Annotated in this window: 58 protein-coding genes (2 of these 58 only partly in view); 20 read left to right on the top strand and 38 right to left on the bottom strand. The window is 64.9% G+C overall.

From position 1 onward, the window contains the following. The 7 genes from lapB to K6T56_04160 form a co-directional block, all read left to right on the top strand. Positions 1-234, top strand: partial view of a lipopolysaccharide assembly protein LapB gene (gene lapB, locus K6T56_04190; protein ID MCL6555547.1) — the final stretch only. It extends 948 nt beyond the left edge of the window; only the last 234 of its 1,182 coding nucleotides appear in the window; its start codon lies off the left edge, out of view; its stop codon occupies positions 232-234. A gap of 3 nt (positions 235-237) precedes the next feature. Beyond that, the gene (pyrF, locus tag K6T56_04185) at positions 238-945 is read left to right on the top strand and encodes an orotidine-5'-phosphate decarboxylase (protein MCL6555546.1); all 708 of its coding nucleotides are present in this window, start codon (positions 238-240) and stop codon (positions 943-945) included. After that, on the top strand, positions 942-2,264 hold the full coding sequence (locus K6T56_04180) for a UDP-glucose/GDP-mannose dehydrogenase family protein (GenBank protein MCL6555545.1): 1,323 nt from the start codon (positions 942-944) through the stop codon (positions 2,262-2,264). The genes pyrF and K6T56_04180 overlap by 4 nt, the downstream gene beginning before the upstream one ends. Before the next feature lie 24 nt (positions 2,265-2,288). Beyond that, entirely contained in the window at positions 2,289-3,206 is a 918-nt protein-coding gene (rfaE1, locus tag K6T56_04175) for a D-glycero-beta-D-manno-heptose-7-phosphate kinase (protein MCL6555544.1), read from the top strand. 88 nt (positions 3,207-3,294) lie between these two features. After that, a complete protein-coding gene (gene rfaD, locus K6T56_04170) occupies positions 3,295-4,308 on the top strand; it encodes an ADP-glyceromanno-heptose 6-epimerase (protein ID MCL6555543.1) in 1,014 nt (337 codons plus the stop codon). A gap of 25 nt (positions 4,309-4,333) precedes the next feature. Continuing rightward, entirely contained in the window at positions 4,334-4,564 is a 231-nt protein-coding gene (locus K6T56_04165) for a hypothetical protein (GenBank protein ID MCL6555542.1), read from the top strand. Positions 4,565-4,584: 20 nt separating this feature from the next. Then, positions 4,585-5,025 (top strand): hypothetical protein, encoded by a 441-nt coding sequence (locus tag K6T56_04160; GenBank protein ID MCL6555541.1) that lies wholly within the window; start codon positions 4,585-4,587, stop codon positions 5,023-5,025. Positions 5,026-5,106: 81 nt separating this feature from the next. Here the strand turns inward: K6T56_04160 and K6T56_04155 are convergent, their stop codons facing one another. The 7 genes from K6T56_04155 to K6T56_04125 all read right to left on the bottom strand — a co-directional run bounded on the left by K6T56_04155 (position 5,107) and on the right by K6T56_04125 (position 11,014). After that, on the bottom strand, positions 5,107-5,535 hold the full coding sequence (locus K6T56_04155) for a heme-binding protein (GenBank protein ID MCL6555540.1): 429 nt from the start codon (positions 5,533-5,535) through the stop codon (positions 5,107-5,109). Positions 5,536-5,540: 5 nt separating this feature from the next. Then, a complete protein-coding gene (locus tag K6T56_04150; GenBank protein ID MCL6555539.1) occupies positions 5,541-6,650 on the bottom strand; it encodes a hypothetical protein in 1,110 nt (369 codons plus the stop codon). A gap of 2 nt (positions 6,651-6,652) precedes the next feature. Then, a complete protein-coding gene (locus K6T56_04145; protein MCL6555538.1) occupies positions 6,653-7,378 on the bottom strand; it encodes a UDP-2,3-diacylglucosamine diphosphatase in 726 nt (241 codons plus the stop codon). A gap of 103 nt (positions 7,379-7,481) precedes the next feature. Further along, positions 7,482-7,979 (bottom strand): peptidyl-prolyl cis-trans isomerase, encoded by a 498-nt coding sequence (locus tag K6T56_04140; protein ID MCL6555537.1) that lies wholly within the window; start codon positions 7,977-7,979, stop codon positions 7,482-7,484. Further along, entirely contained in the window at positions 7,927-8,583 is a 657-nt protein-coding gene (locus K6T56_04135; protein ID MCL6555536.1) for a peptidyl-prolyl cis-trans isomerase, read from the bottom strand. Before K6T56_04135 ends, K6T56_04140 begins: the two co-directional genes overlap by 53 nt. 98 nt (positions 8,584-8,681) lie before the next feature. Next, the gene (locus K6T56_04130) at positions 8,682-9,938 is read right to left on the bottom strand and encodes a L,D-transpeptidase family protein (protein MCL6555535.1); all 1,257 of its coding nucleotides are present in this window, start codon (positions 9,936-9,938) and stop codon (positions 8,682-8,684) included. A 2-nt stretch (positions 9,939-9,940) separates the two neighbouring features. Continuing rightward, complete coding sequence (locus K6T56_04125) at positions 9,941-11,014, bottom strand: tetratricopeptide repeat protein (protein ID MCL6555534.1); 1,074 nt, start codon at positions 11,012-11,014, stop codon at positions 9,941-9,943. Positions 11,015-11,101: 87 nt separating this feature from the next. Between K6T56_04125 and gltX the strand changes: the two genes are divergently transcribed. The 9 genes from gltX (at position 11,102) to K6T56_04080 (ending at position 22,541) form a co-directional block, all read left to right on the top strand. Continuing rightward, the gene (gene gltX / locus K6T56_04120; protein MCL6555533.1) at positions 11,102-12,508 is read left to right on the top strand and encodes a glutamate--tRNA ligase; all 1,407 of its coding nucleotides are present in this window, start codon (positions 11,102-11,104) and stop codon (positions 12,506-12,508) included. A 2-nt stretch (positions 12,509-12,510) separates the two neighbouring features. After that, a complete protein-coding gene (gene cysS / locus K6T56_04115; GenBank protein MCL6555532.1) occupies positions 12,511-13,881 on the top strand; it encodes a cysteine--tRNA ligase in 1,371 nt (456 codons plus the stop codon). After that, complete coding sequence (locus K6T56_04110; GenBank protein ID MCL6555531.1) at positions 13,847-16,303, top strand: EAL domain-containing protein; 2,457 nt, start codon at positions 13,847-13,849, stop codon at positions 16,301-16,303. The genes cysS and K6T56_04110 overlap by 35 nt, the downstream gene beginning before the upstream one ends. Further along, a complete protein-coding gene (locus K6T56_04105) occupies positions 16,300-16,857 on the top strand; it encodes a metallophosphatase family protein (GenBank protein ID MCL6555530.1) in 558 nt (185 codons plus the stop codon). Before K6T56_04110 ends, K6T56_04105 begins: the two co-directional genes overlap by 4 nt. A gap of 251 nt (positions 16,858-17,108) precedes the next feature. Then, on the top strand, positions 17,109-18,395 hold the full coding sequence (locus tag K6T56_04100) for an FAD-dependent oxidoreductase (GenBank protein MCL6555529.1): 1,287 nt from the start codon (positions 17,109-17,111) through the stop codon (positions 18,393-18,395). 4 nt (positions 18,396-18,399) lie between these two features. Further along, complete coding sequence (locus K6T56_04095; GenBank protein MCL6555528.1) at positions 18,400-20,601, top strand: FAD-dependent oxidoreductase; 2,202 nt, start codon at positions 18,400-18,402, stop codon at positions 20,599-20,601. Between the two features lie 10 nt (positions 20,602-20,611). Beyond that, positions 20,612-21,235 carry a 4Fe-4S dicluster domain-containing protein gene (locus tag K6T56_04090; GenBank protein MCL6555527.1) on the top strand — a complete coding sequence of 208 codons (624 nt, stop codon included), beginning with the start codon at positions 20,612-20,614 and terminating at the stop codon, positions 21,233-21,235. Positions 21,236-21,247: 12 nt separating this feature from the next. Further along, entirely contained in the window at positions 21,248-22,147 is a 900-nt protein-coding gene (locus tag K6T56_04085) for a CoB--CoM heterodisulfide reductase iron-sulfur subunit B family protein (protein MCL6555526.1), read from the top strand. A gap of 79 nt (positions 22,148-22,226) precedes the next feature. Then, positions 22,227-22,541, top strand: coding sequence for a hypothetical protein (locus K6T56_04080; GenBank protein MCL6555525.1), 315 nt, complete (start codon positions 22,227-22,229; stop codon positions 22,539-22,541). Between the two features lie 10 nt (positions 22,542-22,551). Here K6T56_04080 and K6T56_04075 read toward each other — a convergent pair whose 3' ends face one another. The 9 genes from K6T56_04075 to hyfB form a co-directional block, all read right to left on the bottom strand. Then, the gene (locus K6T56_04075; GenBank protein ID MCL6555524.1) at positions 22,552-23,853 is read right to left on the bottom strand and encodes an HDOD domain-containing protein; all 1,302 of its coding nucleotides are present in this window, start codon (positions 23,851-23,853) and stop codon (positions 22,552-22,554) included. 76 nt (positions 23,854-23,929) lie between these two features. After that, positions 23,930-24,487, bottom strand: coding sequence for a cob(I)yrinic acid a,c-diamide adenosyltransferase (locus K6T56_04070; protein ID MCL6555523.1), 558 nt, complete (start codon positions 24,485-24,487; stop codon positions 23,930-23,932). Positions 24,488-24,547: 60 nt separating this feature from the next. Beyond that, the gene (locus K6T56_04065) at positions 24,548-24,862 is read right to left on the bottom strand and encodes a DUF3579 domain-containing protein (GenBank protein MCL6555522.1); all 315 of its coding nucleotides are present in this window, start codon (positions 24,860-24,862) and stop codon (positions 24,548-24,550) included. 39 nt (positions 24,863-24,901) lie between these two features. Then, positions 24,902-25,450 (bottom strand): NADH-quinone oxidoreductase subunit NuoB, encoded by a 549-nt coding sequence (gene nuoB / locus K6T56_04060; GenBank protein MCL6555521.1) that lies wholly within the window; start codon positions 25,448-25,450, stop codon positions 24,902-24,904. Further along, the gene (locus K6T56_04055) at positions 25,450-26,988 is read right to left on the bottom strand and encodes an NADH-quinone oxidoreductase subunit C (protein ID MCL6555520.1); all 1,539 of its coding nucleotides are present in this window, start codon (positions 26,986-26,988) and stop codon (positions 25,450-25,452) included. The genes nuoB and K6T56_04055 overlap by 1 nt, the downstream gene beginning before the upstream one ends. Before the next feature lie 3 nt (positions 26,989-26,991). Continuing rightward, complete coding sequence (locus K6T56_04050) at positions 26,992-28,443, bottom strand: hydrogenase 4 subunit F (GenBank protein MCL6555519.1); 1,452 nt, start codon at positions 28,441-28,443, stop codon at positions 26,992-26,994. Between the two features lies 1 nt (position 28,444). Beyond that, complete coding sequence (locus K6T56_04045; GenBank protein MCL6555518.1) at positions 28,445-29,107, bottom strand: formate hydrogenlyase; 663 nt, start codon at positions 29,105-29,107, stop codon at positions 28,445-28,447. Then, positions 29,104-30,051, bottom strand: a complete 948-nt coding sequence (locus K6T56_04040; GenBank protein MCL6555517.1) for an NADH-quinone oxidoreductase subunit H — start codon at positions 30,049-30,051, stop codon at positions 29,104-29,106. Before K6T56_04040 ends, K6T56_04045 begins: the two co-directional genes overlap by 4 nt. 1 nt (position 30,052) lies before the next feature. Next, the gene (gene hyfB / locus K6T56_04035) at positions 30,053-32,038 is read right to left on the bottom strand and encodes a hydrogenase 4 subunit B (GenBank protein MCL6555516.1); all 1,986 of its coding nucleotides are present in this window, start codon (positions 32,036-32,038) and stop codon (positions 30,053-30,055) included. 108 nt (positions 32,039-32,146) lie between these two features. Here hyfB and K6T56_04030 point away from each other — a divergent pair, with 108 nt between their 5' ends. Beyond that, the gene (locus K6T56_04030) at positions 32,147-32,338 is read left to right on the top strand and encodes a CopG family transcriptional regulator (protein ID MCL6555515.1); all 192 of its coding nucleotides are present in this window, start codon (positions 32,147-32,149) and stop codon (positions 32,336-32,338) included. A 24-nt stretch (positions 32,339-32,362) separates the two neighbouring features. Here K6T56_04030 and K6T56_04025 read toward each other — a convergent pair whose 3' ends face one another. The 8 genes from K6T56_04025 to K6T56_03990 form a co-directional block, all read right to left on the bottom strand. Beyond that, positions 32,363-32,923, bottom strand: coding sequence for a carbonate dehydratase (locus K6T56_04025; protein MCL6555514.1), 561 nt, complete (start codon positions 32,921-32,923; stop codon positions 32,363-32,365). Between the two features lie 171 nt (positions 32,924-33,094). Further along, positions 33,095-33,556, bottom strand: coding sequence for a universal stress protein (locus K6T56_04020; GenBank protein ID MCL6555513.1), 462 nt, complete (start codon positions 33,554-33,556; stop codon positions 33,095-33,097). A 32-nt stretch (positions 33,557-33,588) separates the two neighbouring features. Continuing rightward, positions 33,589-35,382 (bottom strand): SulP family inorganic anion transporter, encoded by a 1,794-nt coding sequence (locus tag K6T56_04015; protein MCL6555512.1) that lies wholly within the window; start codon positions 35,380-35,382, stop codon positions 33,589-33,591. 130 nt (positions 35,383-35,512) lie between these two features. Continuing rightward, positions 35,513-36,811 carry a HAMP domain-containing histidine kinase gene (locus K6T56_04010; GenBank protein ID MCL6555511.1) on the bottom strand — a complete coding sequence of 433 codons (1,299 nt, stop codon included), beginning with the start codon at positions 36,809-36,811 and terminating at the stop codon, positions 35,513-35,515. Continuing rightward, positions 36,783-37,484: a response regulator transcription factor gene (locus tag K6T56_04005; GenBank protein ID MCL6555510.1), complete on the bottom strand. Its 702-nt coding sequence runs from the start codon at positions 37,482-37,484 to the stop codon at positions 36,783-36,785. Before K6T56_04005 ends, K6T56_04010 begins: the two co-directional genes overlap by 29 nt. 37 nt (positions 37,485-37,521) lie before the next feature. Next, positions 37,522-38,598, bottom strand: a complete 1,077-nt coding sequence (locus K6T56_04000) for a sulfite exporter TauE/SafE family protein (protein MCL6555509.1) — start codon at positions 38,596-38,598, stop codon at positions 37,522-37,524. A 13-nt stretch (positions 38,599-38,611) separates the two neighbouring features. Then, on the bottom strand, positions 38,612-38,947 hold the full coding sequence (locus tag K6T56_03995) for a hypothetical protein (GenBank protein ID MCL6555508.1): 336 nt from the start codon (positions 38,945-38,947) through the stop codon (positions 38,612-38,614). A 63-nt stretch (positions 38,948-39,010) separates the two neighbouring features. After that, on the bottom strand, positions 39,011-40,810 hold the full coding sequence (locus K6T56_03990) for a SulP family inorganic anion transporter (protein MCL6555507.1): 1,800 nt from the start codon (positions 40,808-40,810) through the stop codon (positions 39,011-39,013). Positions 40,811-41,107: 297 nt separating this feature from the next. On the opposite strand from K6T56_03990, the gene K6T56_03985 reads away from it, so the two are divergent. Beyond that, entirely contained in the window at positions 41,108-41,425 is a 318-nt protein-coding gene (locus K6T56_03985; protein ID MCL6555506.1) for a c-type cytochrome, read from the top strand. Positions 41,426-41,444: 19 nt separating this feature from the next. Continuing rightward, positions 41,445-41,771 (top strand): cytochrome c, encoded by a 327-nt coding sequence (locus K6T56_03980; protein MCL6555505.1) that lies wholly within the window; start codon positions 41,445-41,447, stop codon positions 41,769-41,771. A gap of 115 nt (positions 41,772-41,886) precedes the next feature. Here K6T56_03980 and K6T56_03975 read toward each other — a convergent pair whose 3' ends face one another. The 12 genes from K6T56_03975 to K6T56_03920 form a co-directional block, all read right to left on the bottom strand. After that, complete coding sequence (locus K6T56_03975) at positions 41,887-42,339, bottom strand: DUF1841 family protein (protein ID MCL6555504.1); 453 nt, start codon at positions 42,337-42,339, stop codon at positions 41,887-41,889. Continuing rightward, positions 42,332-43,423 carry an FIST C-terminal domain-containing protein gene (locus tag K6T56_03970; protein ID MCL6555503.1) on the bottom strand — a complete coding sequence of 364 codons (1,092 nt, stop codon included), beginning with the start codon at positions 43,421-43,423 and terminating at the stop codon, positions 42,332-42,334. Before K6T56_03970 ends, K6T56_03975 begins: the two co-directional genes overlap by 8 nt. 2 nt (positions 43,424-43,425) lie before the next feature. Continuing rightward, on the bottom strand, positions 43,426-44,064 hold the full coding sequence (gene nth / locus K6T56_03965) for an endonuclease III (GenBank protein ID MCL6555502.1): 639 nt from the start codon (positions 44,062-44,064) through the stop codon (positions 43,426-43,428). Then, on the bottom strand, positions 44,061-44,729 hold the full coding sequence (locus tag K6T56_03960) for an electron transport complex subunit E (protein ID MCL6555501.1): 669 nt from the start codon (positions 44,727-44,729) through the stop codon (positions 44,061-44,063). Before K6T56_03960 ends, nth begins: the two co-directional genes overlap by 4 nt. Beyond that, a complete protein-coding gene (gene rsxG / locus K6T56_03955) occupies positions 44,726-45,376 on the bottom strand; it encodes an electron transport complex subunit RsxG (protein ID MCL6555500.1) in 651 nt (216 codons plus the stop codon). Before rsxG ends, K6T56_03960 begins: the two co-directional genes overlap by 4 nt. Continuing rightward, positions 45,373-46,398, bottom strand: a complete 1,026-nt coding sequence (gene rsxD / locus K6T56_03950) for an electron transport complex subunit RsxD (GenBank protein MCL6555499.1) — start codon at positions 46,396-46,398, stop codon at positions 45,373-45,375. Before rsxD ends, rsxG begins: the two co-directional genes overlap by 4 nt. Beyond that, positions 46,395-48,032, bottom strand: coding sequence for an electron transport complex subunit RsxC (gene rsxC / locus K6T56_03945; GenBank protein ID MCL6555498.1), 1,638 nt, complete (start codon positions 48,030-48,032; stop codon positions 46,395-46,397). Before rsxC ends, rsxD begins: the two co-directional genes overlap by 4 nt. A gap of 3 nt (positions 48,033-48,035) precedes the next feature. Continuing rightward, a complete protein-coding gene (gene rsxB / locus K6T56_03940; protein ID MCL6555497.1) occupies positions 48,036-48,584 on the bottom strand; it encodes an electron transport complex subunit RsxB in 549 nt (182 codons plus the stop codon). 70 nt (positions 48,585-48,654) lie between these two features. Next, positions 48,655-49,398 carry an electron transport complex subunit RsxA gene (gene rsxA, locus K6T56_03935; protein MCL6555496.1) on the bottom strand — a complete coding sequence of 248 codons (744 nt, stop codon included), beginning with the start codon at positions 49,396-49,398 and terminating at the stop codon, positions 48,655-48,657. Beyond that, positions 49,322-50,437, bottom strand: a complete 1,116-nt coding sequence (ald, locus tag K6T56_03930; GenBank protein MCL6555495.1) for an alanine dehydrogenase — start codon at positions 50,435-50,437, stop codon at positions 49,322-49,324. Before ald ends, rsxA begins: the two co-directional genes overlap by 77 nt. 15 nt (positions 50,438-50,452) lie before the next feature. Next, positions 50,453-52,330 (bottom strand): potassium transporter Kup, encoded by a 1,878-nt coding sequence (locus tag K6T56_03925; protein ID MCL6555494.1) that lies wholly within the window; start codon positions 52,328-52,330, stop codon positions 50,453-50,455. Then, complete coding sequence (locus K6T56_03920) at positions 52,327-53,352, bottom strand: quinone-dependent dihydroorotate dehydrogenase (GenBank protein ID MCL6555493.1); 1,026 nt, start codon at positions 53,350-53,352, stop codon at positions 52,327-52,329. Before K6T56_03920 ends, K6T56_03925 begins: the two co-directional genes overlap by 4 nt. 116 nt (positions 53,353-53,468) lie before the next feature. Between K6T56_03920 and K6T56_03915 the strand changes: the two genes are divergently transcribed. Continuing rightward, positions 53,469-53,696 carry a hypothetical protein gene (locus K6T56_03915; protein MCL6555492.1) on the top strand — a complete coding sequence of 76 codons (228 nt, stop codon included), beginning with the start codon at positions 53,469-53,471 and terminating at the stop codon, positions 53,694-53,696. Between the two features lie 42 nt (positions 53,697-53,738). Here the strand turns inward: K6T56_03915 and K6T56_03910 are convergent, their stop codons facing one another. Both K6T56_03910 and K6T56_03905 read right to left on the bottom strand, forming a co-directional pair. Continuing rightward, positions 53,739-55,115, bottom strand: coding sequence for a phosphomannomutase/phosphoglucomutase (locus K6T56_03910; GenBank protein MCL6555491.1), 1,377 nt, complete (start codon positions 55,113-55,115; stop codon positions 53,739-53,741). Positions 55,116-55,131: 16 nt separating this feature from the next. After that, positions 55,132-55,469, bottom strand: the final stretch of a protein-coding gene (locus K6T56_03905; protein MCL6555490.1) for a hydrolase. The gene runs 685 nt beyond the window's last position; only the last 338 of its 1,023 coding nucleotides appear in the window; its start codon lies beyond the right edge, outside the window — the gene reads right to left on this strand; the stop codon is at positions 55,132-55,134.

The raw sequence follows: 55,469 nt of genomic DNA, 5'->3' as shown, positions 1-55,469 counted from the left end.
GCCCTGGAAAAAATCCTCGACGCCCAACTCTACGAGGCACCCCCGGAGGCGAGACAGGATCTGCAGGCCATCCGCAATCTTGTTCACCAGCATGCCCGTCGCCTCGCCTTCTTCCAATGCGACAATTGCGGTTTCAAGGCGCGGCAGTTTTTCTGGCGCTGTCCCGCCTGCGGCGGCTGGGAGACCTTCCCGCCGCGCCGGCTGGAGGAGCGTCAGGCCTCGGCCCAGAGCTAGCCCATGTTGAGCGAACCCCGCATCATCGTCGCCCTCGACTATGCCGCCAGCGCGCCGGCGCTGGCGCTCGCCCGGCGGCTGGACCCCGCCCGCTGCCGCCTCAAGGTGGGCAAGGAGCTGTTCACTGCCGCCGGCCCTGCCCTGGTGGAAAAACTCAGGGCGGCGGGCTTCGAGGTCTTTCTCGATCTCAAGTTCCACGACATTCCCCACACCGTCGCCGCCGCCTGCCGCGCCGCGGCAGGGCTGGGGGTGTGGATGATCAACGTCCATGCCCTGGGTGGGCGGGCCATGTTGACCGCCGCCGCGGAAGCCCTGGCGGGCCTGCCGCAGGCCCCCCATCTCGTTGCCGTGACGGTGCTCACAAGTCTGAAGGCGGCCGACCTGGTGGAAGTGGGCATCAGCGAGCCCCCCGAGGCAGTGGTGGTGCGGCTTGCGCGTCTGGCACAGGAGTGCGGGCTTGCGGGCGTGGTCTGCTCGCCGAGGGAGGCGGCCCTGTTGCGGGCGGCGCATGGTCCGGATTTTCTCCTGGTCACCCCGGGTATCCGCCCGGTGGGTGCTCAAGCCGGGGATCAGGCGCGCATTGCCACCCCCGCCGAGGCCCTCCGTGCGGGTGCAAGCCACCTGGTGATCGGCCGACCCATCACCCAGGCGCCGGACCCCATGGCGGCGCTGGAAAACATCGAAAAGGAAATCAAGGGAGCGTTCCTATGAAAATCACCATCATCGGCACCGGCTACGTGGGGCTGGTCACCGGCACCTGTCTTGCCGAAGTGGGCAACGAGGTCATGTGCCTGGACGTGGACGCGCGCAAGATCGCCCTGCTCAACGAGGGAGGCATTCCCATCTACGAACCGGGGTTGGAGGATCTGGTCCGGCGTAACGTGGCCGCCGGACGACTCCACTTCACCACCGACGTGGCGAAGAGTGTGGCTTTTGGCCAGGTGCAGTTCATCGCTGTGGGCACGCCGCCCGACGAGGACGGTTCCGCCGATCTGCAATACGTGGTGGCGGCGGCGCGCAACATCGGCCGCCACATGGACGAATACAAGGTCATCGTGGACAAGTCCACGGTGCCGGTGGGCACCGCCGACAAGGTACGCGCCGCGGTGCAGGAAGAGCTCGCCCGCCGCTGCCTCGACATTCCCTTTGCCGTGGTCTCCAATCCCGAATTCCTCAAGGAGGGGGCGGCGGTGGAGGACTTCATGCGCCCGGACCGCATCGTCGTCGGCACCGACGATCCCCGGGCGCTGGCAATCATGCGGGCGATCTATGCCCCCTTCCAGCGCAACCACGAACGCCTGATCGCCATGGATATCCGCTCCGCCGAGCTCACCAAGTACGCGGCCAATGCCATGCTTGCCACCCGCATTTCCTTCATGAACGAGCTGGCCCTGCTTGCGGAAAAACTGGGCGCTGACATCGAACACGTGCGTCAGGGCATCGGCTCCGATCCCCGCATCGGTTATCACTTCCTCTATGCCGGCGTGGGCTATGGCGGCTCCTGTTTCCCCAAGGACGTCCAGGCCTTGCAGCGCACCGCGCAGGAACACGGCGTCACCCTGCGGGTGATCGAGGCGGTGCAGGCGGCCAACGAGCGGCAGAAACGGGTGCTGCTGGAGAAAATCAAGGCCCGCTTCGGCGAAGACTTGCGCGGCCGCTGCTTCGCCCTGTGGGGGCTGGCCTTCAAGCCTGACACCGACGACATGCGCGAGGCACCCAGCCGCGTCATCATGGAGGGCCTGTGGCAGGCGGGTGCCACGGTGCGGGCCCATGACCCGGTGGCCATGCACGAGGCCCGGCGCATCTATGGCGACGAACCCCGCCTTACGTACGCGGCCACCCCCATGGATGCCCTGGACGGCGCCGATGCGCTGGTGATCGTCACCGAATGGAAAGTCTTCCGCAGCCCGGATTTTGCCGACATGCGGCGCCGACTCCGGCAGCCTGTCATCTTCGACGGCCGCAATCTCTACGAACCCAACGTGGTGCGGCAGGCAGGGTTCGAGTATTTTCCCATCGGCCGGCAATGAGACCGGGGACGAAAGAAAGACACCATGCGTGACCTGCGCGAGGCGAGAGTCCTGGTGGTGGGCGATGTGATGCTGGACCGTTACTGGTTCGGCGAGGTGAGCCGCATCTCCCCCGAGGCGCCCGTGCCCGTGGTGCGGGTGACGGGCAGCGAGGATCGCCCGGGCGGGGCGGCCAACGTGGCGCGCAACATCACGGCGCTTTCCGGCCAGGCCTGGCTTTTGTCGGTGGTGGGGGCGGACGAGGCGGGAAGCCGGCTGCGCGAGCTTTTACAGGCGGAGGGGGTGCAGGCCTTTCTGCACACCGATGCTACCATTTCCACCATCATCAAGCTGCGGGTCATTGGCCGCCAGCAGCAGCTTCTGCGCATCGATTTCGAGACGCCGCCCAGCCACGAAATCCTCGCCGCCAAGCTTGCCGACTACGAGCGCATGCTGCCCGAGTGCGATGTGGTGGTGCTCTCCGACTATGGCAAGGGCGGGCTCATGCACATCGAACGCATGATCGAGCTGGCGCGTTTCGCGGGCAAACCGGTACTGGTCGATCCCAAGGGCGATGACTACAGCCGTTATCGCGGGGCCACCCTGCTCACCCCCAACCGCGCCGAGTTCCGTGAAGTCGCCGGCAGTTGGCGCAGCGAGGAGGAACTGACGCAAAAGGCCCATGCCCTCATCCACAGCCTCGAGCTCGATGCGCTGCTCGTTACCCGCAGCGAAGAGGGCATGACGCTTTTCCGCCAGGGTGAGCGGCTGCACGAGCCGACCCAGGCGCGGGAGGTGTTCGATGTCTCCGGCGCCGGGGATACGGTGATCGGCACGCTCGCCCTCATGCTGGCCTGCGGTGCGCCCCTGGAGGAAGCCATGCGCATTGCCAACCGGGCGGCCGGCATCGTCGTTGGCAAGCTGGGTACCGCCGTGGTGCACCGGGAAGAACTCTTCGGCTAACGCCTTGCGCATTGCCCTGCACGGGGCGCAAGGTTTGGTGGAGAAGGGATTTGACTTCGGCGCCAGGCGCATCGAAAAAGGAGAACACATGTACTACATCGTCACCGGAGCGGCCGGTTTCATCGGCGCCAACCTGGTCAAGGCGCTCAACGAGCGCGGTGAGACCAACATCATCTGCGTGGACAACCTGAGCCGGGCGGACAAGTTCCGCAACCTCGTGGACTGCGAGATTGCCGATTACATCGACAAGCAGGATTTCCTCGACATGCTTCTGGATGGCGCCTGGGAGGGCGAGATCGCCGCCGTGCTGCACGAGGGTGCATGCTCCGACACCATGGAAACGGATGGCCGTTACATGATGGACAACAATTACCGCTACACGGTCACCCTCTTCGAGCACTGCCAGGCGGAGGACATTCCCTTGCTTTACGCTTCTTCCGCCAGCGTCTACGGCAGCGGCCTGATTTTCCGCGAAGAGCGCCAGTTCGAGGCCCCGCTCAATGTGTACGGCTACTCCAAATTTCTCTTCGACCAGTATTTGCGCCGCCACTGGCACCATCTCACCAGCCAGGTGGTGGGCTTCCGCTATTTCAACGTCTATGGGCCGCGGGAACAACACAAGGGCCGCATGGCCTCGGTGGCCTTTCACTTCTTCAACCAGTACATGAGCGAAGGTCGGGTGAGGCTGTTCGAAGGCAGCGGCGGCTACGGAAATGGCGAGCAGCGACGGGATTTCATCTCCGTCGAGGACGTGGTCAAGGTCAATCTCTACTTCCTCGACCATCCCGAGTATTCGGGAATTTTCAATGTCGGCACCGGCCGCTCGCAGACCTTCAACGACGTGGCTGTTGCCACCATCAATGCCTGCCGCCGCGCGCGGGGGGAGGCACCGCTGACCCTGGCGGAGCTGCAAAGCCGGGGTATCATTGAGTACATTCCTTTCCCCGAGGCGCTCAAAGGTAAATATCAGAGCTTCACCGAGGCGGACATCTCCCGTCTGCGCAATGTGGGCTATACGGAACCGTTCCTCACCGTGGAGGAAGGTGTCGCCCGCTATGTGGAGTACCGCCTGGCGCAGGGGGAAGGACAAAGCGGACAGTGACCCATTGCAACCCAACGGAGGCAGCATGCCTTACTTTGTGTACCGGATCGAAAACCTGCCCATCCGCCGTCTGGAAAAACTCTGCGTCTTCGACGTGTTCAAGGAAGCGAGTGCTTTTGCCAAACAGCAGCGGGCAACCCAGAATCTGTCGGAAGGAACGGTGATCAAGGTGATCTTCGCGGAGAACGAACTGGTGGCGGAGGACCTGCTGTCTCAGGTGCGCGAGGCGCCCCCCCGCATCGGTGACGATTACTGAGGGCGGCGCCTTCCCTCGCCATGTATGACGAAAACGCCTACCGGGAGACCTACCGCGAGGTCAATCCCCTGCAATGTGTCTTCGAGCGGGGGATGCTCAGGCGGTGTGTGGATTGCGAAATGGCTGTGCGACGCAACATTGCCGAACGGGAGGCGGTGGGCTGTCGCGACCAGGCGGCCCACGCCCTTTGCGCGGGATTCAAGGAGCGGCTCAAGCGGGCCGCCATGTTCGTCCTCAAGGTGGCGCACCCGGACGATCCCCTCCCCCATGCGAAGGAACTGAAGCTGCAGTGCGGGGGGCTGGCGGGCCTTGGCGAGGCGGTGGGGGAAGGGCCGCAGGAGACGGGAAACGTGGCGGCCCTGTTGCGTGGGGCTCTTTCCCGCCACGGCAGCCTCGATGATCTGCCCTATCAGGCGATGCTGCCCATGATCCGCTCCTTCGAGCCACGCCCACGTCGCTGAGGGGAAATCGCGGGGGCGTTGCCCCGTCCCACGCAGGTTTCAGGGAGCCGCGGCTCCCATGCGCTGGAAGCAATGGCACCCTCAGCGGGCAAGCCGCGCCGCCCCCGCCCGTGCGATCAATCCATCCTGCTCCGAGGTGACCCCGCTCACACCGATGGCGCCCACGATCTCGCCATCCACCACCAGGGGCAGTCCCCCCTCCACGGGCGTGACGCCAGGCAGACCCAGCACGGCGCGGCGGCCGCCGGCCAGGGCTTCCTCCCACGCCTTGCTCGGCCGTTTGAAGGCAAGGGCCGTACGCGCCTTGGCCTGGGCGACTTGGATGCTTCCGATCTGCGTGCCGTCCATGCGCACGAGGTGGAGAAGGTGGCCGCCGTCATCGACGATGGCGATGACCACGTTCCAGCCGCGGCGGCGGGCGAAGCCTTCGGCGGCGGCGGAAATTCGGCGCGCCGCCGCGAGGCTCAAAGTGCGTTTGCTGAGCAGGGGTAGAGACGATTTGGCTGCCATGGGGGTCACCTGCAGCGGGCAAGGGCGCGCCGCTTCTCATAAGCCTCGCGGGCAATGGTCACATCCTCGACAAAGCGGGGCAGTTCCTCCAGGGTGAGGGCCTGGGGCCCGTCCACGAGGGCTTTGGCGGGGGCCGGGTGGAAGTCCACCAGGATCATGTTGGCGCCGGCAATCACGCCCTGGGCGGTGACATGGAAGATGTCGAGAATGCCGTCCGGGTCGGCGGCGCGGGAGCCCACGGAATGGGACGGATCAATGCACACCGGCATGCGGGTTAAGCGTTTGACCACCGGCACATGGGCGAAATCGACGAAGTTGCGGTGGGGATCGCCCATGTTGGTCTTCATCCCCCGCAGCCCGAAAACGACCTTGCGGTTGCCTTCGGAGGCGAGGTATTCGGCGGCGTTGAGGGATTCGTCGAGGGTGATGCCAAAACCCCGCTTGAGCAGCACCGGAAATTCCTGCTGCCGCCCCACCGCCTTCAGCAGCTCGAAATTCTGCGTGTTGCGGGTGCCGATCTGCAGCATGATGCCCGTGGGATGGCCGGTGAGGTGCAGCGCCTCACGGATTTCCTCGACATGGGACTCATGGGTGACCTCCATGGCGATCACCTTGATGCCGTATTTGCCCGCCAGCTCGAAGACATAGGGCAGGCAGGCCTTGCCGTGACCCTGGAAGGAATAGGGGCTGGTGCGGGGCTTGTAGGCGCCCATGCGGGTGCAGACCAGACCCTGGGCGTGCAGGGCGCGGAGCATGAGTTCCACGTGTTCCCGCGTATCCACCGCGCAGAGGCCGGCGAAGATGTTCAGATTGTCCTGGGCGAAACGCACACCGTTGTATTCGAAATGGGTGGGACGGGTGTCGTCCCGGTGACGTCCCAGCACCCGGTATTCCTCCGAAACGCGCACCACCCTTTCCACGCAGGGCAGGCTTTTCATGTAGTCGAGGGAGAGGGTGGCGGTATCGCCGATGAGATAGATTTCGGTAAGGCGCTGCTGCGCGCCCTGCTCGTGATGCACGCGGTACTCGATGTTGGGCAGCCGGTCGAGGAAATCGATGAGCTGCCGGTACTCGGGTGCATTGAGATCGACGTTGGGGGTGAGGATGAGGATCATGGTCAATCGCCTTCCAATGGGTGCAGTTGACAACCCTCGGGGTTACAGCGCAAATAGCCGCCGGCTTCGTACCAGTCGGGCAGCACCCAGCGCTCGCAGAGGCGGCCATCCACCTCATGGGTGTGATGCCCCGGGCGATGGGTGTGGCCGTGGATGAGCCGCTTCACGCCGTGCTCCCGCAGCGCGTTTGTCACCGCGGCCGCGTTGACGTCCATGATGGCTGGGGGCTTGCCTGCTTTTTCCTTTTCACTGCGGGCGCGCAGCGCCTCGATCTGGGCCTTGCGCCGGCTGAGGGGCTGAGCGAGGAATTCCGCCTGCCAGCGGGGATCGCGCACCATGGCGCGAAACTCCTGATAGTCGTGATCGTCGGTGCACAGGGTGTCGCCATGCATGAGGAGCGTGGGCTTGCCCTCCACCTCGCGCACGCTGGGATCGGGCAGAAGGTGGATGCCGGTGCTGTGGGCAAAGCGGGCGCCGATGAGGAAGTCCCGGTTGCCATGCATGAGAAAGATGGGCAGCCTTTGCGCGGCTTCACCCAACAGGCGGGCGATGTGGGCGTTGAAGGGGTCGTCGAGATCGTCGTCGCCGGCCCAGGATTCGAACAAATCGCCGAGGATGTAGAGGGCCCGCGCGCCCTCAACGGTTTCGCGCAAAAAATGCGCGAACCGCTCCCCGATGCGCGGCCGTCGGGGCGACAGATGTAAGTCGGCGATGAAGAGTGTCGACACGATCGTCACTGGCAACGCCGCCCGGCTGTGTCTACCTCGGGATTGGGGGCGGGACCAGGGGCGCGGCCGGGGACGGGGGCTTGTATGGCGGAAAAGCGGGCTTTCACACCACCTCGGCGCTTTCGATCACCACGTCTTCCACGGGCACGTCCTGATGCCCGGCCCGCTGGCCAGTGCGTACCTTGCGGATTTTGTCCACCACCTCCTGGCCCTCGACGACGCGGCCGAAGACGCAATAACCCCAGCCCTGCGGGGTGGGCGCGGTGAAGTTGAGGAAGTCATTGTTGGCGACGTTGATGAAGAACTGCGCCGTGGCCGAATGGGGATCGGAGGTGCGCGCCATGGCGATGGTATAGGGCTCGTTGCGCAGTCCGTTGTCGGCCTCGTTGCGGATGGGGGCGCGGGTGGGCTTGAGCACCATCCCCGGTTCGTAACCGCCGCCCTGGATCATGAAACCGTCGATGACCCGGTGAAAGAGCGTGCCGTTGTAATGCCCGCTTTGCACGTACTCCAGGAAATTGGCGGTGGTGAGCGGCGCTTTTTCCGCGTCAAGTTCCAGCAAGATGCTGCCCAGGTTTGTGTTTAGTCTTACCTTTGCCATTGGCTTTTCCTTTCGGCTTGGGGGTGGGGGCGGGTTCCGGCGGCAGCAGGGCCACCTTCTCGATGATGACCGGCTCCAGGGGCACGTCCTCCTTGAGGGGGCCAGCGGCGCCGGTGGGCAGTTCGGCGATTTTCTTCAGCACGTCCATGCCGCTCAAGACCTTGCCGAACACACAATAACCATAGTAGTCGGGATCGTCCCGGTGGTGGTTGAGGAATTTGTTGCTGTCCAGGTTGATGAAGAACTGGGAGGTGGCGGAATGGATGTCCCGGCCCCGGGCCATGGCGATGGTGCCGGGTTCATTGGTGAGCCCGTTCTTGGCTTCGCTGGGAATGGGAGGCAGGGTGGGCTTGGGGGTGAAATCCGGGGTGTAGGCACCCCCCTGCACGATGAAATCCTTGACCACCCGATGAAAGACCGTTCCCTCGTAAAAGCCGCTCTTCACGTAATTGAGGAAATTTTCCACCGTCACCGGCGCCTTGTCGGGGAAGAGCTCGAGAACGATACGGCCATGGTTGGTGACCATCTCCACCCGGGGATTGGCGGCACGCGCCGGCCAGGCGGCCAGCAGAGCGAGCGCGGCGATGAACAGGATTTTTTTCATGGCCTCCTCCTTGTCTTCTGCCAACGGCGATTTTTTAGCGGAACGCCGCCCCTTTGGCAATGACAAAAAGGCAAGCCTTGCCGGGGTGGCAGAGGGGATCAGGCTGCGCCTTCATAGACGATCTTCCATGCTCCGCCCTCCTGCCGCCAGTACTGGCGCTTGCGCATGGTGCCTTGCAGGTTGTTGCTGCGGTAATCCTGGTCGAAGGTGACGACGACGAGGTCGTCCTGTCCGGGATAGCGGAAAAGGCTCAGGTTGGAGAGGCGAACCTCGATGTGGGTCTTGCCGGCATTGACCTGCCGTTTGAGCGCCGCCCAGGCGGTGTAGTCCTGCTCGCCATTGTGGAAGGCGGTGGAATAGTGGGCGAGATACCGCTCGGTGTTGAGGCTCTCCCAGTCGCGGCGCCAGCGTTCGATTTCCCGGCTGAGGGCGTCCCGTTCGGCGCGCAGGCGGGCGGGCTCCACCCAGGTAAGCCCATCGCCGATGATGACGGGAGTGCGGCCGACGGAAATGTAGGGCCGCAGCGCTTCCAGGTCCTCGTTGCTGAGCACCACACAGCCATTGCTGGCGCGGGGCGGGCGGCTGTAGGTGTCGCTGGGCACCCCGTGCAGCCAGATGCCCGATCCATTGCGCCCGAGACGCCGATCCCATTCGTTGGGATAGTTGATGGGGAAGGCGCCGCTGCCGTAGAAATCCGTGAGCTTGGCGGGGGCGAGGGCATCCACCACGAAATAGACGCCAAGGGGGGTGCGCTGATCACCCTCCCGCGTCTTGTCCGCCCCCCGTTTGCCCACCGTCACATAATAGTCGGCCACGTAGCGGGGATCGCCGCCTTCATTGCGAAAGACATAGAGCCGGGAACGGCGGGTGTCCACCACCACGGCGTGGGTCTGGCTGGGGTCGAGTTGGAGCAGCGGCGCGGGCACGCGGTCCCGGGGCACCGGCTCCAGATAGTGTTTGAGGCGCACCCGGGCTTCTTCGCGGAAATCCACCACCCGTTCATCGGGCACATCGCCCAGGGTGGAGATGGGCCGCGCCCGTGCCATGAGCAGATCACCCCGGATGAGGTGGGCGAGACGGAAATTGGGCCGCAGACTGAGCAGGGTTTCCACCCGTTGCAGGGCGGCATCGAGGCGATTGTTCTGGATCTCGAGCAGGGCCTCGACGAGCAATCCCTCCGGCGTGCGCGGGGCGGCTGCGGGGCTTGCTGGAACGGCCCGCGGACGGTGGCCCATGGCGGTGGCGGGGGGCTCCAGCAGCGGCAGCAGCAAAAGCCAGGTGAAGAAAACGGCGAGCTTGCCGCGATGCGCGGACAGTCCGCGGCGGAAAGCGGACAGGCCTGCTTGCCCCTTCATGCTCAGCCGCCGACCCGTTCCTGTTCGATCAGCCATTTCGTGCCATGACGCTTAAAGATAAGCGTCTTGGTGACTTCGGAATCCAGACGGTCCGCGCGGTAGTGCTGGCGGAAGGTGACGGCCACGCGGTCATCTCCAAGGCGACGCGCCGTAAGGTTATCGACGGTGACCTGGATGCGTTTGGGCGCGGTAAGCCGCTCCCGGCGGCTCATCTCCCACTCGGCGCGGCGCTGGCCCTTGGGCGGTTTGAAATCCGGTCCGTAGAAGGACAGATATTCCGCCACATTCTGCGCCGACCAGGCGCGGGCCCATTCCTTCACCGTCTGCACGGCTGCCTCGGTCGCATCGACAGCAGGCTTGGTCGGCGCTGGCTTCTCCGCCGGTTTTTCCGCGGCGGGCGGCGCTGCCGCCTCAAGGGGTGGCTTCGCCACTGGCGGTGTGGCTGTCGGTGTGACGGCGGCGGGCGCGGCCGCCACCGCGGCGGCGGGCTTGGCGTTGGCGCCTCCCTGGCCCGGCTGCGGGCGTGCCGCTTCGGGCTTGACGCCCCGCTGCAGACGCGCATTGATGGGGAAGATTTCCCGGATCAGGGCGAGCTTGGTCTGTGCCGCCGTGTTGTTCCTGTCCAGTTGCAGGGCGCGGTCATAGGCCTGGCTTGCCAGCTTGGCATAGATGTCGCCCAGGTTTTCGTGGGCCGTGGCATAGGAGGGATGGGTCTGGATGGCCATTTCCAGCGCCTGGCGGGCCTTGTCGTACTGCTGCTGCTGCGCGTAGAGCACGGCCAGGTTGTTGTAGGGTTCGGGCAGCTCGGGGTAATCCTCGGTGAGGGCGGTGAAGACCTTGATGGCCTCTGCGGTCTTGTTCTGCTCGGTGAGGATCACGCCCTTGAGGAAGCGGACGCGGGCATCCTTGGGACGGTTGGCCAGGTAGGCGTTCACCCGCTCCAGGGCGGCGCTGAGATTACCCTGGCGGACGAGCTGCTGGGCGTCGTCGATTTCATCGGCGCGCACGGGAAAAGCGGCGACGAGGAGCAAGGATGCCGCCAGACAGAAGAGGGAAACCACGGGCTGAAAGCGCATTGTGTTATACTCGGGTCCGGTAATTTCTTTGTAATTCCAAGATTTTAACCACAACCCCGCCGAGCCACAATCGCCGCGATCATTTCCATGGCGCCACTCAAGACCCGTTTCGCGCCCAGCCCCACCGGGCTCATCCACTTCGGCAACGTCCGCACCGCCCTCTTCAATGTCCTCCTCGCCCGCCGGCACAAGGGGACCTTTCTCCTACGCATCGAGGACACCGATCTGGAACGCAGCCGCGAGGAGTTCATCGAGGCCATCAAGGAAGACCTGCGCTGGCTGGGGCTCAACTGGCAGGAGGGGGAGGGCGAGGGAGGCACGGCGGGCCCCTACCGTCAGTCCCAGCGTGCGTCCGTCTATGCCGCCTATCTGGAGAAACTGACTGCCCAGGGACGCGTCTATCCCTGCTTCTGCACCCCCCTGGAGCTGGAAGTGTCGCGCAAGGTGCAGGCGGCGGCGGGCAAACCGCCCCGCTATTCGGGCAAGTGCGCGCATCTCAAGCCGGAGGAGGTGGAACGCAGAAAGGCCGAGGGTTTGCCCTATACGCTGCGATTCCGCATGCCTGCGGATGATCTCATCACCTTCGACGATCTGGTGCGGGGGCCGCAGAAATTTGCCACGGAGGACATCGGCGATTTCATCATCCGCCGCTCCGATGGCAGCTTCGCCTTTTTCTATGTGAACGCCCTGGATGATGCGTTGATGGGGGTGACCCATGTGCTGCGCGGCGAAGACCATCTCGCCAACACCCCCCGCCAGATTGCCATTCTCAAGGCGCTGGGCCTGCCCGTGCCCCAATACGGCCACATCTCCCTCATCGTGGACAGCCATGGTGCCCCTCTTTCCAAACGCAGTGGCAGTCTGTCGGTACAGGAGCTGCGGGAGATCGGCTATTTTCCCATTGCGGTGAACAACTATCTCGCCCGCCTGGGTCATCACATCGATTCCGGCGAGCTGCTTTCCCTGGACGAACTGGCGGCGGTGTTCGACATCGCCAACCTGGGACGGGCGCCGGCGCGTTATGATCGGGCGCAGCTCGACCACTGGCAGGCGCAGGCGGTGCACCATGCCGATGACGGCCTGCTCACCGCATGGCTTGCGCCTGCGGTGCACGGGCTGGTGCCGGAAGCGGACATGGCGGCCTTTGCCGCCGCGGTGCGCGCCAATGTGATGTTCCCCCACGATGCGCGGCTGTGGGCGGAGGCGGTCTATGCCGATGCACTGCCCATTTCGGAAGCGGCGCGGGAGGTGCTGGAGAATGCCCCGCCGGAGCTTTTCCGCGTCGCCGTCGATGCACTGCTGCCGGACATGGATTTCGGCACCTTCGTGCAACGGGTGAAGGCGGCCAGTGGATTGTCCGGCAGGAACCTCTACCTGCCGCTGCGCGCGGCCCTCACCGGCCAGACCTACGGCCCGGAGATGCCGCCGCTCTTCCGCCTCATGGGCTATGAGCGGGCGCGTCATCGTTTGGTGCAACACGTGCTGAGCACCTGAACATGATCATCTACAACACCCTCACCCGCACCAAGGAAACCTTCGTTCCCATCGAACCCGGTCGGGTGCGCATGTACGTCTGCGGCATGACCGTCTATGACTACTGCCACCTGGGCCATGCCCGCGTCATGGTAGTCTTCGACATGGTGTATCGCTGGCTCATGGCAAAGGGCTTTGCCGTCACCTACGTGCGCAACATCACGGACATCGACGACAAGATCATTCGCCGTGCCGCGGAGAATGGCGAATCCATTGCGGAGCTCACCGAACGCTTCATCCGCTACATGCACGAGGACGAGGCCCGGCTCAATGTGCTGAGACCCACCCATGAGCCACGCGCCACCCAGTTCGTCCCGGCCATGGTGCGCATGATCGAAACCCTGCTCGCCAAGGGCCTGGCCTACACTGCGCCCAATGGCGATGTCTATTACGCCGTCGCCCGCTTTCCCGGTTACGGCAAGCTGTCCGGCAAGTCGCTCGCGGACCTGCGCGCGGGGGAACGGGTGGAGGTGGACGCCAACAAGCGCGATCCCCTCGATTTCGTCCTCTGGAAAGCGGCCAAGCCGGGGGAGCCGCAGTGGGATTCACCCTGGGGCCCCGGCCGCCCCGGCTGGCACATCGAATGCTCGGTGATGAGCGAGTGCTTCCTCGGCGAGCATTTCGACATCCATGGCGGCGGCCAGGATCTGCAGTTCCCCCACCATGAAAACGAGATCGCCCAGTCCGAGGGGGCGCACGGCCATCCCTTCGTCAATTACTGGATGCACATCGGCTTCGTGCGCGTGGATAACGAGAAGATGTCCAAGTCGCTGGGCAATTTCTTCACCATCCGCGAAGTGCTAGAAAAGTTCGATCCGGAGACGGTGCGCTTCTTCATCTTGCGCGCCCATTACCGCAGCCCCCTCAATTACTCCGACCAGCATCTTCTGGATGCGCGGCATTCCCTGGACAGCCTCTACCTCACGCTGCGCGATGTGCCGCCGGAGGAGGCGGCCGCCATCGACTGGCAGGACCCTTTCGCCGCCCGCTTCAAGGCGGCCATGGACGATGACTTCGATTCCCATGGCGCCATCACCGTGCTCTTTGAACTCTCCCGCGAGGCGAACAGGACGCGTTCCTCCCGGCTTTCCGGGCTGCTCAAGTCCCTGGGCGGTCTCCTGGGTCTTTTGCAAAACGATCCCGTCGCCCATCTGCAGGCCGGGGTGGCCGGCTCCGGCATGAGCGTGGAGCGTATCGAGGCGCTCATCAACGAGCGGCTGGCGGCGCGCAGGGCGCGGGAGTTTGCCCGCGCCGATGCCATCCGCGCCGAGCTCGCCGCTGCGGGCATTGTGCTCGAGGATGGTCCCCAGGGGACCACCTGGCGACGGGCATGAATCCCGTCAGGAGGCGGCCATCGCCAGCTTCAAGACCGTTTTCCCGCCGCTGCTGATCGAAATCCAGCACCACCTGCTCTATCTCCAGCAGGTGGTGGATGGGGTGCTCGACCCCACGCAGGCGGGGGGTCTGCCGCCGCCTTCCTACTGGCAGGCCTATTCGGCGGCGGAGGAGGGGCTGGAGGGCCTGCCCAATGAGGAGCTCCGCCAGGCGTGGCGCGCCCTGGAGGGCGTGCACAAGCGTTTCCTCGCCGCCGCCGCCCAAGCGCTGAAGGCTTCCCGGGAAGGGGACCGGCAGCGGGCGCAGGAGGCGCTCGATCAGGCCTTCGCCGCTTCCAATGAGCTCACCGGGCTGATGGTGGGCGGCGCCCTGGTTGAGCTCCTCCACCGCATCCAGCGTCACGAGGAACAACTCGCGCTGCGCTATGAAAACGAGTTTCTCGAGGCGGCTCACTTGGGCCGTTTCGCCGTGCGCCTTGCCGACCTGGTCATCGTCGATGCCGACGAGAACTTCCTGCAATTCGTCGGCCTCGAGCGCGAGGCGCTGGTGGGGGACACGGTGGAGCGCATCTTCGGCAGGCGCGCCTGGGAGCGCATCCTGCAGACTGCCCGGGGCGCGGGGGAGGGCGCGCGCGTGTCGGTGAAGGCCCGCTACCGCACCGGCGAGGCGGTGGTCCTCGAGATCACGCCTTTCCTCGAGGGCCGCAATGGTGAGGAAATGCTGCGCGCCTTTGCCCTTAACGTGACGGAAGCGGAAGCGGCCGCGCAGCAGCGCCGCCTGCTGGCCACCGCCATGGAGGTTTCGGCGCAGGCGGTCGTCATCACCGATGCGGAGTCGCACATCATCTACACCAACCCCGCCTTCACCCGCATCACCGGCTATGACGCGGAGGAGGTGCTGGGCCGGAACCCGCGTTTCCTGCAGGGGCCCGATACCAGTCAGGCCACGCGCATGGCCATCCGCGAGGCGCTGGCCGCGGGCAAGCCCATCCAGGTGGAAATCCTCAACTACCGCAAGGACGGCACGCCATTCTGGGCGGATCTCTCCATCGTGCCGGTGCGGGATGAGCAGGGGGAGATCACCCATTATGTCGCCAGCGAGGCGGACATCACCGAGCGCAAGCGGGCGGAGCAGGAAATCACCCGCATGGCCCTGGAGGACCACCTCACCGGGCTGCCCAACCGCCGCGCGGCGGAGGATCGTCTGGAGCTGGAATGGAACCGGGCAAGGCGGCAGCGGGGCACCTTTGCCCTGGCCGTGGTGGACATCGACCGCTTCAAACTGATCAACGACCAGTACGGCCACCACGTGGGCGACCAGGTGCTGCGCCAGGTCGCGGAAATCATGACCACCACCCTGCGCGGGGGCGACTGGATGGCGCGCTGGGGCGGCGAGGAATTCCTGGTCTGTTTCCATGACCTGGATTGTCAGGGCGCCCAGGCGGCGGCGGAGCGCCTGCGCCGGAAGATCAAGGAGAGCCCCCTCCGCCTGCCCTACGGGGAGCTTGCGGTGACGGTGAGCATGGGGGTGGCCCTCTACGGAGCCGAACATCCCAACGTGGATGCCATGCTGGCCCAGGCCGATGCTTTGCTCTACGAGGCCAAGGTGGGTGGCCGCGACCGCGTCGTCTGCGCCCGTTCCCAGACCCGGCGCAGCAGCGGCGTCATCTGGGAAGGGGGCCAGGTGCAAAGCGCCCTGCGGGAAAACCGCGTCATCCCCGCTTTCCAGGCCATCGTCGATCTGCGCACCGGACAGGTGGTGGCGGAGGAAGCACTGGCGCGCATCCGGGCTTCCGATGACACCCTCATTCCGGCGCAAAGCTTCATCGAGGCCGCGGAGGCGCTGCATCTGGTGGGGGCCATCGACCAGACCATTTCTATGGCGGCCCTGAACCACTGCGCGCGCAACGTGGCGAAGACCGGCGGCAGGATCGCCCATTTCATCAACCTCTCGCCCCAGTTCCTCGCCAATGGCGAGGAGGTGGAAGCCTTGCTGGCCCGGGCGCGTCAGTATTGCGAAAGCTGTGGCTTCGATCCGACGGCCCCCAAACCGGTGGTGATCGAAATCACCGAACGCCAGGCGGGCGACATCCTCACTCTGAAGAAGCACCTGAAGCCTTTGACCGACTTCGGCTTCCGCCTGGCGCTGGATGATTTCGGCAGCGGTTATTCTTCCTTCCTGTATCTTGCGGAGCTTCCGGTCCAGTTCCTCAAGATCGAGGGGTGGATGGTGAGTCGCATCGTCACCGATCCCCGTGTGCGCCAACTGGTGGAAACCGTGGTGGCCACCGCGCGGCACTTCGGCATCCTCACCATCGCCGAATGCGTGGAGAATGCGGAAACCGCGCAGGTGCTGTGCGACATCGGCGTGGACTGGGCGCAGGGTTATTATTTCTCCCGCCCGCGGGTGGAAAAACCATGAAGATCTGCATCCTTTCCGACAGCCACGACAACCGCCGACTCCTCGACCACGCCGTGGAGGACGCCAAGGCACGGGGTGCCGAAGCGGTGCTGCATTGTGGCGACGTGGTGGCGCCCACCACGCTGCGCGTGCTGAAAAAGCATGGTCTGCCCGTGCACGTCATCCATGGCAACAATGCCGGCGACACCTTTACCATGGCCAAGCTTGCCCACGAGCCCGACAGCCTCATCCATTACTACGGGGCCGACGGCGGAATCGTGCTCGCGGGCCGCAATATCTTCCTCGTCCATTACCCCCACTATGCGCGGGGGATGGCCACCACGGGGGACTGGGATCTGGTCTGCTGCGGTCATGCCCATCGCCCGGAGATCGTCTGGCTGCCCAACATCAAGGGGGGACGTACCCTCCTCGTCAATCCGGGAACGGTGGGCGGTGTTGGCAATCCCCCCACCTACGTCCTGGGCGATCTCACCACCATGGAATTCGAAGTGCGCGATGTGCCGGGCCGTGCCCAGGACATGAACCCCGCCTCCCGCACAGGCGAGCCCCCCTGATGTCCCACGGCGGCGCTCTGGCATTCCGCCGGGCAAAACCCTCTGGGGAATCGGCGGGGTCTATCGGCGCATAAGAAATTTGAATTGTCGGCTCGAGGGGTGAATCTGGCCGCGACCGCTAAACGGGAGTAACATTCCAGCGCCAAAGTGTGCCTGTGGCGTCCGGGTGGCTAGCGGGCGCCAATCCTTTGCAGACGGTCGGCGGCGCAAGGGCCGGCCCGTCAACCCATCCGTAATCTGGAGGAGACCTCATGACGGACGTAGTGGCAACCAACCAGACCATTCTGGTGGTGGGCGGAGGCATCAGCGGCATGACCGCGGCGCTGGAAGCCGCCGAATGCGGCAAGGATGTCATCCTGCTGGAGAAGACGCCCTCCCTGGGCGGCCGCGTGGTCCAGCTTTATCGCTACTTCCCCAAGCTCTGCCATCCCACCTGTGGCCTGGAGATCAATTTGCGCCGCATCAAGGGCAACAAGCGCGTGCGGGTGTTTACCCTGGCAGAGGTGACCCGCATCAGCGGCGGCCCTGGTGACTACACCGTGGATGTGCGCCTGTCGCCCCGTTACGTGAACGAAAACTGCACCGCCTGTGGCGACTGTGCGCGGGCGGTGGAGGGGGAGATTGCGGACGCCTACAACTACGGCCTGGCGAAAACCAAGGTGGCCTATCTTCCCCATGCCATGGCCTATCCCATGCGTTATGTGCTGGACCCTTCCGCCATCGGCACACCGGACGCGGAAAAGGCCAAGGCGGCCTGCAAGTATGGCGCCATCGACCTCGACATGAAGGAGGAAAACATCCAGCTCAAGGTGGGCGCCATCATCTGGGCCACCGGCTGGAAACCCTACGATGCGGCGAAAATCCAGCCCTACGGCTACGACCGTTATGCCAACGTGATCACCAGCGTGGAATTCGAGCGGCTGGCCGATCCCCACGGGCCGACGGGCGGCAGGATTCTGCGTCCCTCTGACGGCAAGGAGGCGAAAAACGTCGCTTTCATCCAATGCGCCGGCTCCCGCGACGAGAACCATCTGCGCCACTGTTCCCGCATCTGCTGCATGGCTTCCCTCAAGCAGAGCAACTACGTCACGGAGAGGTTTGGCGACGAGGGCAAATCCACCATCTACTACATCGATATCCGGGCCATCGACCGCTTCGAGGACTTCTACGCGAAAGTGAAGGCTAACCCCAACGTGAAGTTCATCAAATCCAAGGTCGCGCGTATCGTCGAGGACGAGAAGACCGGCAACCCCATCCTGCACGGGGTGGATACCGAGGGCTACCACCGTTACGCCAACGAGCATGATCTGGTGGTGCTGGCCATCGGCATGGAGCCCTCGGTGCCGGCGGTGGAGGTGCCGGCGCAGGTGATGGCCGACTCCAGCGGCTTCATCCAGCTCGATGAGGCCAACGGTGCGATTTTCCCCGCCGGCTGCGCCAGCAATGCACTGGATGTGAACCGGGCGGTGCAGTCGGCGACGGCAAGCGCGTTGCGCGCAATCCAGGTCGTCAACCAGGTGGCAAGGGCGGAGGCTTGAACAAATGGCAGAGCAGAAAACGGCAGCATACATTTGCCAGGGCTGTGGACTGGGTGAACGGCTGGATACGCGCCAGCTCGCCCAGGTGGCGCAGCGGGACGGCAAGATGAACCTGGTGCGGGAGCATCCCTTCCTGTGTTCGGCGGAAGGGGTCGCCCTCATCCAGAACGACATCGAGAAGGAGGGCGTGACCCACATCGCCATCGCCGCCTGCTCCCGCCGGGCGAAGACGGAAGCCTTCAACTTCCCCACCGTGGCCATGTCCCGTGCCAATCTGCGGGAGGGCGTGATCTGGATCCGGCCCGAAGGCGACGAACACCAGGAGACGACCCAGGAAATGGCCGACGACTACGTGCGCATGGCCTGCGCCGAAGTCAAGAAAATGACCCAGCCGCGGGGCAACCCGGCGGCTGCGCGCAACACCACGATCCTGGTGGTGGGGGGTGGCATCAGCGGTCTGACCGCTGCCCTGGAAGCCTCCAAGGCCGGCTACCAAGTGGTGTTGGTGGAAAAGACCGGTGCCCTGGGCGGAATGGCCGCCCGGCTGTGGAAACGGGTCCCGGCCAAGGAGCCCTTTGCCGACCCCGTGGATACCGGCGTGGAAGAGCTGATCAAGCGCGTAGAGTCGGACAAGAACATCAAAGTCTATCTCAACGCCACGGTGGCGAAGACCGACGGCGCTCCGGGCCGCTTTACCATCGACATCGCCACGGAGTCGGGCAGTATCAGCCAGGAGCACGTGGGGGCCATCGTGCAGGCCTCCGGCTTTACCCTCTACGACCTCAACAAGCTGCCGGAGCTGGGCGGCGGGCTGCCCCATGTGGTGGACCAGTTGGGGCTGGAGGCGCTGGCCCGCGCCGCCAATGGCGGGCCCATCAAGCGCGCCGACGGGGTGGAGGTGAAGACCGTGGTCTTCATCCAGTGCGCCGGTCAGCGCGATCCCACGGGCAAGCATCTCGCCTACTGCTCCGGTCACTGCTGCCTGACCAGCATCAAGCAGGCCATGTATTTCAAGGATCGCAACCCCGATGTGGATACCGTGGTCATCTTCGACGACCTGCGCACGCCGGGCAACGGTGAGGATTTCTACCGCAGCGCCCAGCGCAAGGGGGTGACCTTCACCAAGGGCAAGGTCTCGTCGGTGGTTCAGTCGGGCAATGGCCTGAAGGTGACCTTCCACGACCTGATCCTCGATGACCGGAATGCCACCATCGATGCCGATCTGGTGGTGCTGGCCACAGGCCAGGTTCCCAATTCCGGGGTGAACATCGATGCGCCGCGGGAGGAAGGCGTGGATGTGCGACCCATCTCCATCCTCAACCTCAATTACCGGCAGGGGCCGGACGTGCCGCAGCTCGTGCATGGTTTCGCCGATTCCCACTTCATCTGTTTCCCCTACGAATCGCGGCGGACCGGCATCTATCCCACGGGCCCGGTGCGCCGGCCGATGGATATTGCCCAGGCGGTGGAGGATGCCACCGGTGCCGCGCTCAAGGCCATCCAGGCCATCGAGAATGCCGCCGCCGGACGCGCCGCCCATCCGCGCTCGGGTGACCTGTCCTATCCCACCTTCCGCGCCGAAGGCTGCACCCAGTGCAAGCGCTGCACGGTGGAGTGTCCCTTCGGCGCCATCGACGAGGACGAAAAGCGCTATCCGGTGTTCAACGAGAGTCGCTGCCGGCGCTGTGGCACCTGCATGGGCGCCTGTCCGGTGCGCGTCATCTCCTTCGAGAACTACTCGGTGGACACCGTCGGTTCCCAGATCAAGGCGGTGGACATTCCGGACGAGTTTTCGGAAAAGCCCCGCATCCTGGTGCTCGCCTGCGAGAACGACGCCTATCCGGCGCTGGACATGGCCGGCATGAAGCGGCAGACCTACAGCGCCTTCGTCCGCATCATCCCGGTTCGCTGTCTGGGTTCGGTCAACCTGATCTGGATCACCGACGCCCTCAACAGCGGTTACGATGGGGTGATGCTCATGGGGTGCAAGCATGGCGAGCAGTACCAGTGCCACTTCGTCAAGGGCTCGGAGATGGCCAGCTACCGCCTGTCCAAGGTGGATGACACCCTGAAGAGCCTGAACCTGGAGACCGAACGGGTGCAGAACTACGAAGTGGCGATCACCGACATCGAGCGGGTACCGCAGCTGATCAACGACTATGCCGCCAAGATCATGGAGATCGGCATGAGCCCCTTCAAGTTTTAGGAGCCGGAGGATGAGCGATCTGAATGCCCAAGCCGTCAAGCAGTACGGCAACAACTTCCTGAAAGAAGTCGAGGCCCGCGTCGAGGGCGGGGAATGGGTCAAGATGTGCATGCAATGTGGCGTGTGCTCCGGCTCCTGCCCCTTCGGTCCCTACTGGGCGCATCCGCCCCAGGAAATCTTCATGATGATCCGCGCCGGCAAGCGGGAGGAGGTGCTGACCTCGGATTCCATGTGGATGTGCACCTCCTGCTACAACTGCATCGTGCGCTGCCCGCGCAAGCTGCCCATCACCCACATCATGCATGGCCTGGCCAACTACGCGCACCGGCTGGGTCTCGCGCCCAAGAACCAACCCACCCGGGTTTTTGCCAAGATGTTCTGGGACAACATCGTCAAGACCGGGCGCGTCAACGAGCTCAAGCTGTCGCTGGGGCTCTACTTCAAGGATGGCATCGGTCCCGGCATCAAGACGGCGCTGGCCATGAAGGACATTGGGCTCGGCATGCTCAAGGCCAAGCGGCTCAACCCCCTCGAACTCGTCAAGGGACATGGCTGCAAGGACGTCAAGGGCATCCACGCCATGCTGAAAAAGGCGCAGGAAATCGAAGCCAAGCGCAAGGGCTTCGCAGCCTAAGGAGAGAGGAAGATGGCGAAGAAGCAATATGCATTTTATCCCGGCTGTTCGTCGCAGAAAGGGTCTTCGGCTTCCAACTACCTGACCTCGGTCCAGTCCATGTGCAAGGTGCTGGACATCGAGCTGAACGAGATTCCGGACTGGAACTGCTGTGGTGCCTCCATCGGTTACGCGGAAGGCGGGGAGCTGCCGCGTCACGTAATGAACGCGCGCAACCTGGCCCTCGCGGAAAAGGAATTGCCAGGGCAGCAGGTGGTGGCCACCTGTGCCGCCTGCTGGCTGTCCGCCCGCGAGACCAAGGAGCGGCTGGAACACAACCAGACGCTGAAAAACGACGCCAACGAGGCCCTGAAAGAGGCCGGCCTGCAATACGAAGGCAAGGTGGAAGTGCGCCACATGGTGGAAGTCCTGATCGAGGATTTCGGCTATGAGGCGCTGAAAAAGCCGGTGGTCAAGCCCCTCGAGGGGATGAAGTTCGCCGGTTACGTCGGCTGCCAGACCAACCGGCCCTTCGGCATCCATGGCGAATCCTTCGAAAACCCCGTCTACCTCGACCATCTCGTCGAGGCCATGGGCGGCGAGGCCGTCCCCTATGACCAGAAGGTCACATGCTGTGGCGGGGCGCTGGCCTTCTCCGAACCGGAGAAGAGCCAGAAGCAGATCAAGGACATCGTCGAATCGGCCTACGACCACGGCGCCGAGTTCATCGTCACGCCCTGTCCCCTCTGCCAGGCCAATGTGGAAATCTATCAGGGCGAGGTGAACAAGCGTTACGGCACCAAGTTCAACATGCCCGTTCTCTATTACAGCCAGCTCATGACGCTTGCCTATGGCGGCTCGGCGAAAGAGGCGGGCCTCGACGGGCAGGTGATCCGGGCGCCGAAGCTGGAAGCCTTTGCCGCGAAAAAGTGAACCGGCAGCAGGAGATGCGGCGGAATAGCAACGCGCAGGATCGTTGGCTTCTGCCAGCGAGGAGGGAATCAACATGCAGATGAGGGGTCCGAAAACCTGGGACGAGTACCTCGATCTCGTGCACCAGGCCGTCTACGAAGTGGATGAACTGCGCACCTGCATGATGGAAGAGGACGACATGGACGACATGGACCTCTACAACCAGTACGTGGGTCCGCTGGATGTCCACCTGCGGGAGCTGTACGAGGCCATGACCTCGGGCCGCTATCAGTTTCCCGCCAACGAAGACCTGCCCTTCATGCCCCTGGTGCGACAGTACGGCCGCTTCATGCCTTTCCGGGGTCTCTTGGAGCTCATCAACCGCACCCACCGGGAAGGCCTCGCCACCGACTGAGGCCGGCGCGCTAGCGGGCAAGCATGCCCGCCCATTCGATGGCGGCGAGATGGGCGCGGCTTGCCTCGTTCATCTCGACGCCGATCGCCTCACACAGCCGCATTGCGGTGACCACGTCATCCCTTTCGAAAGCCAGGGCGAGCTCCAGATAAGGCGCGTAGGGGCCGCTTCCCGTGGTGAGCGCCGCCGTCACGGCTTCCGGCAGATGCAGACGCCCCACCACCTCCGGCAACGGCTGGCCCAAAAGACTGTCGAGGAGGGAGAACATGCCGGTGATGAAAAGCTGATTGCCGTCCCGGCTCGACAGGCGAAACTGGCCCAGCAACTCAGCGAGCCGCCCGCGGATCACCGCGGTATTGAGGAGCAGCCGTTGCGCAGCGGTGAGATCGACACCGGCGAAGATGAGCAGACTCAGCCAGCGCCAGAGAAAGTCATAACCCAGGACCATGACCGCATCGCGAATGGAGGCGACCTTGTAGGGCAGGCCGATGCCCGCCGAGTTCACGTAGCACAGCAGGCTGTAGCAGAGCGCCACGTCGTGCTTGAAGGCATTCTCCACTTCGGCGATGTCGGCACGGTTGACTACCAGGTTGAAGATTTCGATGACCCGGGCGCGGCTGGGGTCGAGGCGCCTCATGGCCAGGGTTTCCGGCCGCGCCAGGAGCTCCCCCTGGTAAAACTCGAAACCGATGCTGCGGCAGGCCTCGAAGTCGGCGCGCCCCCGCACGTTGCGCACCAGGCGTTGCACGTTCTGGGGCTTGACCAGACCGTCCAGGCGCGCAATCTCGCTCAAGCTCTGGCGGCCGAGGTCATAGATGACCAGATCCGCCGTGGTGGCCAGCTCAAGGAGGGTGTTCTCGTCATCGGGGCAGGGGCAGGCAAAGCGCAGGCCCCGGGCGCGCAGCTCCTTGAGCCGCGCCAGCATGGCCGCCTCCGCCGGCGGCGCAGAAATTTCGATGACGAAGCGCTCCCGCGGCAAAAGATCCATGAGCTCGCTGGCAAGGCAGCCGCTGCTCAACTTGAGGAAGCCCAGCTTATCCGTGAGGCTTTGTTCGACACCGAAGCGGTTGAGGACGTCCACCAGGAGGGCGAGCTCCTCGGCCCCATCCCGGGGCGGTGTGGGGGGTTGGCTTGCCGTCGGCCGCACCAGCAGGGAGTAACCCAGCACCCGCTCGGCGGCATCCACCACCGCCTGGCGGGCAAGGAAGACGCTGGGGGCCGCCCCACGGGCGAGGGCTTCCCCTTCCGCCCCTGGGGCGGGGGAAACGGGCTCTTGCCGGTGGCCTGACCGGGACGGGAATTTCCAGGGCATGGGGAGTCTCGGATCGTTTTGCCCTTTTTACGGCTCGCCCGAACCCTTCTTGAATGAAAGTTCTGTTAAGGGACGGTCAGGTTTGTGGGGGCCGCGGCTGCCAGAGGAGCTCGGCTCGGCCCAGGGCCTGGTTCACCGCACGCGCGAGGACGAAGAGGAGGTCGGACAGCCGGTTTAGATAGGGCAGGGCGTGGGGGGAGAGGTGCTCGCTGGCGGCGAGGGCGGCAAGGCTTCTTTCCGCCCGCCGACACACGGCGCGGGCCAGGTGGCAGAGGGCGGCGGGGCGGCTGCCCCCCGGCAGGATGAATTCCCGCAGGGGCGGCAGGGGGGCGTTGAGCCGCTCCAAGCTCTCCTCCAGCGCCTTCACCATGTCCGCCGTCACCCGGCCATGGCCGGGAAGGGACAGCTCGCCCCCCAACTCGAAGAGATCGTGCTGGATGCGCACGAGGAGATCGCGGAAGGGGGCGGGGAGTTCCGGCTCCGCCAGGACCACCCCGAGCAGGGAGTTGAGCTCGTCCACCTCGCCCAGGGCGGCGATGCGGGGCGCATGTTTGGGCAGCCGCCGGCCGTCAGCCAGCCCGGTGCTGCCATCGTCGCCGGTGCGCGTGGTGATGCGGGTCAGCCGGTAGCCCATGGCCTCCACCCTCGGTAATGGGGGGATTGTCCCACAAGCCGCTGCGGCGGAAAACGGATTTCAGGCCGGCGGCACGACTGGCAGGGCGCGTTCGCCGGTTCGGCGGTCGGTGAGGATGAAGAGCCCGTTGGCGCGGGCGAATTCCATGACGAAGGCATAGGCGGCGGGGTTGGCCTGCTCAAGGCCGCGGGCCACCACCAGGCACTTCTCCCCGTCGATGATGCAGGGATGCACACTGGCCGAATAGCGCAGCCTGCGGTTTTCATCGAAAGTGGCGAGCGCGGAGGAGATGCGTTCCACCCAGTCAGTGGGGCGCAGCTTCCGCCCATCCTCCCGGACGCCGGAGATGATCAGATAATCCTGTGCTTTGTCCATGGCCGCCTCCTTGTGCTGGTTTACCCTTTTTTCGGCAGTTCACCGCACGCCTTGAGGGGAGGAATGGTTGCGGGGTGTGGCGGAGACGGCGGCGAGGATGCCAGCGAGGATGCGGCCGGGCTCCGGGGGGCAGCCGGGGACGACCACGTCCACGGGGATCACGTTTTCGACTCTTCCCCGGCTTGCGTAGGATTCGCCGAAGATGCCGCCGCTGGCCGCGCAGTCGCCCACGGCGACCACCCATTTCGGGTCCGGGGTGGCCTCATGGGTGCGCCGCAGGGCGGTCTCCAGATGGGCGGAAACGGGGCCGGTCACCAGCAACACATCGGCGTGGCGGGGACTGGCGGCGAATTTCACCCCCACCCCCTCGATGTTGTAGTGGGGGCCGTTCAAGGCATGGATTTCCAGCTCACAGCCATTGCAGGAGCCCGCATCTATGTGGCGGACCACGACGGCCCGCCCGAACACACGGAGAATCGCCTCGTTGAGCCGCGCAGGGTCGGTGAGCAGGCCGGGATCCGCAGGCGGGGCGGGTTCCGAGACGATGCCGGTCCGCAACAGTTTGGCGAGGATGAGGTGGCTGGCCATCAGAGATCCGCTCCGCTGTACGAGAGGTTGAAGGATTTGTTGATGAGGGGGAAATCCGGAACGATGTTGCCCAGGATGCTAAGTTCCAGAAGCGGCCAGTTCTGCCACGAGGGATCGTGGGGATGCACGCGGTCGAGGCGCCCATCCTCCGCGAGGCGGGCATAAACGATGACCGGTCCGCGCCAGCCCTCGATCCAGCCCAGACCTTCGCACACCGAACCCGGTTGCGGCAGCGGCTGCGCCAGTGGCCCTTCCGGCAGATTCTCCACGATGGCCTCCAAGAGGCGCAGGGACTCCAACACCTCGCCGGCGCGCACCCGCACACGTGCCGCCACGTCGCCGGCGCGTTCCACCACCATCTGCACCTCGAGCTGGTCGTAGGGGGGATGGGGGAACTGCACCCGTGCGTCCCACGCCTGGCTGCTTGCCCTTCCCGCCAGACCGGTCAGCCCCATGCGGGCGGCAAGGGCAGGGGCGACGGTGCCGGTGCCGGTGAAGCGATCCTGCACGCCGGCGTGCTCTTCGTACACCTCCATGAGTTCCGTTACTTCATGCCGCGTTTCCGCGCCCAGCCGAACCAATTCCTTGGCCGCGGCGGGCGCGAGATCGCGCGCCACGCCACCGGGCACGATGCAATCGAAAAGATAGCGGTGACTGAACCACTCCTTGCAGGCGCGCAGCCAGATTTCCTTGACGCGCCAGAACTGATTGAAACCGAAGCCCAGTGCCACATCATTGCCCAGGTAACCCAAATCCCCCAGATGATTGACGAGTCGCTCGATTTCCAGGAAAAGGGCGCGCAACCACTGGGCGCGGGGCGGCGCCGGGGTTTGCAGGGCGCTTTCCACCGCAAGACAAAAGGCCCAGGTGAAGGCGCTGTGACTGTCGCCGGACACCCGCCCCGCCAGCCGCGCGCCCGCTGCCGGATCCATCCCCTCGAACCGCTTTTCCACGCCCTTGTGGGTGTAGCCCAGGCGCTCTTCCAGGCGCAGCACCCGGTCGCCGATCACAGAGAAGCGAAAATGTCCGGGTTCGATCACCCCGGCGTGGATGGGCCCCACGGGGATTTCGTGCACCCCCTGCCCTTCCACCCGGATGAAGGGATAGGCATCGATGGCCTCGGGATGCGCGGTGGTGAAATCCTTGCGCAGGGGGAATTCGCCTTCGCCCCAGGCGGCATGGCGCAGCCATTTGCGGGTGTCTTGCGCGCCGTCAGCCACGAGACCCAGCAGGTCGAAGGTTGCCCGCTGCATGCGGTCCGCCTGCGGGAAGATGTGCGCGATGTCCGGGTACAGCGGCTTTTCCCCATCGAGCCGGGTTTTCGCCCAGATAAGGCCCAAGGAGGAAAGATAGGCCGTATGCAGGGTGAAGCCTGAGCCCAGGTGCCGGTCGTCACTGCCCCACAGGGCGAGGAGCTGTCCGCCTTCCTCCTGGATGCCGCGGGCAAAGGCGGTCAACCGCTCCCGGCCCAGGGAAAACTGCCAGATGGGGCCGCCACCGTGTTGCGGCAGGGAGATGAGGTCGATGTGGCGTGGCATGGTTCAGCCTCCCAGCAGGCGCGCCGCCTGACGATACCAATCGGCGAGGAAGCCGGGGATGAACAGGCCCAGCACGAGCACCAGGGCAAGATGCAGGAACACGGGCAAAAGTGCCGGCTGATGCGGCAGACGGGGCAGCCGTGCCTCGCCGAAGACCATGGGCTGCACCCGGCCGAAGATGGCGGCGAAGGCCACGCCGAGCGCGGTGATAAGGAAAGGCGTGGCCCAGGGGTGATCGTGCATGGCGGTGGTGATGATGAGGAACTCGCTGGCGAACACGCCGAAGGGCGGGACACCAAGAATGGCCACGGTGCCCAAAAGCAGCCCCCAGCCGATGGTGGGGTTGGAACGGATCAGGCCGCCGATGTCGGCCATCACCTGGGTCCCCGCCTTCTGCGTGGCGTGCCCCACGGCATAGAAGATCGCCGATTTGGTGAGCGAATGCATGGTCATATGCAAAAGCCCGGCGAAGCTTGCTGTCACGCCGCCCATGCCAAAGGCGAAGGTGATGAGCCCCATGTGTTCGATGGAGGAATAGGCGAACATCCGCTTCACGTCGGTCTGACGCCGCAGGAGGAAAGCGGCGAGCACCACGCTTGCCACACCGAACCCCATCATCAGGTTGCCCGCCAGATGGGTGTTTAGCGCCCCATCCACCAGCACCTTGCAGCGGACGATGGCATACAGCGCCACATTGAGCAGCAGCCCGGAGAGCACCGCCGACACCGGCGTGGGCCCCTCCGCATGGGCATCCGGCAGCCAACTGTGCAGCGGCACCAGCCCCACCTTGGTGCCATAGCCCACCAGCAGGAAGATGAAGGCGAGCTGCAGCACCACCGGTTCCAGCTGCGTCTTCACGCCGTCCAGATGCGTCCACAAAAGGGCGGTGCCCCCTTCCCCCAGCACACGCTCGGCCGCGAAATAAAGCAGGATGGTGCCGAACAACGCCTGGGCGATGCCGACACCACAGAGGATGAAATACTTCCACGCCGCCTCCAGCGAGGCCGGCGTGCGGTAGAGGGAGACCAACAGCACGGTGGCCAGGGTGGCGCCCTCCATGGCCACCCACAGGATGCCCATATTGTTGGTGGTGAGGGCGACCAGCATCATGCCGAGGAAGATCTGGTAGCTCGCGTGGTACATGCGCAGGCGCGCCGCCGTGACGCGGCCATGGGCCTCCTCGATGCGCATGTAGGGGCGGGAGAAGACGGCGGTGGTGAAGCCGACGAAGGCGGTGAGCGCCACCAGAAACACATTGAAGGGATCGATGAAGAACCAGTCGCGGGCAGTGGTGAATGGCCCCTCCAATGCCACTGAATAGCTCAGGGCCAAGGCGGCGAGGAAGGTGGCCAGAGTGAACAGGACATTGATCGCCGGTGCGATACGGCGATGTCCCACCACGGCGAGCACCAGACCACCGAAGAGGGGCAGCAGCAGGACGAGGGCCAGCGTCATCTCAGCGTTCCTTCAGGCGCTCCAGGTGTCTCAGATCGAGGGATTCGAAGGTCTCCCGGATCTGGAAGAAGAAGATCACGAGGACGAACACCCCCACCAGCACATCCAGCGCGATGCCCAGCTCCACCACCAGCGGCACGCCATAGGTGGCACTGGTGGCGGCGAAGAAGAGACCGTTCTCCATGGCGAGAAAGCCGATCACCTGGGCGATGGCCTGGCGCCGCGTGATCATGGTCAGGAAGGAGATCAAAACCACCGCCATGGCGATCCCCAGCGTCGAGCGCGTGACGGTGCCAGCAAGGGCGGAAATGGGCTGGGCCAGGTTGAAGGCGAAAATCACCAGCACGATGCCGATCAGCATGGTGGTGGGAATGTTGATCACCGGCTCCACGTCGCGTTCCATGTCCAGCCGCCGTACCAGGCGGAAGAAAATCCAGGGCAGCACGATCACCTTGAGCAGCAGCGTGAGGGCGGCGGAAGCGAGCAGGTGGGGTTGTCGCGTGTAGAGCGCCACCAGGGTGGTGGACAGCGTGAGTGCCAAGCCCTGCCAGGCAAAAAGGGTGATGAGGCCGACGATGCGCCGCTGCGACAGCAGGGCAAAGGCGATGAGGAGCAGCGCAGCGGCCAGCAGATTGACGAATTGGAGGGGAAGCGGCAGGTTCATGGGTGCTCCAGGAGGAAATGCACCAGCATGCCCAGCACGGCGAGGAGAAAGGCGGTGCCGAGAAATTCCGGAACGCGGAACAGGCGCAGCTTGGCATTGAGGGTTTCCAGGAGAGCCAGGGCGAAGCCGCCTGCCAAAAGCTTCAGTGTGAGGGCGACTAGGGCGAGGGGGAGCCCCATCCAGTCGCCCACGGGGGCAATGCCCCAGGGCAGAAACAGCGCGATGCCCAGGGTGGAATAGGTGAACAGTTTCAGCGCCACCGCCCACTCGATGAGGGCGAGATGACGCCCGGAATACTCCAGGATCATCGCCTCGTGGATCATGGTCAGTTCCAGGTGGGTGGTGGGGTTGTCCACCGGGATGCGCGCGTTTTCCGCCGTGGACACCATCCAGAAGGCGACGGCGGCAAAGGCCAGGCTAGGATAGATGGCGAATTGCTGATGCGCGAACACCTCGACGATGGTGGGCAGGGCGGTGGACTTGGCGATCAGGCTGGCGGTGAAGAAGACCATGAGCAAAGCAGGCTCCGCCAGGAAAGCCACCAGCATCTCGCGGCGTGCACCCAGGGTGCCGAAGGAGGTGCCCACGTCCATCGCCGCCAGGGCCTGGAACACACGCGCCACGGCGAAAAGCCCGACCAGGGCGATGGCATCGGCAGCGGGGGAGAAGGGCAGATCGTTGATGAGGGTGGGCACGATGCCGGCCGCCAGCACCATGGCGGCGAAGATGACATAGGGGGCGACGCGGAAGAGGGCGGAGGCGTGGGGTGCGAGTACCACGTCCTTGTGGAACAGCCGCCGCAGATTGCGATAGGGCAAAAGCAGAGAAGGCGCGCGCCGGTTGGCAAGCCAGGCGCGGCAGGCATTGACCCAGCCCAAAAGCAGAGGTGCGGCGAGGACAGCAAGCAGGGTTTGGCCCAGTTGCAGGGCGATTCCGCTTTCCATTTCAGCCACTCACGAAGAAAAGGAGGAAGGTGAGGGTGGCGAAGCTGTAGAACAGATACCACTGGATGCGGCCATGCTGCAGCCGGGCGGCCGTGTCGGCGAGCCCGCCCACCGCGCGCGCCAGGGGCGCATAGAGCAGGGACCAGAGGCGATCCCGGGTCGCCCCGCGATAACGCGGCCGGCGGTCGAAGGGATCCGGCACTTCCCGTTCGACCCCCATGAATGGCTCGAAGATCTGGCGGATGGGCTGGCCGAAACCCTCCGCCGTATCCTGCATGCGTGCGTCCTGTTCCGGATAACCGCAGTCCCAGGCCGGCGCGCGCCGCACCCGGCCGTGGTAGACGAGTCGCACCCACACCACGGTGAGCAGGAACACGACCAAAATCACGGCGAAGAAGACCGCCGGCGCATAGCTTGCGCGGTCGGCATCGATGGGGGCGAGAAAGACACTGGTGGGCACGGGCAGTGCCGCCCCCAATAGCATGCTGGCGGCAGGTTTGATCCAATCGAGGGCAATGGGGGGCACGAGCCCCAGCGTGACGCAGGCGGCGGCGAGCCAGACCATGCCCAGCCGCTCGAATCCCGCCGCCTCGTGGGCCTGCGCCAGCTCCTCACTGCGCGGCTGGCCGAGGAAGGTCACGCCATAGAACTTCACCATGACGTAGGCGGCGAGCGCCGCAGCGAGTGCCACGGCGGCGGCGGCCACGGGAATGATCATGTTGAGGTAGGGCTCAGTGAGCCCCGGGGTGAAGAGAAAGGCCTGCAACAGCAGCCACTCGGAGACGAAACCGTTCATGGGTGGCAGGCCAGCAATGGCCAGCACGCCGACCAGCGTGAGACTTGCCGTCCACGGCATGCTGCGGATGAGGCCGCCAAGGCCACCCATGAGCCGTGTGCCAGCGGCATGCAGGACCGAGCCGGTGCCGATGAACAGCAGCCCCTTCATGAGGGCGTGGTTGAGGACGTGGTAGAGGGCGGCCGTCATTGCCAGGGCGGCGAGCGCCGCCTTGCCTTCGGCGCGGAATATGAGGGCAAGTCCGATGCCGGTGACGATGATGCCGATGTTCTCGATGGAGGACCACGCCAGCAGGCGTTTGATGTCGGATTGCACCGCGGCAAAGATCACACCATAGAGGGCGGAGACGAGGCCGACCACCATGAGCAGCGTACCCCACCAGGCCGGCTGCGCCGGCAGAAGATCCAGGGTGATCCGCAGAAGACCATAGATCGCGGTTTTCAGCATCACGCCCGACATTAGCGCTGACACCGGGGAAGGGGCTGCAGGATGCGCTTCCGGCAGCCAGACGTGCAGGGGCACCAGTCCCGCCTTAGCGCCGAAGCCGGCGAGGGCGAGCAGAAATGCCACCGTTGCCCAGAAAGGGCTGGGGGTGGCCGCGCGCATGACTTCGAAGGTATAGGCACCGTGCCCGCCCTGGATCACGCCGAAGGCGAGCAGCAGGGAGACTGCCCCCACGTGGGCCATGAGCAGATAGAGGAAGCCCGCGCGGCGGATTTCCTCCACCGCATGGTCGGTGGTCACCAGGAAATAGGAGGCGATGGCCATCACTTCCCAGGCCACCATGAAGACGTAGGCGTCATCGGCCAGCACCACCAGCCCCATGCCGGCAAGGAACAGGTTGTACCAAAGGCCAGCGGTGCGCGCGGCGGCCCCCTCAAGATGGCGGAAATAACCCGCCCCATAGAGACTCACGCCGAAGGCGGCCAGCCCCTCCACGACGACGAAAAAGGCGGACAAGGCATCCAGGCGCAGATGGAAGGGCAGATCGGGCAGCCCCAGGGGCAACACCATGGCCTGGGTCGGGCCCGGCAGGGCGGCGATGCCCACTGCCGCGAAAACGAGCGCGATCAGCGCCGAGACGAGGTAGAGGAGGCGCCCGGGGGTGAGAAAATGAAGGCCCCCCACCGCGGCCCAGGCCAGCAGACAGGCCCACGCCAGGTGCAGCGACGGTCCAGGGAGGAAGGCCATGCAACCTTTGCCGGAAGAGTTGGGAGTCGGTGGATTCTAGTGTTAACCGCTTGCAAGTTCAATGTTAATCGTATTAACATTTGCGGTCGGCACCGAAACAAACCCGCTATGGAGCAGCGCACCGCCCGCCTCACCATTCTCATCGATCCGCGCAAGAAGAAACTCTTCGAGGAGATTTGCGCGCAACAGGACCTCACGCCCTCGCAGGTCGTGCGGCGTCTCATCCGTCAGTACATCATCGAGCATGCGGGCGATCGCAAGCTGCCCGACTGGCTGATCCGGGGCAGCGGACGCGGCTGAGACGGCCGCCACGCTGCGCTGCGTTCAGAATTCGTTGCGAATCCGGTTGTAGCCCTTGACGAGCTCGCGGTTGGCTTCCGCCACCGACTCGGAGAAACCGGCCACATCCGGCGTCACCCGCTCGATACGGGCGAGATCGGCATCGGAATGGATATTGACCGTGGAGGGAATGTAGAAACCCGGCGGCACGGTGCACCCTTCCACCACGGAATTGTGGCGGACCACCGAGCCATCGCCGACGGTGCAGTTGAACAGCACCGAGTTGAAGCCGATGAAGACGTTGTTGCCCACCCGGCATGGGCCGTGCACGATGGAGCGGTGGGCGATCGACGTGCCTTCCCCGATGATCACGCCCCCGCCGGCCTTACAGTGGATCACCACACCGTCCTGGATGTTGGAATTGGCGCCGATGATGATGGGTTCCATATCGCCCGCCTCGTTCACCTCATCGGCGCGGATCACGGCATAGGGGCCGATGAAGACGTTTTCCCCGACGATGACCTTGCCGCACAAAATGGCGGTGGGATCGACGAAGGCGGAGGCGGCGACGACGGGCCAGTCGCCCCGGGGATTCTTGCGGATCATGGCGGCTTCCCTGGAAAAAAGTGCAATTTTAACGTGAAACGAGGGGAAGCGTTTTTTCGCCCGTTCCCCTCCCCGCCTTCGGTCGCCCTCACCCTCCGGGAGGGCACAGGGGGCTTCCGGCCCATCACATTCGTTTGGGAAAGGCCGGCGATGAGCCGGCCAAGGGACGCCTCAGCTGGCAAGCGCCAGGGCACGGACTAGGCGGCCCAGCACAGTTTTCCTAGGCGGCGCATGGACGACCAGCAGGTCGAAAGCCTCATTGTCTGCAGCGACATGAAGGCCAAAGGGTGCGGCGCGACTCACCAGCACCAGATCGGGTTCGCAGGTGGCGATGAGATCGCGCACGCAGGCGGACATCGCACCCGCCCGGGCGAAAAGCTGTGCCTCCCCGGTGCCGATGCGTGCGGCGAGACGCCGGAGCCGCTGCAGGAAAATGGCTTCCAGGGCAGCCCTGGCCTGTTGCGGGGTGAGCCACTCCGCTTCTGAGGTTTCCCAGCCGGGCCGGTGGGGCACGATCGTGCCCAGCATCAGTTGCGCGCCGTGCAGGTGGGCGAGATCGCGGGCGTGGGTGGCGAGGGTTTGACCCGCCGGCGACAGTTCCAACAGGGCGAGGATGCGGCGCCAGTGTCTCATCGGTGACCTTTCGCGCTTTGCCAGCGGCTCCTTCAGCCGGCCGCCTGCAGAGGACCGGGCAGCGGTTCGTTGGAGGCGGCTTGTGGACGGCAGACGTGGAAAATGCGCTTGTCGCAGCGGGCGCACAGTTCGGGGTTGAGTTTGGGGTAGAGGGTTTCGATGGGGCGGCTGCGGACGGGGAAGAGGTTTTCGCGGCCGATCTGATCGAGGGCGCCGGTTTTTTCCAGGGTTTTTTGGGCGGTCTCCTTGAGGCGGTAGAAGTACAGGCCGCCGCCCAGGGTTTTGCGGCGGCGTGCTTCGTGGGCCAGCATTTCGGCGCCGGCGATGTCGATGAAGTTGATGCCGGAGGCGACGATGAGGACGTGTTTTTGTGTGGGCTGGATGGTGTCGATGGCGTGCAGGTGCTGCTGGACGTGATCGACGGCGCCGAAGAAGAGGGAGCCGTTGATGCGGACCATTTTGAGCTGTGGGCATTCGGGGTGGCCGCTGGCATCGATGTAGTGATAGCTGCCGGGTTCGGGGTCGGGGACGACGGCCTGCACCTGGGGGCGGGAGGTGCGGGAGAGGTAGAAGAGGAGGGAGAGGAGGACGCCGAAGAAGATGCCTTTTTCCAGGTCGATGAGGGTGCCGATGAGGGTGACCCAGAGGACGAGGGACTCGGTGCGGCTGACATGCCAGATGGTGCGGATGTGATGGAAGTCGATGAGTCCCCAGGCGACCAGGAAGAGGATGCCGGCCATGGCGGCGGTGGGCAGGTAGGCGGCAAGGGGGGCGACGAGGAGGAGGATGAGGACGAGGGCGAGGGAGGCGAAGACGGCGGCCAGAGGGGTGCGGGCGCCGGAGGCGTAATTGACGCCGCTGCGGTTGAAGGAACCGCTGCTGGCGTAGCTGGAGAAGAAGCTGCCGATGAGGTTGGACAGTCCCTGGCCGATGAATTCCTGGTTGCCGTCGATGCGTTGTTCGGACTTGGCGGCGATGGCGCGGGAGATGGAGACGGCCTCGGTGAGGGCGAGCATGGTCACCACCAGGGCGGGGAAGAACATATCGCGCAGGGCCTTGAAGGAGAAGTCTGGCGAAGAGAGGGGTGGCAAGCCGGCGGGCAGGGCGCCGACGGTTTGGATGCCGGTATGCTGGGGGCCGAAGTGTTGGTTGAGGAGGAAGGCGGCGAGGGAGCCGATGATCATGGCGGCGATCATGTAGGGCAGGCGGGGCAGGAAGCGTTTGACGAGGATGCCTGCGGCGAGGGTGATGAGGCCGACGGCGGTGACGTAGGGGTTGATGTGATCGGCCTGCAGGACGAGCTGGTGGAGGATTTCGTGCAGGGGCAGGCCGCGGGGCATGTTGAGGCCGAAGAAGTGTTTGATCTGGCTGCCGGCGATGAGGAGGGCGGCGCCGGCGGTGAAGCCGATGACCACGGTGTGGGAGATGAAGTTGACCAGGGTGCCCATGCGTGCGAGCCCCAGGAGGAGCTCGAAGAGGCCGACGAGGAAGGTGAGGGTGAGCACCAGGGAGATGAACTCGGGGGAGCCTGGGGTGGCGTGGGGGGCGACGGAGGCGAACACCGCGATGGAGATGGCGGTGGTGGGTCCGGAGACCAGATGCCAGCTGGAGCCGAAGAGGGCGGCGATGATGGCGGGCACCATGGCGGCGTAGAGGCCGTACTGGGGAGGCAGGCCGGCGATGATGGCGAAGGCCACCCCCTGGGGCAGCACGATGAGGGCGCCGGTCAGTCCCGCCAGGGCGTCCGCCCGGAGCGTTTCCTGATTCACCATCGGCCACCAGCGCAGGAAGGGGAAAAGACGATAAAGCAGAGGCTGGGCGTGCATGGGCTGCTGGGCTTGAAAAAAAGCAACCCGCAATGCTAGCTCTGCACCCGTCAAGGAAACGTCAACGGTGCATCAAGGCTGCGTCAAAGGAGCGAGCAGGAGGGAGGGGGACTTCCTTGCGCTGGTTGATTCAGCCAATGGTGGGGCCGATTGAGGAGCGGAAAACCAGTTGGGCGGTGGTGCCCCGTCCCTCCTCGCTGTCGAGGGTGATAGACCAGCCTTGGCGGTCGCAGATGCGCTTGACCAGGGAAAGTCCGATGCCGGCACCTTTGCTTGCGGCGCCGCGGTAGTAGCGCTCGAACACCCGCGCCAGCTCGTCGGCACGGATGCCGATGCCGGTGTCCTCCACCACCAGACGATCGCCGGACAGGCGGATTCGCACCGTCCCACCCTGCGTATAGGTAAAGGCGTTGCGGATCAGGTTGCCGATGACCACGGCCAGCAGGGTGCGTTCGACGGGCAGCCAAAGATCGGCGTCGAGCGCCAGTTCGAGGCGAATGGCGCGGTCGGCGATGAGGGGTCGATGATGCTCGATGCACTCGGTGAGGACCTCCCGCACGGAACATCTTTCGTCCGGGTTGGCCCGTGCGGTTTCCTCGCGCGCGAGCAGCAGCAGGGCGGTGATGAGTTCCACCATGTCGCGGCTGGCGCGCGCGATGCGGGCGATCCTCTGCTGCTGCCGGCCGTTGAGGGAGGGATCTTCCTGCAGGACTTCGGTGGCGCCCTGGATCACCGCCAGGGGCGTGCGCAATTCGTGACTCACGTCCGCGGTGAAGGCGCGTTCGCGGGCGATGAAGGCGCGCAGTCGCTCGATGTAGGCATCGAAGGCGCGCGCCATCTCGCCCACTTCGTCATCGCCGAAATGGCTGGCCAGCGCCGGGGCCTGGGCGTCGGGGTCGGCTTCGCTGATTTCCCTTGCCAGTCGCGTGACCGGGGCCACTACGCGGCCGGCCAGCCAGTAACCCCCCGCGGCGGACAGCAGGGTCATGATGGCCACTCCCGCCGCGAGCACGTAGAGGAAACGCCTTTCCCGCTGAATGTGCGGAGTTTCGTCGAACATCATGACGTGGCGCACGCCCGCCCGTTCGGCGACGATGACGCGGTAGGGCCGGCCCTCTAGGGGGATGCTGTACTGGCCCAGGGGCAGGGTGCGCACCGCTTCCGGTATCTCGCGGCTCGCTTCCGGGCCCAGCACGTAGCCCCGCAGCATGAGGGTGTGCGGGGGCAGGGAATGGGGATTGCGCGCGCGACGCGCGAGGTAGTCCTCCATCTCGGCGCGCAGGGTTTCATCCAGCAGGCGGGTGCCGAGGTCGCGGGCGGAAACGTACAGCCCGGCGGCGAGCAGCAGGCTCACCAGGGCGCCGAACCAGGCGAAGGTGAAGGCAACGCGCAGCCGCAGGCTACGGGGAAGGCGCAGACGAGGCGGCATCCTCTTCCGCCAACTGATAGCCCAGACCCCGCACGGTGTGCAGGAGGGGCCGTTCACCCGGCGCATCGATCGCCCGCCGCAACAAATGCATGTGGGCCCGCAGGGCATCGCTGTCCGGCGGGGTGTCGCCCCAGATGGCGTGCTCCAGCTCGCTGCGGCTCAGTACCCGCGGCGAATGGCGCATCAGGGTTTCCAGAAGCCGCAAGGGAATCGGCGGCAACTGGATGGCGCGCTGGCCACGGCTGATTTTCAGGGTGTCGGTATCGAAGGACAGGTCGCCCACCTGCAGGCGGGTGCGCAGTCCCTGACCCTGCGCACGCCGTGCCAGCGCCTTCAGCCGGGCTTCCACTTCGCGCAGGGCGAAGGGTTTGACCACGTAATCATCGGCGCCCGATTCGAGGCCGACGATTTTGTCGTCCAGCGCATCGCGCGCGGTGACGATGAGTACGGGTGTGGTTTTCTGCGCTTCCTCCCGCAGTTTGCGGCAAAGCGTGATGCCATCCATACCCGGCAGCATGAGGTCGAGGACGATGGCGTCGTAGTCGTTCACCGTGGCCAGATGCAGGCCGGTGAGTCCATCGCCGGCCACATCCACCGTATGACCGCGGTCGGCCAGGAATTCCAGCAGGTTGGCGGCGAGATCGGGATTGTCTTCGATGATGAGCAGGCGCATCGCCCCTATTGTAGCGCTGCCGCCGCCGCTCAACAGACTACTGGGCGATGCCCTGGGTCTCGCTCAGGACCTCGTGCTGGCGCCGGTGTTCCGCCATGCCCCGGATCAGCGCGGTCAGCACGGTGACCGCTCCCAGCACCAGGGCCAGGGCCAGCACCCCGTCGCCGGCCATTTTCAGCGTCTTTACCGTGCTGGCAGGCAGCGGCTCGATGAGGCCAAGCTGCGACAGGTAGCCCGGGATGTAGAAGAGACGGCTGAAGAGCACGGTGATCATGATCACCGCCATGGTCAGCTTGACCTGGTAATCCTTCACATAGGTGGTGCCGATGGCGCCAATCTGGATGCCGAACAAGGAGCCCAACAGGATGAGCATGGCCAGCCGCAGGTCCACCATGCCCTCCAGGCCGTAGAAAAGGGTCCCGCCCAGCCCCATGACGAAGGCGATCACCAGTTCGGTCGCCGAAGCCATGAGCGCAGGCACGCCGAAAATGTAGATCATGGCGGGTACACCGATGAAGCCGCCGACAGCGATGGTGGAAGCCAGCATGCCCGTGGCAAAACCCATGGGGGCGACGAAGAGGACCGAGATTTTCGCCTTCGCGCCCGGGAAATAGACCATCGTGCCCGGGATGTGTACCGACTGCACCCACCTGGCGAGCCGCGTCAGCCGGTGTTCCTCACCATGGGGATGGCTTTTCAGCTTGCGGTAATCCCGATAGACGAAACCGCCGACGATGGCGAGCACGATGACGAAGATCACCGACACGTAGAGATCGGTGCCCACCGCCCCGAAACGGTCCTTGATGCTGGTCATCACCTGCTTGCCATAGAGCATGCCCAGCTCGGCGAACACCCCCATGACCAGGCCCAGCTTGACGTCCACCTGACCGTACTTGTGGCGCTTGATGGCGCCCACCAGCGCCTTCGGGAACTTGTGGCAGATGTTGGAGGCGACGGCCACGATACCGGGCGCGCCCAGGGTCATCATCGCCGGGGTGAGGACGAAGGCCCCGCCGGAGCCGATGAAGCCCGACACCATGCCACCGATGAAACCGATGAGGATCAGCAGCAGGGCACCGGTGAGGTCGATGTCGATGAATTGAATGAGTTCCATGGCGACGTTCCCCTTATTTCTTCTTGTTGGCGGCCTTGAGGCCCAGGGCATCCCAGAACATGCCGGTGAAGGCGCCGTGCACGTAGGAGAGGACGAAAGCGGCGATGATGGGCACCAGGACGTTGAGCCAGTTGCCCTCGATCAGGGTACCGCCCTTGGCGGCGCAGGCTTCCGGGGTCGGTTTGTGGTAGTAGAGCTCCTTCCCGTTTTCCACCACCAGGCAGGCATCCACGGTGGTGTGGGCAAGGCGGACGATGTCGTCCTGGAAATGGAAAAGGGCCCAATAGAGAAGAGCCACCGCCACGCCCCAAAGCAGGGTCGTGGTCCAGCGTGTCCTGGCTTCTGCCATTTGTGATTGCTCCCGAAAAAATGTCAAGAAAACGTCAAATTCTAGCCGACTTCGCCGGCTGGCTCAAAGGGTCCGGGGGCGTCCGTCCGGCAGGCGTTCCTGACATTCGGGGAAAATCCGCGCGCGGCAGCGGGCGCACAGGTCGGGGTCGAGTTTGGGGTAGAGGGTTTCGATGGGGCGGCTGCGGACGGGGAAGAGGTTTTCGCGGCCGATTTGATCGAGGGCGCCGGTTTTTTCCAGGGTTTTTTGGGCGGTCTCCTTGAGGCGGTAGAAGTACAGGCCGCCGCCCAGGGTTTTGCGGCGGCGTGCTTCGTGGGCCAGCATTTCGGCGCCGGCGATGTCGATGAAGTTGATGCCGGAGGCGACGATGAGGACGTGTTTTTGTGTGGGCTGGATGGTGTCGATGGCGTGCAGGTGCTGCTGGACGTGATCGACGGCGCCGAAGAAGAGGGAGCCGTTGATGCGGACCATTTTGAGCTGTGGGCATTCGGGGTGGCCGCTGGCATCGATGTAGTGATAGCTGCCGGGTTCGGGGTCGGGGACGACGGCCTGCACCTGGGGGCGGGAGGTGCGGGAGAGGTAGAAGAGGAGGGAGAGGAGGACGCCGAAGAAGATGCCTTTTTCCAGGTCGATGAGGGTGCCGATGAGGGTGACCCAGAGGACGAGGGACTCGGTGCGGCTGACATGCCAGATGGTGCGGATGTGATGGAAGTCGATGAGTCCCCAGGCGACCAGGAAGAGGATGCCGGCCATGGCGGCGGTGGGCAGGTAGGCGGCAAGGGGGGCGACGAGGAGGAGGATGAGGACGAGGGCGAGGGAGGCGAAGACGGCGGCCAGAGGGGTGCGGGCGCCGGAGGCGTAATTGACGCCGCTGCGGTTGAAGGAACCGCTGCTGGCGTAGCTGGAGAAGAAGCTGCCGATGAGGTTGGACAGTCCCTGGCCGATGAATTCCTGGTTGCCGTCGATGCGTTGTTCGGACTTGGCGGCGATGGCGCGGGAGATGGAGACGGCCTCGGTGAGGGCGAGCATGGTCACCACCAGGGCGGGGAAGAACATATCGCGCAGGGCCTTGAAGGAGAAGTCTGGCGAAGAGAGGGGTGGCAAGCCGGCGGGCAGGGCGCCGACGGTTTGGATGCCGGTATGCTGGGGGCCGAAGTGTTGGTTGAGGAGGAAGGCGGCGAGGGAGCCGATGATCATGGCGGCGATCATGTAGGGCAGGCGGGGCAGGAAGCGTTTGACGAGGATGCCTGCGGCGAGGGTGATGAGGCCGACGGCGGTGACGTAGGGGTTGATGTGATCGGCCTGCAGGACGAGCTGGTGGAGGATTTCGTGCAGGGGCAGGCCGCGGGGCATGTTGAGGCCGAAGAAGTGTTTGATCTGGCTGCCGGCGATGAGGAGGGCGGCGCCGGCGGTGAAGCCGATGACCACGGTGTGGGAGATGAAGTTGACCAGGGTGCCCATGCGTGCGAGCCCCAGGAGGAGCTCGAAGAGGCCGACGAGGAAGGTGAGGGTGAGCACCAGGGAGATGAACTCGGGGGAGCCTGGGGTGGCGTGGGGGGCGACGGAGGCGAACACCGCGATGGAGATGGCGGTGGTGGGTCCGGAGACCAGATGCCAGCTGGAGCCGAAGAGGGCGGCGATGATGGCGGGCACCATGGCGGCGTAGAGGCCGTACTGGGGAGGCAGGCCGGCGATGATGGCGAAGGCCACCCCCTGGGGCAGCACGATGAGGGCGCCGGTCAGTCCCGCCAGGGCGTCCGCCCGGAGCGTTTCCTGATTCACCATCGGCCACCAGCGCAGGAAGGGGAAAAGACGGTAGAGCCAGAGATTGCAGGCGGGGTCGGCGGTGGACACTCGGGACATGGGCGGAGGAGGCGGGAAAAATATCAGCAGTATCTAATATTTAGGCGTGCCCCGCAATGCGGGCCGGGTTGCGGCGGCGCCGGCGCTGCGCATAAAATAGCGCCCAAGCCGCAAGCACCGCGTGGCAAGAACAAAAGCGGTCCGCCCCCATTGATGGGAAACCCGATTGGTGGAAATCCGGCAGCCAGCCTCCCACTGCCCGCGCCTTTCCCGGCGTGGGCAAAAGGCCCTGCCGGGTCTCAAAGGGGCGGCCTGCCCGTGGAAAGCCTTCTTAAACCACCCGAAAGAGTGAGGAAAATGAGCAAATCCATCCCAGCCATCCTGCTCGTGCTGCTTTCTTTTGCCGGGAGCGCCCTGGCGGAAGGAAACGCTGCGGCGGGCAAAAACAAGAGCTCCATGTGTGCGGGCTGCCACGGCATCGAAGGCTACCGCAGCGTCTATCCCGATACCTATCGGGTCCCCAAGATCGGCGGACAGCATGCGGAATACATCATCGCCGCGCTCAAGGCCTACAAGGCGGGGGAACGCAAGCATGCCACCATGCGGGCCATTGCCGGCAGCCTTTCCGATCAGGACATGGCCGATCTCGCGGCCTACTATGCCGACGCCAAATAAGAAAGGGACCACCATCATGATGAGCCGCCTTCTCCTTTCCACCCTCATCCTGGGGCTTGGCACGGCGCTTCCCGCGGCCGCCGTCACCGGCAACGCCTCAGCGGGCAAGGCCAAGAGCACGGTCTGTGCCTCCTGCCACGGGCCCGACGGCAACAGCCCGACCCCGGCCTTCCCCAAACTGGCCGGCCAGAACGATGATTATCTCGTCCATGCCCTGAAGGCCTACCGCGACAAAAGCCGCGTCAACGCCATCATGAACGGGCAGGCCGCCAATCTTTCCGATCAGGACATCGCCGATCTGGCGGCGTATTTCGCCAGCCAGTCGGGTCTCAAGTACAAGCGCTGAATTTTCATCTGCCCACGCGCAGCCGGGGTATGGCCCTGGCTGCGCGTCTTGTCTTTGGCCTGCGATGCCTGTGGAGCTTGCGGGCCCGCTTTCCTTTGCGGGTGAAAGCCCCCATTCAGCGCCCGCCGGTCGCCGGGCGTTTCGCCAGTTGGGCGTCGATGCAACCGAAATAAATTCCCGCATCGGGTGGGGTGTGGTGACGCTGGGCGTGCCAGACCATTTCCCCCAGACAGTCGATCAGCACGTGTGCGGCATCGTGTGGCGCAAGACCTCTTTCGAGGAGTGCCGTGTGGCGGGCGCGGATGCCCGGCGGCTGGTCGATGGAGAGCTGTTCCAAGAGGGCCAGATGCAGGGCGAGGTGGAGGAAGGGGTTGGTCTCGCCCGCTTCCACGGGGTAATCGCGGTCCAAGTGGCGCTCCGGTTGGGCGAGTACCGGGTGGTATTCCGGATGCAGCAGGATGACCTCGATGGCCAGGGTCTCCAGTCCGGCAAGGGGCTCGCCCGCCCGGTATTTGCGCCAGGTCTCGAAGAAGAAACGGCGCGCCGCTTCCCGCGAGGGATCAAACATCGCACTTGAAAAGCCCGACCACGGCCGAGTACTGGAAAAGCTCGTTGCTGTCCCCGAAGGGCGCGATCTCGCCGTTGCCGTAAAAGCCGATCACCGGCATGCCGGGGAAACGGTTCTTGACCAGTTCCAGGTCGCGGTCGATGCCGCCGTAGAAATACGGGCCCCGGCCCATGCAGGGAAAGAGCAGGGCAAAATCGGGGCTTGCCCCCAGCGCCCGGTGCACCCGGTCCAGGGTGAGGCGCATGTCCCGTTCCGCAGCCAGGGGCTGCCGCAGGGCCCAGAACAGGCGTTCGCCCGGAGACAGGCGGGCCGACAGCGTCACCGAGCGGTCATCGGCATTGGTGGAGATGACCGGTGCCAGACGGTAGCGTCCCTCCTCAATCGCGGTCTTTGGATCCCCGAAAATGACACCGGCAAGGATGAGGTGGAGGGGAATGCGTTCCAGGGCGCGCACATCCAGGGGCAGTTCCCGCGCCAGGGTGTTGAGGGAAGGTTGGGAGGCGACGCTGATCACGTCGTAGCCGCTCACCTGGGTGATTTCCATGGGCTGCGAGAGGGGACGTACCCCTTGGGAGACGCCCACCGCGCCGCGGGCACCGCGGATCACGCTTTCGCAGCGGCCGTTGCCGGCGAGGCGGCCCCCGCACCAGACCTTGAACGGCCCGCGTCCCGTGGCATCTCCCGATACCCCGCCGAAGCGCCGCCCCGGCGCCTTGATCCAGGCACTGTTGAGGGCATTGGGGGCGGCCAGCGCCAGAATGAGTTCATCGCCTTCTTCCCCATGGGCGGGGGTGAGGGAGAGCCTGCCGCCGAAGACCATGGCCGCGGCCGCCGGGGCATCCAGCACCCATTCCTCCTCGGTGAAGATGCCGGCGGCGGAACAGCCGACGATCTGCGTACAGTTGGCGGCGCGGGAGGCGGCGCGCACCGCCGGTTGGGGATCGGGGGCGAATTCCGGGGTGAGGAAAAGCAGCACGGCCTTGGCGTGGGTAAGGCCGGCGCGGGCCATGGCGGTCGCCACGGCCTGCCGCGCCAGGTCCTCATGGGCGGTGCGGCCGGTGGCCAGCGCAGTGGCAATGGGCATGGCTATTCCTCGCGCGTCTTGTGGGGATATTCACACAGGTCCCGGATCAGGCATTGGGGACATTTGGGCTTGCGTGCCGTGCACACATAGCGCCCGTGAAGGATCAGCCAGTGATGGGCATCGTGTTTGAACTCGTCCGGTACGAATTTTAGCAGCTTGCGTTCCACTTCCAGCGGCGTTTTGCCCTTGGCCAGGCCCACCCGGTTGGCGACACGGAAAATGTGGGTATCGACGGCGATGGTGGGCTGACCGAAGACGGTGTTGAGCACCACATTGGCGGTCTTGCGGCCCACGCCTGGCAGTTTCTCCAGCTCCTCCCGCGAGGCGGGCACCTCGCCGCCGTAACGTTCCACCAGGATGCGGCAGGTGGCGATGATGTGCTTTGCCTTGCTGGGGTATAAGCCAATGCTACGGATGTAGGGAATGAGCCCTTCTTCGCCCAGGGCAAGGATGGCTTGCGGCGTGTTGGCATCCCTGAACAGCTTACGCGTGGCGAGGTTCACGCTCCTGTCGGTGGCCTGCGCCGAGAGGATGACGGCGATCAGCAGCTCGAAGGGGGTGCGGTATTCGAGCTCCGTCGTCGGGTTGGGGTTTTTGGCCCGGAAGCGCTCGAAGATTTCGCGGCGCTTCTGCGCGTTCATGCCGCTTGCAACGCCATCTGCGCCCGGGCTTCGCGGCGGGCATCGAGCCAGTTCTTGGTGGCGATCAAGAGGCCCAATCCCATGAAGGCACCGGGCGGCAGCACGGCCACCAGCAGTCCTGGATAATCCGCCGGCAGGAGGTGGACCACCCAGTCACGGGCGACCGGGCCGAATACCAGGTCCAGACCGGAGAAAAGCGTGCCCTTGCCCACGATCTCGCGCACGGCACCCAGCACGGTGAGAACCAGCGTCAGCCCCACGCCCATCATCAGCCCGTCGAAGAGGGAAGGCAGCAGAGGGTTCTTGGAAGCGAAGGCCTCGCAGCGGGCGAGCACGATGCAGTTGGTGGTGATGAGGGGAATGAAAATTCCCAGCACCAAATAGAGGGGATGGACGAAGGCATTCATCAGGAGCTGGATGGCGGTGACCAGGGCGGCGATGATGAGGATGAACACGGCGATGCGGATTTCCTTCGGCACCACGGCGCGGATCACGGAGACGCTGCCGTTGGCCACCACCATCACCAGGGTCGTGGCAAGTCCCAGGCTCAGGGCGTTGACCGTGGTGTTGCTAATGGCGAGCAGGGGACACAGGCCCAAAAGCTGGACCAGGCCGGTATTCTGTTTCCATAGGCCATTGCGGATGATTTCCTGATAGACGCTCATCGTCTGGGCTCCTTTGTGCTGCGCGCAGGCCGGTTGAAGAGAGCCGCGCCTTCCTTCTCGTAGAAGCTCAAGGTGCGCTGCACCGCTTTCACCACGGCGCGGGGCGTGATGGTGGCACCGGCCCGGTAAGGGAAGACACCACCATCCTTCTGCACCTTCCACTGCATGGGCGGGATCCCGGTGAGGGATGTGCCCTCGAAGACGCGGATCCAGTCGGAACGCGCGGCATCAATGTAATCGCCAAGGCCCGGCGTTTCATTATGCGTCACCACACGCACCCCGGCCACTTCGCCATTCACCTTCACCGCCACCAGGAGACGGATGCGGCCGCCGTAACCATCCGGCGCCACCGCCTCGAAGACGAGGGCGGAGGGCTCCCCCTTGAGCCGCGCCCGATAGACGAGGGATGGTTCGGTGGTGCCCAACTCCTCCGTGGGCGGCAGTTCGATGGCATCGGCCAGAAGGTCGTTGTCGAACCACTGTGGGGGCAGCGCCTGGGTGATGAGGGCAAGTTTTTCCCGCTCCTCGCTGGCGGCGATGGTGGCCCGGGTCAGGTGGAAGGTATAGGCAAGGATGCCGGAGCCCAGCACGGCGAAGGCGAAGAGCAGGAATCCGCTGCGCAGCGCATTGCCGAGGGCGGGATTCATGGGCGCTCCTGCTGCCTGCCATGGCCGATGACCCGCGGCTGGGTGTAGGTGTCGATGAGGGGAACGGCCATGTTCATGATGAGGACGGCGAAGGCCACGCCGTCCGGGTAGCCGCCGAAGGTGCGGATGAGATAGACCAAAAAGCCGATGGCGGCACCGAAAATGAGCTTGCCCCGGGGGGTGGTGGGGCCGGTGACGGGATCGGTGGCGATGAAGAAGGCCCCCAGCATGGCACCGCCGCTCGCCAGATGAAACCAGGGCGCCACATAACGGTCCGGATCAAAGACATGGAACCAGAGGGCGGCGGCGAACAGGGCCGCCAGCATCGCCAGCGGGACATGCCAGGTGATCACGCGCTGCTGCAAAAGAAAGAGGCCACCCGCCAGATAGGCGAGGGCCACCACTTCCCCACCCCGTCCCCCCAGGTGGCCATAGATGGGCGCCCGGGTGATTTCGTGCACGGTGTGTCCCAGCTTGAGCTGGGTTTTCAGGAAATCGAGGGGTGTGGCCATGGTGATGGCATCCACGGTCACCCCCGCCGGCAGCCGGCCGGTGAAGATGTAGCGCAGGGTTTCGGCAAGGGAGAGGTGGGCCTGGGCCAGCATGTCCACCGCCGGCCACTGGGTCATGTGGGCCGGAAAGGAAACGAGGAGAAGGGCATAGGCCGCCATGGCGGGATTGAACAGATTGTTGCCCAGCCCACCGTAGAGATGCTTGGCGACCACGATGGCAAAGAGCGTCCCGCCCACGATCAGCCACCAGGGCGCAAGCGCGGGCAGGGACAGGGCCAAAAGCCACGCGGTGACCAAGGCACTGCCATCCTTGAGGAAAGGGGCCACGGGATAGCGACGCAGGCGCAGCATGAAGGCTTCCGCAGCCAGTGCGGTCACGGAGGCGAGGACGAGGCTTATCACGATGGCCGGCCCGAAATAGACCACATAGGCGGCGATGCCCAGCCCCAGGGCGAGCAGCACCTTGCCCATGATGAGGCTCACGCTGACGGGCTGGGAGACATAGGTCATGCTTGATCCTCCCCGGATTTCTCCATGACCTCGCGCAGCTTCGCGCGGCGGGCTTCGATTTCCTGTATTTCCTGCAGCTTGTCGGGGGACAGCGCCTCCACGTTGCGGGGAACGACGCCGGCGCGCTTGGCCTTGGCGCGTTCAATTGCGGCCTGGATGGCGGCGCGCTTGGCGTCCGCGTCGGGGTTGGGCATGGCCGCGGTGGCCTTGGCGGCCGCGGCCTTCTGCGCGAGTTTCTCGGCGCGTTCCTTCTTCTCCCGCTCCAGGCGGAAGAGATGGAACTGATGTCTTTCCCGCGCCCGGTCGGCAGCCTTTTTCTCCCGCTCCCGCGCCCAGATCTCGCTCTTGGCAAAGCGGTAATAGTCCACCAGCGGGATGTGGGAGGGACACACATAGGCGCAGCAGCCGCATTCGATGCAGTCAAAAAGATTGTGCTCCTGCGCCTTGCCGAAATCCCGGGCGTGGGCGAACCAGTACAAATCCTGCGGCTGCAGGCGGACCGGGCAGACCTGGGCACAGCGGGTGCAGCGGATGCAGGGCAGGGGTGGCGGCGGTGGGGGAAAGAGGCGATCGCTTCTGGCGATGACGCAATTCATCGCCTTCACCACCGGCACCGCCGTGGAATGCAGGTCGAAGCCCATCATTGGCCCGCCCATGATGTAGCCTGTGGTGTCCTCCCGCGGCTCACCGGTGAGTTTGACCAGCTCGGCAAGCGGCGTGCCGATCAGGGCCTCGAAGTTCTGCGGCCGCCGCACGTTGCCGGTGACCGTGACCACGCGGGAGATCAGGGGTTCGCCGTGATGCACGGCACGCTCGAGGGCGTGTGCCGTGCCCACGTTGAAGATTTGCACGCCGACGTCCGTGGAGCGCCCGCCGCTGGGCACCTCGCGGCCGGTGAGCAACTGGGTGAGCTGCTTGCCGCTGCCGGAGGGGTAGAGGGTGGGCACCACCACCAGCTCGAAATCGGTATCGCGGCAGGCCTCCCCCATGGCGGCAATGGCTTCCGGTTTGTTGTCCTCGATGGCGACGATGACCTCGCGGGCGCCCAGCAGATGGCGCATGATGCGCGCGCCCTCGATGATGGAGGGGGCACGTTCCCGCATCAGGCGGTCATCACAGGTGATCCACGGCTCGCATTCGCAGCCGTTCAGCACGAGAATGGGGATGGCGGCATCGGGGGCCGGGTTGAGTTTCACGTAGGTGGGAAAAACTGCGCCGCCCAGGCCCGCCAGCCCCATGTCCCGCAGGCGGTTGCGCACCTCGCTTACGTCCAGGTTCAGATAGTCGATGGGGGAACGCTCCACCCAGCGTTCCTCGCCATCCGCCTCGATCACCACACACAATGCCGGCAGGCCGGAAGGATGGGGGACGGGGCGCGGCTCCACCGCCAGCACCTTGCCCGAGGTGGGAGCGTGCACACTCACCGAAATGTAGCCATCCGCCTTGCCGATGAGTTGCCCCTTGAGTACCTTCTCCCCGGCTTCTACCACCGGCTTGGCCGGGTTGCCGATGTGCTGCAGAAGCGGTACCACCAGAAGGCTGGGCAGCGGCGCGCTGCCGATGGGGCGGCTGTTGGATTCCAGCTTGTGCTCGGGCGGATGCACCCCGCCGGGGAAGGGGTGAAGGGTGCGCATGGCTCAGGCGGCCTTTAAGGGAATCACCGGGTATTTCCATTTCCAGGTGGTGATGTCCTCCTGTACCGGCACCATGCGGATGCAGTCCACCGGACAAGCGGGCACGCACAGCTCGCAGCCGGTGCATTCGGAGGCGATCACCGTATGCATCTGTTTGGCCGCGCCGACGATGGCATCCACCGGGCAGGCCTGGATGCAGAGGGTGCAGCCGATGCAGAGCTTCTCGTCGATGACGGCGACGGACTTGGGCTTGGCCACCCCATGGGCGGCGTTCAGGGGTTTGGGTTCCACCCCCAAAAGTTCGGCCAGCTTGCGCACACCCTCCTCCCCGCCCGGCGGACACTGGTTGATGTCCGCCTCACCCCGGGCGATGGCCTCGGCATAGGGACGGCAGCCGGGATAGCCGCATTGTCCGCACTGGGTCTGCGGCAGGATGGCATCGATTTTGTCCACCAGGGGGCTTGCCTCCACCTTGAAGCGGACGGCGGCAAAACCCAGCACGAGCCCCAGAAAGAGGCTAAGGCCCCCCATGACGACGAGTGCATTGATCATAGGCGAAGCAACTTGGCTGACCAAGCCGCCGGAAGGACCGGACCCGCGGTAGCCGGTGGGCGGGGCTTGGTCATTTCACCAGTCCGGAAAAGCCCATGAAGGCGAGGCTCATGAAGCCCGCCGTGACCATGGCGATGGCCGTGCCGCGAAAGGGAGCCGGCACGTCGGCGCCTTCCAGACGTTCCCGCATGGCGGCAAACACGATCAAGATCATGGAAAACCCCAGCGCCCCACCCAAGCCGAAGAAGAGAGACTCGACGAAATCGTGCCGCGCCTGCACATTGAGCAGGGGAATGCCCAGCACCGCGCAGTTGGTGGTGATGAGGGGCAGATAAATCCCCAACACCTGGTAGAGCAGGGGAAACATCTTGTGCAGAAACATTTCCGTGAATTGCACTACCGCCGCGATGACCACGATGAAGGAAAGGGTGCGCAGATAGAAGAGCTCGCTGCCCAGAAGATATTCGTTGATGAGGTAGCTTGCACCGGAGGCGAGGGTGAGCACGAAGGTGGTGGCAAGCCCCATGCCGATGGCGGGTTCCAGCTTCTTCGACACCCCCATGAAGGGGCACAGGCCGAGAATCTTGACCAGCACGATGTTGTTGACGAACACCGTGCTCACGAGAATGAGCAGATAGGTCTCCACGATGAGCCGGTCCGGCGGCAAATAAAACGACCAAATTATCCGCTTTGGGCGGAGGGGCTGCAACCCTGCGCCGCCGCGGGTTTTCCCTGCCCTATAGACCAGAGAGGGCCGTTTCCGGCTCGGTATAGGGCAAGCCCAAATCCTCTGCCACCGCCCGGTGGGTGACATGGCCCACGCAGAGCTGCAGGCCCGCGCGCAGATCGGCGCGGGTTTTGAGCGCGGTGAGGGGATCGGCAGCGAGGGCCAGGGTGTAGGGCAGGGTGGCGTTGGCGAGCGCCTGGGTGGAAGTGCGCGCGGTTGCGGCGGGCATGTTGGCCACACAGTAATGCACCACGCCGTCGTGGATGTAGGTGGGGTGACTGTGGGTGGTGGGCCGCGAGGTTTCCGCGCACCCTCCTTGGTCGATGGCCACGTCCACCAGCACGGCGCCGCGCTTCATCCGTCGCACCGTGTCATGGGTGATGAGCTTGGGGGCGCGTTTGCCAGGCAGGTACACGGAGCCCACCACGAGGTCGGCCTCGGTAGCCAGTTCGGCAATGGCGTGGGCTTCCGAATAACGGGTCTTCAGACGGGGACCGAGGATGTCGTCGAGATAGCGCAGGCGGGCGAGATTGACATCGAGCAGGGTCACGTCGGCCCCCAACCCCAGGGCCATCTTCGCCGCCTGCGTGCCCACCGTGCCGCCGCCGATGATCAAGACCCGCCCCGGTGCCACGCCCGGCACCCCGCCCAGGAGGACGCCATTGCCCCCTGCCGCGAAGTGCAGACAATTGGCCCCCACGTGGATGGCCATGCGGCCGGCGATTTCCGACATGGGAACCAGCAGGGGCAGGCCGCCCTGGCCGTCGCTGACGGTTTCATAGGCGATGGCGATGACTTTGCGTTGCAGGAGGGCCTGGGCGAGGGCCGGGGCGGCGGCGAGGTGCAGGTAACAGAACAGCACCTGCCCTTCCTTGAGCAGCGGGATCTCGGCGGGCTGCGGTTCCTTGACCTTCACCACCATGGGGCAGCGGTAAACCGCCTCCGCTGTGGCGACGATGCGGGCACCCGCGGCCTGATAGTCCGCGTCGCTGAAACCGATGTGGGCGCCGGCACCGCTTTCCACACAGACCTCGTGGCCTGCCGCCACCAGCATGTGCACGCCGGCGGGCGTGGCACCCACACGATATTCGAAATCCTTGATCTCCTTGGGGATGCCGATGCGCATGGGGTTCCTCGTCCGTTAGATTTCCACCTGCGTGCCCAGTTCGATCACGCGGTTGGTGGGGATGCGGAAGAAACTCATGGCGCTTTCCGCATTGCGGGCCATGTGGATGAACAACTGCTCCCGCCAGGGTGCCATGCCAGGCAGACCCGTGGCGATGATGGTCTCCCGGGAAAGGAAGAAGGAAGTCTGCATCATGTCGAAGGTGAGCCCTTTCTCCCCGCACAGGGCAAGGGCGGCGGGAATGTCCGGTTCATCCTTGAAGCCATAGTGCACCACTACGCGGTAGAAGTCATGACCCAGGTCCTCGATCTCGACCCGTTCAGCGGCGGGAACGAAGGGTCGGTTTTCCGTGATCACGGTGAGAAAGACCACCCGCTCGTGGAGCACCTTGTTGTGCGCCAGGTTGTGCAGCAGGGCATGGGGCACGCCGTCCTTGCTCGCGGTGAGGAAAACGGCGGTACCCGGCACCCGCACGGGCGGATGGGCCATAAGACCCTCGATGAAGGGTGTGAGCGCGATGGCCCCAGAGTTGAGGCGGGCGAGAAGGAGCTGGCGGCCCCGCTTCCAGGTGGACAGCAGGGTGAACACCACCACCCCCACCAGCAGGGGGAACCAGCCTCCCTCGACGATCTTGAGGGAGGTTGCCCCGAAGAAAGCCACATCCACGGTGAGGAAGGCGATGAGGCCGGCGATGGCGAGCCAACGGTTCCACCGCCACAGACCGATCACCACGACGAAGCCCAGCAAGGTGTCGATCAGCATGGTGCCGGTGACGGCGATGCCATAGGCGGCGGCCAGGTTGCTGGAGGAACCGAACATCAACACCAGGATGACGATGCCGCTCAGCATGGTCCAGTTGATGAAGGGGATGTAGATCTGGCCGATGGCGTGTTCCGAGGTGTGGACGATCTGCATGCGCGGCAGATAGCCGAGCTGGATGGCCTGGCGGGTGACGGAGAAGGCGCCGGAAATCACCGCCTGCGACGCGATGATGGTGGCGGCGGTGGCCAGCGCGATGAGGGGTGGCAGCGCCCATTCTGGTGCCTGCATGTAGAAGGGATTGCTCACCGCTTCCGGATGGCGGATGAGCAGGGCGCCCTGGCCGAAATAGTTGAGCAGCAGCGCCGGCAGGACGAAGCCGAACCAGGCCAGGCGAATGGGGGTGCGGCCGAAATGGCCCATGTCTGCGTAGAGGGCTTCGGCGCCGGTGACGGCCAGCACCACCGCACCGAGGGTGAGGAAGGCATAGCCCTGGTGCCGGGCGAAGAAATCCAGGGCGTGTAACGGATTCACCGCCGCCAGCACGGCCGGCTCCGCCCGGATGTTGACCACCCCCAGAAGCGCCAGGGTGAGAAACCAGAGCGCCATCACCGGGGCGAAGAAACGTCCCACATGCTGGGTGCCGTGACGCTGGATGGCGAACAAAATGATCAGCACCACAAGCGAGAGAGGCTCCACCAGCGGCCGCAGCGCGGGGGTGGCCACCTGCAGCCCCTCCACCGCGGAGAGCACCGAGATGGCCGGCGTGATCATGCCGTCGCCGTAAAAGAGGGAGGCACCAAAAATGCCCAGTACCGCGAGCAGCCAACCCAGGCGGGTGCCCGGGGACACGGCGCGTTGCACCACGGCGATCAAGGCCATGATGCCCCCTTCACCATTGTTGTCGGCGCGCATGATGAAGGCCACGTACTTGACCGAGACGACGATGGTGATCGCCCAGAACACCAGCGACAGGATGCCCAGCACATTGTCGGTGCTGGGCTCCAGGGGGTGGTGGCCGGCGAACACCTCCTTCATGGTGTAGAGGGGGCTGGTGCCAATGTCACCGAACACCACGCCGATGGCGCTGGCGGCAAGCCCCACTGTGCTTACGCCACGGGATGCATGACTCATGGGGGATTCCCGCCGGGACAAAGGGTTTCCAGGATCTCCCGGACAAGCGCCGGGCCGCGATAGATGAGGCCGGTGTAAATCTGCACGAGCTTCGCCCCCGCCTCGATTTTTTCCTGCGCATCCCTGCCGGTGAGAATGCCTCCCACGCCGATGATGGGCACGGCATCCCCAAGCCTTGCATGGAGAGCACGGATGACCGCGGTGGCCTTGTCCCGCAACGGCGCGCCGGACAGGCCCCCGGCCTCCTCGCTGTGCACCAGCCCGCTCACCCCTTCGCGGCTTGTGGTGGTGTTGGTGGCGATGACGCCGTCGATGCGATGGGCAATCAACCGATCGGCGATGACCGCGATCTGGTCCCCGTCGAGATCGGGGGCGATCTTGAGCACGAGGGGCACGTAACGGCCATGGCGGTCGGCAAGGCGCGCCTGTTCCCCCTTGAGGGCGGAGAGCAGTCCGTCGAGCGCCTTCTCTCCCTGCAGATCACGCAGGTTGCGGGTGTTGGGGGAGGAGACGTTCACCGTCACGTAACTGGCATACGCATAGACCTTGCGCAGACAGATGAGATAGTCCTCCACCGCCTGCGCCATGGGGGTGTCGAAGTTCTTGCCGATGTTGATGCCCAGCACGCCGCGATATTGCGCCCGTCTGACGTTCTCCACCAGGACATCGACACCGTGGTTGTTGAAGCCCATGCGGTTGATGAGGGCCTGTGCCTCGGGGAGGCGGAAAAGGCGCGGCCGGGGGTTGCCCGGCTGCGGTCGCGGAGTGACGGTGCCGATTTCGAGAAAACCGAAGCCCAGGGCCGCGAGTCCATCGATGGCCTCGCCATTCTTGTCGAGACCCGCCGCCAGTCCCAGGGGATTGGGGAAGGAGATGCCCATCACCGTGCGCGGTGTGCAGGGGACGCGGGGTGCCGCGAAGCGCAACAGGCCGCCCGCCCTGGCCAGCGCCTCGAGGGTAAGATCGTGGGCGGTTTCCGGGTCGAGGGCGAAAAGGAGGGGGCGGGCGAGGCAATAGAGCATGGAGGCACCCCGGGGGTGCCGCGATTTTAGTCCGATTGTGCCGCGACCACAAATGATTGACGCTGGGACCTTGCGGGACCTGCGCCTTTTCGCTATGGTGCGCGGCGGGGGAAACCATGAGCAAGCGCAATCCTTACGAATCCGAGGTGGATGTCCTCATTCGCAAACTGCGGGAGGACCCGAAGATCGAGGCCGAACGCAGCCGCAACTGGGCCTACTGGTGGCTACGCGACCGACGGCCGCGCGACGTGGCAACGACTAACCTGGAAGCGGAGCTGGTGCCGCCGGAGCGGGACATGGCCTATGCCGCGCGCCGCTCCGATGTGGTGGGCGGCGTGGATTGAGGCGCGCTGACGCCGACGGCGGGGTATTCCTCCGCCGTTGGCTCAGAACGGCAGCTTGAGATCGGGCGCGGCTTCCAGCAGGACGCGGCGGAAGTCGGCCTGAATACGCTTGAGGGCCGCCTCGTTGTCGGCCTCGAAGCGCAGCACGATCACCGGGGTGGTGTTGGAGGGACGCGCGAGGCCGAAGCCGTCTGCGTATTCCACCCGCAGGCCATCGAGGGTGATGATTTCCCTGGCCCCGGGAAAGCGGGCGGTGGTCTTGAGCTTTTCCATCAGGGCGTAGTGTTCCCCTTCGGCCATCCTGATCTGCAGCTCCGGCGTGTTCACCGTGTCCGGCAGGCGGGTCAGGGTGGCGCTCACGTCGGGCTGGCGTGACAGATATTCCAGCAGGCGGCAGCCCGCATACATGCCGTCGTCAAAGCCATACCAGCGATCCTTGAAGAAAATGTGGCCGCTCATCTCGCCGGCGAGCAGCGCGCCGGTTTCCTTCATCTTCGCCTTGATGAAGGAATGACCCGTCTTCCACAGGATGGGCTCGCCGCCGCGGGCGCGGATCCAGTCGAAGAGTTTCCGGGTGGATTTGACGTCGAAGATGATCTTCGCGCCGGGATTGCGCGACAGCACATCATCGGCGAAGAGCATGAGCTGGCGGTCAGGGAAGATGATCTGGCCCTCTTTGGTCACCACGCCCAGACGATCGCCGTCACCGTCGAAGGCCAGCCCAATCTCCGCATCGCCTTGCGCAAGCGCCTGGATCAGGTCCTCGAGGTTCTTGGGTTGCGAGGGATCGGGATGATGATGGGGGAAGCGGCCATCCACCTCGCAGTAGAGCTCCGTCACCTCGCAGCCCAGGCGGCGATAGAGCTTGGGGGCAAACGCGCCGGGCACCCCATTGCCGCAATCGATGACGATCTTCATCGGTCGCGCCAGCTTGACATCGGAGACGATGCGCTCGATGTAGCGGTCGCTGATGTCCTCCTGCCGCAGACTCCCCTGGCCGTGGCTGAGATCGTTGCGCTCCAGTCTCTCGCGCAGGGCCTGGATCGCCTCGCCGGCGAGGGTCTCGCCGCCCAGCACCATTTTGAGGCCGTTGTAATCCGGCGGGTTGTGGCTGCCGGTGACCATCACCGCCGAATGGGTGCCCAGTTCGAAGGCGGCGAAATAGGTCATGGGAGTGGCCACCATACCGATGTCGATGACATCGATGCCGGCCTTGAGAATCCCCCGCGCCAGGGCCTCCGCCAGGGTCGGGCCGGAGAGGCGGCCGTCGCGGCCGATGACGATGGCGCGCTGATGCCGGGCCCGGGCTTCCGAGCCGATGGCCTGGCCGATGGCCTCGACGATCTCGGGGGTGAAGGTCTGGCCGACGATGCCGCGGATGTCGTAGGCCTTGAAGATTTCCTTGGGATAATGGGGCATGATGACTCCGTCGCTGCTACACGGTTGAGAATAACGATTCGGGCGCAACCCTTATCGGCTTGTTCCCCTGCGCGGCAAAGAAATCCATCAGGCGCTGGGGCAGCCAGTCAAGGCGCCCGGGGAAAGGGCCGCTGACGAAACCCACGTGCCCGCCCGCGGCCGGGTATTCCAGCGTCACTGCGGCGCTCACCTCCTCCACCGTGGGCAGGGCGCTTGCCGGCAGGAAGGGATCGTTCCTCGCATTGAGCAGCAGGGTTGGCACGGCAATGGAATTCAGCCAGGGCTTGCTGCTGGCGCGCGTCCAGTAATCCATGGCATCGCGGAAGCCGTGCAGGGGGGCGGTGAACAAATCAT

The organism is Burkholderiales bacterium, assembly GCA_023511995.1.
Taxonomy (GTDB): Bacteria; Pseudomonadota; Gammaproteobacteria; order Burkholderiales; family Thiobacteraceae; genus Thiobacter.
This window is presented reverse-complemented; position numbering and strand designations above follow the sequence as displayed.

Excerpts from the sequence above, each read along its gene's own strand:
- pyrF (MCL6555546.1), top strand. The coding sequence starts at position 238 with ATGTTGAGCGAACCCCGCATCATCGTCGCCCTCGACTATGCCGCCAGC.
- K6T56_04180 (MCL6555545.1), top strand. The coding sequence starts at position 942 with ATGAAAATCACCATCATCGGCACCGGCTACGTGGGGCTGGTCACCGGC.
- rfaE1 (MCL6555544.1), top strand. The coding sequence starts at position 2,289 with ATGCGTGACCTGCGCGAGGCGAGAGTCCTGGTGGTGGGCGATGTGATG.
- rfaD (MCL6555543.1), top strand. The coding sequence starts at position 3,295 with ATGTACTACATCGTCACCGGAGCGGCCGGTTTCATCGGCGCCAACCTG.
- K6T56_04165 (MCL6555542.1), top strand. The coding sequence starts at position 4,334 with ATGCCTTACTTTGTGTACCGGATCGAAAACCTGCCCATCCGCCGTCTG.
- K6T56_04160 (MCL6555541.1), top strand. The coding sequence starts at position 4,585 with ATGTATGACGAAAACGCCTACCGGGAGACCTACCGCGAGGTCAATCCC.
- K6T56_04155 (MCL6555540.1), bottom strand. The coding sequence starts at position 5,535 with ATGGCAGCCAAATCGTCTCTACCCCTGCTCAGCAAACGCACTTTGAGC.
- K6T56_04150 (MCL6555539.1), bottom strand. The coding sequence starts at position 6,650 with ATGATCCTCATCCTCACCCCCAACGTCGATCTCAATGCACCCGAGTAC.
- K6T56_04140 (MCL6555537.1), bottom strand. The coding sequence starts at position 7,979 with ATGGCAAAGGTAAGACTAAACACAAACCTGGGCAGCATCTTGCTGGAA.
- K6T56_04135 (MCL6555536.1), bottom strand. The coding sequence starts at position 8,583 with ATGAAAAAAATCCTGTTCATCGCCGCGCTCGCTCTGCTGGCCGCCTGG.
- K6T56_04130 (MCL6555535.1), bottom strand. The coding sequence starts at position 9,938 with ATGAAGGGGCAAGCAGGCCTGTCCGCTTTCCGCCGCGGACTGTCCGCG.
- K6T56_04125 (MCL6555534.1), bottom strand. The coding sequence starts at position 11,014 with ATGCGCTTTCAGCCCGTGGTTTCCCTCTTCTGTCTGGCGGCATCCTTG.
- gltX (MCL6555533.1), top strand. The coding sequence starts at position 11,102 with ATGGCGCCACTCAAGACCCGTTTCGCGCCCAGCCCCACCGGGCTCATC.
- cysS (MCL6555532.1), top strand. The coding sequence starts at position 12,511 with ATGATCATCTACAACACCCTCACCCGCACCAAGGAAACCTTCGTTCCC.
- K6T56_04110 (MCL6555531.1), top strand. The coding sequence starts at position 13,847 with ATGGTCCCCAGGGGACCACCTGGCGACGGGCATGAATCCCGTCAGGAG.
- K6T56_04105 (MCL6555530.1), top strand. The coding sequence starts at position 16,300 with ATGAAGATCTGCATCCTTTCCGACAGCCACGACAACCGCCGACTCCTC.
- K6T56_04100 (MCL6555529.1), top strand. The coding sequence starts at position 17,109 with ATGACGGACGTAGTGGCAACCAACCAGACCATTCTGGTGGTGGGCGGA.
- K6T56_04095 (MCL6555528.1), top strand. The coding sequence starts at position 18,400 with ATGGCAGAGCAGAAAACGGCAGCATACATTTGCCAGGGCTGTGGACTG.
- K6T56_04090 (MCL6555527.1), top strand. The coding sequence starts at position 20,612 with ATGAGCGATCTGAATGCCCAAGCCGTCAAGCAGTACGGCAACAACTTC.
- K6T56_04085 (MCL6555526.1), top strand. The coding sequence starts at position 21,248 with ATGGCGAAGAAGCAATATGCATTTTATCCCGGCTGTTCGTCGCAGAAA.
- K6T56_04080 (MCL6555525.1), top strand. The coding sequence starts at position 22,227 with ATGAGGGGTCCGAAAACCTGGGACGAGTACCTCGATCTCGTGCACCAG.
- K6T56_04075 (MCL6555524.1), bottom strand. The coding sequence starts at position 23,853 with ATGCCCTGGAAATTCCCGTCCCGGTCAGGCCACCGGCAAGAGCCCGTT.
- K6T56_04070 (MCL6555523.1), bottom strand. The coding sequence starts at position 24,487 with ATGGGCTACCGGCTGACCCGCATCACCACGCGCACCGGCGACGATGGC.
- K6T56_04065 (MCL6555522.1), bottom strand. The coding sequence starts at position 24,862 with ATGGACAAAGCACAGGATTATCTGATCATCTCCGGCGTCCGGGAGGAT.
- nuoB (MCL6555521.1), bottom strand. The coding sequence starts at position 25,450 with ATGGCCAGCCACCTCATCCTCGCCAAACTGTTGCGGACCGGCATCGTC.
- K6T56_04055 (MCL6555520.1), bottom strand. The coding sequence starts at position 26,988 with ATGCCACGCCACATCGACCTCATCTCCCTGCCGCAACACGGTGGCGGC.
- K6T56_04050 (MCL6555519.1), bottom strand. The coding sequence starts at position 28,443 with ATGACGCTGGCCCTCGTCCTGCTGCTGCCCCTCTTCGGTGGTCTGGTG.
- K6T56_04045 (MCL6555518.1), bottom strand. The coding sequence starts at position 29,107 with ATGAACCTGCCGCTTCCCCTCCAATTCGTCAATCTGCTGGCCGCTGCG.
- K6T56_04040 (MCL6555517.1), bottom strand. The coding sequence starts at position 30,051 with ATGGAAAGCGGAATCGCCCTGCAACTGGGCCAAACCCTGCTTGCTGTC.
- hyfB (MCL6555516.1), bottom strand. The coding sequence starts at position 32,038 with ATGGCCTTCCTCCCTGGACCGTCGCTGCACCTGGCGTGGGCCTGTCTG.
- K6T56_04030 (MCL6555515.1), top strand. The coding sequence starts at position 32,147 with ATGGAGCAGCGCACCGCCCGCCTCACCATTCTCATCGATCCGCGCAAG.
- K6T56_04025 (MCL6555514.1), bottom strand. The coding sequence starts at position 32,923 with ATGATCCGCAAGAATCCCCGGGGCGACTGGCCCGTCGTCGCCGCCTCC.
- K6T56_04020 (MCL6555513.1), bottom strand. The coding sequence starts at position 33,556 with ATGAGACACTGGCGCCGCATCCTCGCCCTGTTGGAACTGTCGCCGGCG.
- K6T56_04015 (MCL6555512.1), bottom strand. The coding sequence starts at position 35,382 with ATGCACGCCCAGCCTCTGCTTTATCGTCTTTTCCCCTTCCTGCGCTGG.
- K6T56_04010 (MCL6555511.1), bottom strand. The coding sequence starts at position 36,811 with ATGCCGCCTCGTCTGCGCCTTCCCCGTAGCCTGCGGCTGCGCGTTGCC.
- K6T56_04005 (MCL6555510.1), bottom strand. The coding sequence starts at position 37,484 with ATGCGCCTGCTCATCATCGAAGACAATCCCGATCTCGCCGCCAACCTG.
- K6T56_04000 (MCL6555509.1), bottom strand. The coding sequence starts at position 38,598 with ATGGAACTCATTCAATTCATCGACATCGACCTCACCGGTGCCCTGCTG.
- K6T56_03995 (MCL6555508.1), bottom strand. The coding sequence starts at position 38,947 with ATGGCAGAAGCCAGGACACGCTGGACCACGACCCTGCTTTGGGGCGTG.
- K6T56_03990 (MCL6555507.1), bottom strand. The coding sequence starts at position 40,810 with ATGTCCCGAGTGTCCACCGCCGACCCCGCCTGCAATCTCTGGCTCTAC.
- K6T56_03985 (MCL6555506.1), top strand. The coding sequence starts at position 41,108 with ATGAGCAAATCCATCCCAGCCATCCTGCTCGTGCTGCTTTCTTTTGCC.
- K6T56_03980 (MCL6555505.1), top strand. The coding sequence starts at position 41,445 with ATGAGCCGCCTTCTCCTTTCCACCCTCATCCTGGGGCTTGGCACGGCG.
- K6T56_03975 (MCL6555504.1), bottom strand. The coding sequence starts at position 42,339 with ATGTTTGATCCCTCGCGGGAAGCGGCGCGCCGTTTCTTCTTCGAGACC.
- K6T56_03970 (MCL6555503.1), bottom strand. The coding sequence starts at position 43,423 with ATGCCCATTGCCACTGCGCTGGCCACCGGCCGCACCGCCCATGAGGAC.
- nth (MCL6555502.1), bottom strand. The coding sequence starts at position 44,064 with ATGAACGCGCAGAAGCGCCGCGAAATCTTCGAGCGCTTCCGGGCCAAA.
- K6T56_03960 (MCL6555501.1), bottom strand. The coding sequence starts at position 44,729 with ATGAGCGTCTATCAGGAAATCATCCGCAATGGCCTATGGAAACAGAAT.
- rsxG (MCL6555500.1), bottom strand. The coding sequence starts at position 45,376 with ATGAATCCCGCCCTCGGCAATGCGCTGCGCAGCGGATTCCTGCTCTTC.
- rsxD (MCL6555499.1), bottom strand. The coding sequence starts at position 46,398 with ATGACCTATGTCTCCCAGCCCGTCAGCGTGAGCCTCATCATGGGCAAG.
- rsxC (MCL6555498.1), bottom strand. The coding sequence starts at position 48,032 with ATGCGCACCCTTCACCCCTTCCCCGGCGGGGTGCATCCGCCCGAGCAC.
- rsxB (MCL6555497.1), bottom strand. The coding sequence starts at position 48,584 with ATGATCAATGCACTCGTCGTCATGGGGGGCCTTAGCCTCTTTCTGGGG.
- rsxA (MCL6555496.1), bottom strand. The coding sequence starts at position 49,398 with ATGTCACCCACCGGGCGGTGGCAGAGGATTTGGGCTTGCCCTATACCG.
- ald (MCL6555495.1), bottom strand. The coding sequence starts at position 50,437 with ATGCGCATCGGCATCCCCAAGGAGATCAAGGATTTCGAATATCGTGTG.
- K6T56_03925 (MCL6555494.1), bottom strand. The coding sequence starts at position 52,330 with ATGAGTCATGCATCCCGTGGCGTAAGCACAGTGGGGCTTGCCGCCAGC.
- K6T56_03920 (MCL6555493.1), bottom strand. The coding sequence starts at position 53,352 with ATGCTCTATTGCCTCGCCCGCCCCCTCCTTTTCGCCCTCGACCCGGAA.
- K6T56_03915 (MCL6555492.1), top strand. The coding sequence starts at position 53,469 with ATGAGCAAGCGCAATCCTTACGAATCCGAGGTGGATGTCCTCATTCGC.
- K6T56_03910 (MCL6555491.1), bottom strand. The coding sequence starts at position 55,115 with ATGCCCCATTATCCCAAGGAAATCTTCAAGGCCTACGACATCCGCGGC.